This is a genomic window from Paenibacillus sp. 01T424, from assembly GCF_056398745.1.
Map to the genome: position 1 here is coordinate 173,014 of NZ_JBFTPZ010000005.1, position 57,671 is coordinate 230,684.

Here is a 57,671-nt window from a genome sequence, read left to right on the forward strand (position 1 = left end):
GCTCTTCTTCCCGTTTCTCAATAAGATGAAGAAGCTTATGGTAATCTTCTTTGCGGCCAACATCCAAAACACTATAGCGGAATGTACGCAAAAATTTTTGAATCAATTCTGGATCATTTGCTTCACGCCTGGAAAACATACGAAGAGATTGTTCGACATTGTCCTGAAAGGTTTTATCGGATAGCTCTCTTCTTCCGAGGCCGACCACGGAGAAGAACTCCGGCAGCTTTTGATCAATAAATAAATTATACAAAGCAGGGTAAATTTTTCTCTTTGCTAAATCCCCTGTCGCTCCAAACAAAACAAATGTGGTAGCCTCCATGTTCTTACTCCTTCCAGCAGTGCTTTGTAGTTAGTACTGGTTTCTATTTCCTAATTCCACTATAATACGAATATGACCTATACAAGTAATTCATATTTTTCACAGGAGCTATAGATACTGTCTATGATCAATTATGAGCTATACAAAGTTTTTTACTGGACGGCGAAGAAGGGAAGCTTATCCCAAGCCGCAAAATCGTTGTATATCACGCAGCCGAGCGTTAGCCATGCCATCAAGCAGTTGGAAGACAGCTTAGGCATCATTTTGTTTTATCGGAATTCTAAGGGTGTTGCTCTGACGCAAGAGGGTGAAATCCTTTATTCCTATATTGAGAAATCTCAAATTCTCATCTCGCTAGCCGAAGAAAAGATGGCGGCTCTTAAAAATTTGGACAGCGGTGAGCTGCGGATCGGTGGAAGTGATTCGTTGTTCAAGCATTATTTGCTGCCTTATTTGGAAACCTATCACGAAAAATATCCCGGTATCAAGCTGCATCTGAATCATGGAACGACACCAGAAACCATCGCTTTTCTGAAGGAAGGCAAAATCGATTTGGGCGTCGTTCGTATGCCCATCGTCGATTCGCAGCTAGAGGTTATGAAGGGCATTCAGCTGCAGGATTGTTTTGTAGCAGGAGCAAGATATGCTGAGCTTAAGGACAAGGTGCTCTCACTAGAAGTGCTGCTCCAGTATCCAATTATCCTGTTCTCTCGAAACAGTCGTGTACGAATGGCGATTACCGAACTATTCCAAAATTATGGGCATCAAATCAAGCCAGAAATTGAGGTAGGAAGCGTTGATCTGCTCATCGAATTCGCGCGGAAAGGCCTTGGTATTTCTTATGTGACTAAAGAATTTATTGCCAAAGAACTGGAAGAAGGTTCTCTCTTTGAGATTCAATTGGATATTCAGATGCCTCCATCACAAGTAGGCTTTATGATCATGCACAATATGCCGCTATCCAATGCGGCAAGCAAGTTTTTGGAGCTGGTGAAATAACGGCTTATGGAAAAAAAAGGTCAAGTACGGTGAGTACACACCATGCTTGACCTTGTTTCTATCTGTGTTCATGCATCCAATTTCATATCAGCGGTATTAAATACTTTGTGTAAAAATATTGAATGATTGCCAAATATACACGTATTTCCTATAACAAAATTACTTAAGCTTCGATAGACCAACAATCCAGTCAGCCAACTCCTTCGTTTGTGCGAGGAGAGCGATAGGATCACGATACCATGAACGTTCTTCATTCCAAAGGAAAATTCGTTCTTCCCGTACCGCTTCCAGAGAACCCCATATTGGATCTTTTTTGAGCTCTTCCAGCGATGACTCGGTTGTTAGGACGATATAGTCCCCTGCATACTCCGGCAGTTTCTCTATTGATATTTTCGAGTAAGTATTAGCTAATATATTTTCAGGGATTGCAGTTGGAGCAGCAAGGCCCAGCATCTGATAAATATTTCTGCCTCCACGACCTGATTTGGGGCCGAATGCGAAAACTTGTCCATCATACTCCTGGAATACTGAAAATGTAGAACCTTCTGGTAAAAGCCCTGCAATTTTCTCCTTCGCTTCAGCTGTATGGAGATCATATTGTTTCAACCATTCAGCCGCCTCATCTTCTTTGCCTAATACTTCTCCAAAATAGGTTAATTCTTCATGAACACTATTGAAGGTATTAGAGGCGATAGACACCGTCGGTGCAATCTCACTATATTTCTCATAAACCTCTGGCTTGGTCGTATGTGTAATAATAATATCCGGCTCTATAGAAAGGAGCTTCTCTATCGAGTCACCGACATCTTCCACACCTTCCAAATGCCCCTTTAAATACGGGCTATTCAGCAGCACATTATTGGAACCGATCGGTTCAACGCCAAGAGCAATTACAGTGCCCAAATAGTCAATAGATGCTACTCGCTTCGGATTTATTGGAATTTCCACATCACCAAAATGGGTAGCTACTATTTTTGTTTCATTTAACTGCGCAGCAGTTGTAGAAGTATTGGCAGACTGATTGTCTGATGTTTTCTCTGTTCCTGTCATATTGCCCGAGCTCGCGTTTCTCGGGGTGTTAGTCGCTGCTGAGCACGCACTAACCATAATAGCAAAACAGAGCCATACTGTGGACAGCATTACCGTTTTGGAGCCTTTGTTCATTGTGTAATCCTCTTCTCTTATGAATTGAGAATGTTTTTCATTCTCATTATAAATATAGTTTTGAGAGGTTTGATTAACAATGGAGTTTTTTAACGTTTTTTTTGTATGATTAGAACCCTGTCCTTGATCGGACAGATGTTTATTTCGAAATTTACCTGGTGCAATACCTGCATATTTTTTGAAAATACGATTGAAATAGAACAAATCTGAATATCCCACATTCAGTGCGATCTCTTGTAAAGTAGCATCTGTCGTAAGCAATAAAAATTGTGCTTTCTCTATTCTCAATTTAATGACATATTCAATCGGACTGAATCCTGTCTGCTCTTTAAATTTGCGCGTAAGATACTGTGGACTGTAATTGAGCTCCAAAGATAATGATTCCATTGATTTCGGCTCTTGATATCTATCGGATAAAAAACGCAATACTTGCTCTGCTAGATTATTTTGACTGATCGCCTCAGGGCTTTGCAGCATTTGACGAAACAGCCTATGTACAAATTGATAAAATACCCCTCTAACATGCAGCATGTCCAGCTTGTTTGCTTGAATCCAATCTCTATGCATCATTTGTATAAATTCCAAGAGTGCCAACCCGTCAAATGGAGTATAGCTGTATGGCTTCTCGAATGGATTATCATTTTGCATCAGTAATTTAAAATCATAAAGACAGTTTTGCGGCAATACAGCCTTATATAGAACTAGATAGTATTCAATTGCCGTTTCTGTTTCAATCTCCAAGCAAGCTCCTTTCCCTCCGTGCAGCACATAAAACCTGTCGGCAAAATGGACATCTCCGTCCAGCCAAAGTCGACCTCTGCCACGAACAATATAAACAAAGGTGCTGGTGGGCAATGTATACTTTCGCAAGCATTTTCCTTGCTCTAACGTGTTTTGTCTAACATCTAAAACCCTTACAATTGCCTGATCCCATAATTGGATATGGTCATTAATGTTCATTTGCTTCGATTCAAATCCTCTCTCTACTCTCGCAGCGATCAAAGTGTATAACTCTTTGCTTATTAGCAATAAACCCTTATATAAGTGTATTCACTGAGAATTGTTCTCATTGTTATTGTATAGGAAAATACTAGAACTTTCAATTTGCAATCATGAACACAGTGGAAGATCAAACTTATAATAAGCTTATTGCATGCAACCGTAGAACAGTATTTGATATTCTGGCGAAATTACGGCAGGTATTTAGTAGCTAAGAAAAGCAAAAAACCACCTTTAAGGGTGGTTTCTGATACATATTATTAATGTCGATATTTTAAGATTAGTTTGATTTGAGAGGAAGTGATTCTGCATGAAGAAACGGTTTCTTTTGTAACAAGCGTTTCGCAAAAAGAGTAAAAAGAATCAAGGAAATCGCGACGGACAAAGCACTGACGATGAACAACACCTTATAGCTTGCATACTGAGAGACAGAGCCTAACATGATTGCACCTAACCCAATACCAAGGTCATTAGCAGTCGAGATAGAGGCGTTTGCAACTCCTATACGATTCGGGTGGGCCAAACGGATCGTAGCCGCTTGAAGAGCTGGCTGCGCGGAACCGAAGCCAATACCATATAAAATCGCCGATAGTAGTACGCCCATCAAACCGCTCGAGAGGCTTAATACTATCAATGCAATAATCGTAATTATAAGTGCCGGAACAATGACAAAAATTTCTCCATACCGATCAGATAGTTTTCCCGAAATGGGACGGCTAAGGGCAAGCGTTGCAGCAAATGCTAGAAAAAACGCGCCGGAATTAACCTGAATCGACTCAGCGAATAGCGGAACAAAGGTTGTAATGCCGCCATAAGCAATAAAGAGAAAAAAGACTGAGGCCGCAACGGGCAAAACCGATTTTTCGAATAGTTCAATTTTTCTTGTGCCAGCTTTAGGCTGGAAGGGCATTTTTGCACCTAACATCAGGAGCAGTGCTCCTGCAGAGAGGACCACAGCGATTAAAAACAAATCGCTGTATGATCGATTCTGAGCAACCCATATGCCGAACATTGGGCCGATTGCCATAGCCAGTGTCATGGATGTGCTAAACCACCCCATTCCCTCACCACGGCGGGTGGACGGGATCATATCTGTAATCGCCGTCATCGTAGCGGTTGTAGATACCGCCCAGCTCATGCCATGCAATATTCTGAGCCCCAGCAAAACAGCAATTCCCCCGACCCAGTTATACAAATACATTGCTAGAATGAAGAGAATCAGTCCCCAAATGATAAACGGACGCCTGCCGAACCGGTCTAGCAGCCCGCCAACAAGCGGCCGTAAAATAACAGCAGACAACATAAAAGCACCCATCGCTAGACCCACCTGCGATTCATTGCCTCCCAGTTGTTTGATGAACAGCGGTAGCGTCGGATACAGCATATAAAATGCGTTAAATAAGAACAGGTTACCTATAGTCATGAGAATAAACGACTTCGTCCATAGGCGTTCGATATTTCATTCCTCCTCAGGTGCAAAATGTTTTGATTTCTACTAATGAACAATAATCAGGAAATACAGATGGTATAAAGAAGCTTAATCCATGGAGTGAACTCCAAGTCAATACATAAATTCCAATTGCTTCGGAGCAAAATGTATGGCCAATTTCAATGACGTAATAATAATCATTGATTCATTAATGAACACTTGTCTATAATTATAAACAGATGCAAAACATCTGCAATTGTTAACTGAACGTGATTTGTTAATTAATGAACAACTTCTGTATATTTGTTAATTATTTACGAGAGCTTGGTGACCTGAAATTGGCTAAAGTGGATCGAAGAATACAAAAAACGCAGGATGCGTTAAAAAAAGCGGTTATAGATCTGATGTCAGAAAAAAATTTTGATGATATTACAATTCAGGATCTTTCCGACAGGGCGAATGTGAGCCGCGGGACCATCTATCTTCATTATTTAGATAAATATGATCTGCTGGATAAACTCATTGAAGAACATATTGACGTGCTAAGGGTAACGTGCAGAGCGGCTGCGGAATTGGATTTTACCGAATCGACTCTAATCTGGACCGAATATTTTGAACGTCATTATTCATTTTTTTCCATGATGTTAGCGAGTAAAGGTGCTCCTTACTTTCACGGTCGTTTTCTTGCATTTCTTATCGAAGAATTTAAGAATGAAATCGATGTAACGAAAGGGAAAAATGAGGGGTTAAATGAAGATCTTCTTGTGAGGTTTGTCGCTTCTTCTTTTGTAGGAGTAGTGGAATGGTGGTTCATGAATGAAATGCCTGTCCCCCATCATGTCTTAGCAGAACAACTGGGGACATTGCTAGAGAGGAATGTATAATCGTTATAAACGTACGGCATACATCATCTTGCCAAGTTCGTCAGAACAATAACTTTAGTGCTCTCTAATATCTACTAAATAAGGCTTGCGTATTAAATTAAATTTATAAACGAAAAAATATTCAATATCTGCCTTTATTAGATTCCAAGTTGTTAATGGAACTTTAATTTTATCCGTACGAGTTTGGTCAGCATATATAATATTTATAAAATGATTTCCGCCTTTACTCTCCTTGCTTTCAATCGTGCCAACTGTGATACGAGTAGTCTCAATCGGCTTATAGATCCAAAGTATGATAAAAACGATAGAAACAATCAAAACAACAATATACTTGTTTCTCATCAATTTAAGCATTGTTGCAGACCGCCCTTTCTAGTCTAATCGTTTTTTTGTTTGTAGAAGTTAATTATGGAAGTAATTTCACGTATTTCAATTTTGTTACAAATCATAAAACTAATTAATACTTTAGTCAATCATCATTTCTAAGTAGACGCTTCACTTCCTATCAATAAAATAGCCACCGCAATGGGTGGCTAGTACAATTATTTAAAATGACCCTTCGGCTTTTTGCCGCTCCATCTTTCGTCAACCTTCTCGAACGCTGATTGGTATCTCGCATCCACACTAATTCGGTATTGATTGGTTGTATTCTCCAGTGAGCAATGCATTAAAAACATGCCGAAAATGAGTACATCCCCTGCCTGAAATTGAGTTGTCGCCCACTGACCACCGAACTTCTCCGTAATAACAAGCGGATCATCCGTGTAATGTCCCAAACCATCACGATCCGAATCTTTGGATCCATACGATTGCTTCAGCTTTTCAAATCGATGCGAGCCGAGGCAAATCGCAAGTCCCCCCATTTCATACGAAACGTCTCCAAGAGGAGACCATACGGTATAGACATTTGGGGTACCTCTTCCCATGTAAACAATGTCATAGTGCGCTCCTGTGAAATCACCTTTACCTACCGCACGAAGCCACTTGTAGTGATAAGTCAGTGATTGCTCTCCGAGAAATTCATCGAAGAAACGCATGATGTGCTCCCCATTCAAAACATTAAGCAGTGCAGGAAGATCCTCGTTGGTTCCTCCAAAAAAAATCGTTTTGCTTCCGTCTGCCATGACGCCATCTTCTAATTGCGTATCCCGATCTAGCTTTCCCATCTGTTTCATCTTTTCCAAAATATTTGTTCGAGCCTGCAACACCTTATCGCGATCATGAAACCCGCGGATCAGTAAATAACCGTCTTCCTCCATCCGATCGCGCAGCGCCTGAACATCATGAAAAATATCATTAGAGCTTCTGAGCTTTGTAAGCTCTTTTCCATCCATCTCCAACTCACGGCTTCCAACTTTTAGCTTCATTTCAATTACACTCCTCTACTCGGTATTTGTTCTAAGTGTAGAGGAAAAGCATCTATGCATCCATGGATACATGTATTCACATCATGTATAATTGTACATATTATACATAGATTTTACGGAGATTACTGAAATTAAATGTATATTAGAACAATGGTATGGAGTTGATTAATATGACCTACATGAATATTCCTTATATACTTGGAAAAGAACCCATCAGCTTCCCTCAATTTAATTCGATTTGGAAAGTGCAGGCTGACGATGCCTACAACATTATAACCAGTGAAGGATTCGTCGTTCCCGGTCTTTTTATTACTTATGAAGGTAAGGGCATCCTATCCCAAGGGAATGACCGCTATGAGCTGCATGCAGGCACTTTCTTTTTCGTTCAGGAGGGAATTCCCTCCGAATACAAGTGTCAGGATAATAACTGGAAATTTTATTATCTTGATTTCAATTCCCTGGATGCCATTCGAAATCTGCAGCTCCCTGTAAGCAAGGTCGAAACAACCGGAAAAGTTGCAGAGGCAGTATTGCTGTGCGAGCGTATCATTGATACTTTGATTGCAGAATCCTTCGGCTACTCTTATTCTTCGAATATCTTCCTGCAACAATTATTGGTACTCTTTGCTAGAGAACTTGAGTCAGGGCAGACCTCGCGCCAAACAGAACTCAACAATATATTAATCTATATCCATCGGAATATGGATAAAGGTATTCGGGTCGAAGAACTCATCGAACGCAGCGGCTTGTCGCGAACGTCCTTTTTTTCGCGATTCCGCGCATTAACAGGCCAATCCCCCAGCGAGTATATGCAAAATTTAAAGCTAGAATCGGCCAAAGTATCGCTGGAGACAACAAGCCTGTCAGTGAAGGAAATTTCTTCCCAGCTGCAATTTTATGACGAGTTTCATTTCTCTAAACTGTTTAAACGAAAGTATGGTCAGTCTCCAAGCAATTGGCGCTCTTCCAGAAGAACATGAATCCTAGCTGAATGATGAATCGTTTTTTGTCCGTTCCGCTTTTACATGTTTCAGCTGTGCGACGATAATGACACTAATGATTGCCAGAAGGAACCATGAGCTAATCTTACTGAAACTGACCAGCTGCCAGGTTTGATTCTGATCAGGATATTTCCAAGCATTAAAAAACGTGGCTATATTTTCAGCTAACCAAATAAAAAAACCTACAATAATAAATGAAACGGTTAACGGCATTCGATAAGTTATAGCTCTTACTCGGAATATGATCCATGTTTTCCAAAATACAATAAATACAAGCGCCGTCAGCCACCAGCGAAAATCAGGAATAAAATGATGTGTGAAAAAGTTGAAATAGATGGCTCCTCCAAGCAGCGCCGATGACGTAAGTCTAGGCCAGCCCGTCATGTCCATGCGTAGTCTCCGCCAAACCTGACACATAAAGCTTGCAACACTTGCATACATAAATCCGCTATAGAGCGGAACACCTAGCAACTTTGTATACCCTAACTCCGGGTATGACCAAGAGCCCATCCATACCTTATAGATCTCAAGCAGTAAACCAATGATATGAAATATACAGATTACTTTGATTTCATCACGTGTCTCTAATCCGCTGCGATACATGAGGTATTGCACGCCAAGCAGTACAAGTAGAATGGCATCATAACGATGAATGAAAGGTATTTCTACGATGTTAGAAAGAGCTAATGTTCCAAAAATCGCAACAGGAAATATGCAGCTCATCGCCTGATGGTAGCCAAAATGCAGTAGCTGTAACATTGATTTCAATTTATTTCTCTCCTCACCATGACCAAAGGATATAACATTTCACGACAGTGTCAACGTTCTACAACTGTCCTACGAGCTAGATCTCCCGCCATGTTAAATAAAAAAACAATTTCCTTTTCTGATCAGGAAATTGTTTTTTATTTTATTGTTCTATAAATTATGTTTATTTTTTTGATCATAGAAATGACAACCATCAACAATAATATAATCATTCCACTTAAAAATAATAGATAACTAAATGGAATTAAAAAGAACAAAGGTTCTATTAGTGTACCATCTGGAGCCACTTCGGATTTCCCCATCATTCCGATAACTAGACAAATGATTCCCAAAAAAATTGGGATAGAAGCTAATCGATATTGGTTAATCAACATACATTCTCCTTTGCCTACAAAATTAAATATCATTCATATATTCTAAAATGTCTCCAGGTTGACACTCCAAAATTTCACATATTTTTTCTAAAGTTGAAAATTTTATAGCTTTAGCTTTTCCATTTTTTAAAATTGAAACATTAGCCATTGTGATTCCTAGTCAATACCCATTTTTAGCGGTAAAGGCTTGATCGGAGCCAATATCCGAACATATTTTCCACACTAAATCTAATGCTATAAAAAAAGGATCGCAGTCACCCATATAAACGCAATAGCGGTTTTGTATAATTCCTTTAACTTCGCTGAGTCCAATAAAAATCATCTGCCCATCTCTGGATAAAAATAAATACACAACAACAAAACAAAAATCGGAAAAAACAATTATCAATTTTACCACGCTGATCATTCTTTCTGTCTCATAAAAATCCTCCTCAAAGCTAACTACAAAAATAATATCTTCATTACCTGTTTAAGTCAATATAAAATTATCGTAAAACGATAAATTTTTGTTGTTTAAATTCCACACTATGCTTTGCACTTTCCTATTTGTAAGCTCTCGCTCAAATCGTTTAGCTCAACGCCACAAATTCGTAACAACTTGCTCATTGTGCATCATTGCCCATTGGGCAATAATATAAGTAGGGAATATTTTTGAAAAAGCTTCCATTCTATTTGAAAAGGGGTGAACGCTTAAGCGTTACATGATGAACAAACAAAGCCTACGCGATATCAAAAGAGAAGCAACCGCAAATGCGCTTGCCGATGCAGCTTTCGCACTTGCTCTGGAAAGGGGAATGGATGGTTTCGTCGTCGAAGATGTCGTGCAACGCGCCGGTTACTCCAGAAGAACGTTTGCCAACCACTACTCCTGTAAAGAGGAAGCGATAGCTTCAGCAGCTCTCATCTTTAAAGGCGCCGACGAAATTGGGAATTGGATCAAAAGCTTAAACGAGGACATGTCCCCACTCGACATTCTTCACCAGTTGATGAAGCTGCATCTGACAGGAGAACATATTGGAAAACTGCGACAGCTTGTATCATTTTCGAGGCAGCACCCTACGCTTGAGCCTTACATCTTAAGCGGACTGCGCCGTTTGCAAATTATGGCTCAGGAAACTTTAGATGAGTTTTCCCATGAACGATATCCCGATGGGTACACCCACCTCCTCGCCGGAGCTGTTTATGGAGCCATGCTCCCCATTCTGGATGGCAGCCTGAGTGTGCTGTTACCAGGTCAATCCGTCGCCGAGAACCCAGAGGCCGTAACGTTCGATCAATATTTAGACACCATGTTTGGTTACTTGCGAAACGGATTTTAGTACACAACCTCACGTTATTTCTACATGCAAAGGAGAATCATTAACAGATGTCAACTTTTCTGTACAGATTGGGTAAGTCAGCCTATACCAAGCCATGGTATTTCATTATTAGCTGGATCGCAATTCTCGGAGTTGTACTCGCTATACTCGGGGTCAATGGAATCCATGTAACCTCCGATATGAAAATTGAGGGAACGGAATCGCAGAAGGTATTGGATCAGCTGTCAGCGGAACTGCCAGAAGCTTCAGGCGGACAAGCCAGCATCGTATTTACAGCTCCCAAAGACGAACGACTAGATACACCAGAGCGTTTGAGCGCCATTACTAAAGCTGTTAATGATGTTTATAACCTTGAATATGTTATTAATGCTGCTGAATTGGCTGCTAAAGCCGGCGCTTCAGCTTCAGAAAACGCTCAAGGGAGTGCACCACAACAAGGGGACGGAACAGCGCAAGCAAACACAGGTGAATTGCCTCCCTTCGGCCCTCTAATGGTCAACGGTGTTCCGGTACCTGGCGTAATGCTTGCCTCTGACGGCAGCGTTGCCCTGTTCCAATTCCAATTCACCGTTCAGCAAATGTCGCTTCCTGAATCGGTACCCGATTCCGTCATCGATGCCGCTATGTCTGTTGAACAAACGGGTATTCAAGCATTGCCAAGCGACTCGCTGTCAACTAAACCTTCCATTGGTTCGACAGAAGCTATCGGTATTGCCGTAGCTGCCGTTGTGCTATTCATGACACTTGGTTCGGTTGTTGCTGCTGGTTTGCCGCTTCTAACTGCCTTAATGGGAGTAGGAATTAGCGTAGGAGGAGCATACGCCTTCTCAAAATTCATCCATATGACTGATCTCACTCCTGTTCTAGCGCTTATGGTTGGGCTTGCCGTCGGAATTGATTACTCGTTGTTTATCGTAAATCGTCAACGCCGCATGATTCTTGATCAGGGATTAAGTGCGCGGGAAGCAGCCAGCAGAGCAGTCGGCACAGCCGGAAGTGCAGTGTTTTTCGCTGGCTTAACCGTTATTATTGCTTTGTGCGGCATGCTTGTCATCGGAATTGGCTTCTTGTCTGCCATGGCGCTTGTTGCTGCTTTGGCTGTCCTCGTCAATGTTCTGGTTGCTTTAACTCTGCTACCGGCACTGCTAGGTCTATTGGGTGAACGCATCTGCTCAGCAAAAGCGCGTACGAAGAGCAGCACCCAATCGAATAAAACTGCTCAAGGGTTCGCACACCGCTGGGTAACAGCTATAGCAAAAGGCCGCTGGCTAGTTATTGTTGCTGTTATTGTTATTCTTGGCGCAGCAGCACTACCAGTCGCAAAAATGGAAATGGGCATCCCATCAGGAGCCACGGCTAACTTAGATACACCATCAAGGCAGAGCTACGACGCCATTTCAAACGGTTTTGGCGAAGGCTTCAATGGCCCGTTGCTCCTGGTAGCAAAGCCAAAAGGCGCATCGGACAAAGTGACGCCGGAATTGCTGAATGGTCTAGTTCAAGATCTAGGGAAGCATGAAAATGTTTCGCTTGTGACACCTATGGGCGTAAACAAAACCGGAGATATGGCGATTATTAGCCTCATCCCCAAAACAGGTCCAACGGATGCAGAAACTAAAAACCTAGTTCGTGAGATTCGAGCTTCTGATTCCAGCATGGCGCTAACGTATGATGTCACGGTTGGCGTAACTGGGTTCACAGCAATTAACATCGATATGTCATCGAAGCTGGCTGAGGTGTTCCCTCTCTACGTCGGCATTATCGTTATCCTATCGCTTATTATTCTGCTGCTCGTGTTTCGCTCAATCATCGTTCCGCTCAAAGCTACGGTTGGTTTCCTTCTCAGTGTGCTCGCCACATTCGGGATTACTACGGCCGTATACCAATGGGGATGGCTGCACTCCCTCTTCGGCTTTGATACCGGCGGTCCGCTGCTCAGCTTTATGCCAATTATGGTTACCGGCATTCTATACGGGCTGGCGATGGATTATCAGGTGTTCCTCGTCAGCTCCATGCGCGAGTCTTACGTCCACGGTCATCACGGAACAGAGAGTGTCGTTCACGGCTACAATCAAGCCAGCCGTGTAGTAGTAGCCGCTGCCGTGATAATGGTGTCCGTGTTCGCAGGCTTTATTTTCGCGCATGATATTATGATTAAGCAGATCGGTTTTGCACTCGCAATCGGCATTCTTATTGACGCCTTCTTCGTACGCATGGCGCTTGTCCCAGCTGTCATGGCAGTCTTCGGCGACAAAGCTTGGTGGCTGCCGAAATGGCTAGATCGCATGCTGCCTAACCTGGATGTTGAAGGTGATAAGCTCCTAGCTGAACTGAAGAGCCAGGAGAGCGCTGCTACCATTAAGGCGAAACCTCGTCGAGCATATTGATTCAATTTTCGCTATTTTGATTTACAATAAAGGCAAACCAGATCATCTGGTTTGCCTTTTTTCACATATGATCCCAAAGTCATGCATCGGGATTTGTAGAAGAATTATTGGTTCAATTAGATTGACAAAATTATGATTGAGGATTCGTTGGGGTATACTATCACGTATTGAGATTAAAATTCACTGTTTTGTATATTTTACAACATATTCTGAAATATTTTTTCTCATTTGCATTCACTTCCATTGCTTTGTATAAAGTTATTAGTGTATTATTTGTCCTTAGAATACAAAAAAATAGAACCGTAGAGGACGTGTTTACATGCAAGCAAAAATTACACTTCAAGAAGGTCAAAGACTAATTACGAACAAAGATTTTGAAGTTGCGATTGCTCAAAAAGCAATAATCAAACCTATGCAAAACGGCATGCAGATTCGCCCAGCATCAACCATAACAGGATATAACGACGATTCTGTTCGCATGTCAGATGGAAGCATTATTCACAGAACAGCAAATTCATTTTTCGTCTAAAAACAATGTCTACAAGGCCGATGTAAAAATCGGTTTTTTTATTTTTTATATGACCCTTAACATTAAGGTAAACAACAAAATGTGAGCATGGAACAAAAAAAGCAAGGAAACTTTCCCTGCTTTTTTTACTTTATTTAATTGATTTATAATACTCCGCAAACACGTCAGCGAAAGCCTCTGCTGTTTGAAGATTTTCTTCCAGCGTATTGTTTACTCCCCCAAATTCCAGAAGCAGGCTTCCATTAGAGACGGACTGGTTGTACTCGGCATTCCCCTGGTGGGCGCTTTTCATAAGAACTCCCCTCGATATGCCAGGATACTTCTTGTTCAATAGAGCGTTTAACGCTTCGGCGAACTTTTTGTTTTCCTTATGCGCGGGATTAGCATCACCAATGACGAACATAATGCGTGCATACGTTTTACCATTAATGACAACCGTTGTTTTGCTCCGCGGAACATCAGCGTCACGGTGAATATCGAAGAAATAGGATAGTGAAGTATTAGCCTTCATCGCCTTGTCGACTGCTTTACGCGATTCAACGTAGGCTTTTGTGTAGCTTAATTTCTGTTCATTCAGTCTTTCAGTAAAGTCGGTCTGTTCAACAATGGAGGATATCCCTTTTTTCTGAAGACTCTCAGCAAGCTTCTTGCCTACAAGCGTAATGTTCACTTTGGCATCGTCGACGGAGGTCCCTTTTGAATTGCCTAATACATTTCTCCAGGACTCCCTATTATGCGTATGATAGATATACACTTTACTACCGCTTTGTTTGTTACTCCCCGTGTTCACAACCCAATTAGCAACGTAAGCGGTTCCTCCACTAGGCAGCGATACTTTATACCAATCTCCGTCTAATCCGACGACAGGAAAGGTTTCTCCAGCTCTCGCCTTGGCAACAATCTCATAATCTAAACCAGGACCTTTGCGCAAATTAGTAGTATCTACTATATTTGCTATAGCTTCCTTATCTTGACCACCACTCGGCTTGTTGGCATTTTCCTGGTTTTGTCCATTATTTGAAGTAGGTTGGCTGCCGCTGCTCTCAACCGTCTCCACTACCCAATTTGCAACATAAGCCGTGTTACCGCTGGAAAGAGTTACTTTGTACCATTCCCCTTTCGATCCAACGATTGGATAAGATGTGCCAGCCTTCGCTTTGGCAACAATCTCATATTCAAGCCCCGGTCCTTTGCGCAAATTGGTAGTATCCACAATTTTAGCGATTGTTTCTTTCTTTTGAACGGTTTGTGCGTACTGCTGTACTCCCTGGCTTAGCTTTTTTCCTGCCGACAAGTTCTGAATTGACGCATAGGCAGAATCGGATCCCCCTGCTAATAATGAAAGAATGATCGTTCCACCCAATAGTTGATTTCTTAATCTCAAAGCTAACTTTCCTCCATTTCAAATACTTATTCTACGAATTTCGACAGCAATGGAGGAAAATCCTTCTAAACTATATTCTAGAACGCGAAAATGAGCGTAAATTCCTAGTAGAGTCATTCAAAAGACATGACAAAAAACACCCCGAAGGGTGTTTTTTACTCTTGATGAGCATTATGGAGAGCCTTACTCAGAACCAGTAGCTTTCTTGGGTATTCATGAATGTTTTTTCTACTTATTTTAACTTGTTATATTCCTCATCGGTTACGGGTTCAAACCATTGAGCAGGGCCCAAAGTAGTATCAGGATCAATGGCAAGATGTCTGAAAAAAACTTTAATGAAATTACGATTCAAGATATTTCCGACAAAGCAAATGTAGGTCGAAGAACAATATACCATCATTATTTAGATAAGTTTGATCTACTGGACAAACTGATTGAAGAACATATAAACGAACTAAGGAAAATATGCAAGGCATCATCAGAATTAGATTTCGTGGCAGCAAATTTGATTATGTTCGACTATTTCGAACGTAATTTTTCTTTCTTTTCGACCATGTTAGCAAGCAGCGGTGCCTCAACATTCCGAACTCGACTCCTTGAATTTCTCATTGAAGAATTAGAAAATGACGTAGATATAACTCAAGGAATAAATAAAGGATTGAATAAAGATATTATTCTTAAATTTTTTGGTACTGCTATCGTTGGAATAATGGAAACGTATATTACGAATGGAATACCTGAATCGCCGAAAGTGATGGCAGAACAAGTGGGGATATTATTAGAGAGGAATTTATAAAAGAAAAGAATGCACTGCCGTTAATATTACTAAATAATGAAATAAGCAAGCTATCGTAGAGCCTGCTCATTAATGTACATCATTTAACTAGACTTCACCGTTAGCGTAATCGACCTATCTCAAAAGTTTTTTCTATTGTGGATTTGTAATTATCCCATTCAAAGTGGAAAGGCCCGATATTTAGCAATAAATTATTATGTTCTAAATAAAAATTACTCCATTCAACAATATCTGCTTCTTTATCTATAGCTACAGAAATATAACCACAGTCCAAATCACCACATTGAGGACAAATCATTATGGGATACCTATGATACCTATAATCAAAGGGATATTTAAATAAATAGTAATCAGTTATAAGCTTTTGTTGGTCAGCATTCCCATAGCCAAAAGCTGGTACTAAGTCGTATTCTTTTAGCCTTTGATATAAGGACACTGAATCAATGACCAAGTCAGCAAACACTGTGTTGTTCTCTTGTTTTAAACCTACTTCACCGTATCTGCTCGATAATCTTGTCTCTAGAAAATTTGTTCTAGTCATGACTCCTCCATTAAAAAACGTTAAAGTTCTTATAAAATTGTTGAGCAAACGGCAGCCATCATATCAGCCGCCGTTTTTAAGCAATCGTTATTCATTAAATAAATACCTATTTTTCAACTGTGACACTATTGTATTTAACTCAATTAAGTCATCAATAACGATATCTGCCTGAGAGAGTTCATATTCTTGTGCAAAATCAAAGTTGCATCCTATGGCAACTAAACCATTATCTTTGGCTGCATTTATATCCGATAGACGATCTCCTACTACAGCTGCGTTGGTAATACCGTATTTTTCAATAATACTTTTAACTAAGTCTGATTTATTCAGTGATTCAATTTGTTGAATACTACAGGTCTCTGTAACCCAATTATCCAAATGATAATAACTAACAATTGCTTTTAAATAATCCGTTAAACCATTGCTAGCTATGTATATTGAAAAACCATTGTCTTTTAGATAACTAAAAACTTCTTTTACATTAGGATATAAAGCACCTTTCCCGCTTCTAATGTTTTCAATTAATCGTTCTAGAAAGTATGAGTCCGTTTGTTCTCTTATTTCTTTGGAATGATTAGGCAACAGAGTTTCCCAAACCTTTGGTAAAGGGATGCCCATAATTTCGCGGTATTTATCAATAGGCGTTGCTGTATCCCATTCATTTATTGACCTTAACTGATTAAACGCATCTTCAAGTGATATTTCTAAAATTTTATTTGTTTGAAATAGTGTTCCGTCCATATCAAAGATAAGTGATAGTGACATTTCTTCCTCTCCTTTTATAAAATACATGATCATTCCCACTTTAACACAAATCATTGAGGTTAACTGCTCAATAACAGTACGAGGCTGCCGTTTCATACCGGCAGCCTCGTTCTTTTTAAGCTATAGTAACCCATTCTTTCTTTCCATTAATGAATATTCAATAATCTGATCCAACAGTTGACTGAATGAAATTCCCGCAGCTTTGGCGCTTTTGGGCAGAAGGCTATTTTTCGTCAAGCCAGGCAATGTGTTCACTTCCATTACATAAGGAATTCCATCTTTAATAATCATGTCGATTCGGGCGTAAACGCTGCATTTTAATGTCTTGTAACAGCCGAGTGCAGAAGCACGAACCCGATCAAAAATCTCAGGAGGCAGCTGGATCACTTGTTCATCGGCTCCACCGTCATCATACTTAGAAGAATAATCAAAAAATTCAGATTGAGACCGAATAGCGATGATAGGAAGAAGTTTACCGTTTAAAATGGAGCAGGTTATTTCCTCACCTTCGATGTATTGCTCGATCAATACTTCATTATCCCATCGAAAGGTTTCTAGTACCTCATCAACTAACGTTTCTTTGTTTTTTATTATTTTGACTCCTAAACTCGAACCGCCTGAATTTGGCTTCACGATAACCGGATAACCCAGTCGTTCGACATCTTCAACACATAATTCATCTGCACTATTCAAATGAATCCAGTCAGGAGTATCGATGCCGTCATGACGAAAAAGCTTTTTAGATATATTTTTATCCATGCTCAAGCTGCTCGATAAAACACCGCACCCCGTATAAGGAACGCCAAGTGTTTCAAGCGCCCCTTGAATCGTTCCATCCTCACCATACTTCCCATGAAGTGCAAGCAGAGCTACATCAATATTTTTCACTTTTTCAATGAGTTCATCTTTTCGATTGATTTCAATCGGATACAACTCATACTTTTCTCTATCCAAATTAGCAATCATTTCGCGTCCAGTCATAAGGGATACTTCTTTTTCTGATGAAATACCCCCCATTATCACTCCAACTCTCATAGCTGTCTCTCCTTCATCATTTGTTTAGCCGTATCACCTATAATTTGAATCCCTTTTATGATGTCCTCATCTGCTACTCGTGAGAAACCAAGCCGCATCGTATGATGACCTTTGTTATCTGTAAAAAAAATGTTGCCCGGAGTAAATATGACCCCTTTGTGGCGACAGTATTCTAATAAGACATTGGTATCATAGTTATCTTCGAATTCAATAAATACATGAAGCCCTCCGTCGCCTGAAAGGCGTCTTAACGGAATAAACGCTTTACAGCACCGAATGACTAATTCACATTTTCGTTTATATTCAGATTTGGCTTTCTTCAAATACTTCTCGAAGTTGCCATTATGAAGATATTGATAAAGTAAGGATTGATCTAACGTGGAGGTGTGGATGCTTCGCGCACGCTTTACACTTTCCAGATAATAAATGAGCTCTTTCTCAGCCAAGACCCATCCAACCCGGAGGCCAGGGAAAAGGATTTTCGAAAAACTGCCCAGATAGATGACACTATTTCCATTTCCATTACATGCAATTAAAGGGGCAATGTGGTCTCCTGAAAACCTTAGCTCCTCGTTGAACCCATCTTCAATAAGCGGGACTTGATATTTATGGAGCAGCTTGATGACTTCCATTCGTTTATGGGGAGACATCACAATACCCGTTGGATTATGATAAGAAGGTACAAGATAGGTTAAATCAAAGGATCCTTCTGACAATGCTCTCTCCAGCTCCACAAGATTAATTCCGTCTTGCTCCATTTCGATACCCTCAAAATCAAATCCATGCATCTTAAACAGTTTAATTGCCGCATGATGGGTAGGATTCTCGCAAAGGACACGACCATTTTTCTTAATTAAAGCCGATAAAATGAGATCTAATCCTTCTGTAAAACCGTTCGTAATCAGAATATCCTTACCCTCTAGATTTACCCCTTTATTCTCCATATATCGAAGTAAATATTCCATTAAAGGCTTGTAGCCTTGTGCATATCCATAGTTTAAGATGATTTCACCCTCTATGGACATCCGATCTAAAAATGCTCGTTTGACATTATCGAGATCAAACAGTTTCCCATCCGGTGCGATACTTGTAAAATTGATTTCTCCTGTGCTAGAACGTATCCCGTGCTTGCTAAGATCCATTTCTTCAGCAATCTTCGTTTGTTTACTAATATTTTGCTTCCAATCAAGCTGCCATGAAGGGTCAGTTGCTGCCTCACCGAATTTTTGAGCAACAAAGCTCCCTTTTCCTTTATCTACATACACAAAACCTTCGTCTTTCAAATCTGCGTATGCACTAACTACCGTATTTCTACTGACATTCAGCATAGAACTGAGTTCGCGCGTGGACGGGAGCTTCTGATTCGCTTGCAATACACCTAAAGTAATTAATCTTTTCATGTATTCTTTTACTTGGGTATAGGCAGGGCTGTCATCCGTCAAATTGAATTCAGTAAACATCCAATCCCCCCTAGAAATATAATGACATACATTAATCAATATAATAAGATCCACGATGTCTGATTTTCAGCCTACCTGTGGATAGGAATAACCCATTAGAAATATCAACAATCGCGCTCAAATGACAGGGATGATACTTCCCCATAACGCAAACGTTCGTTTTAACCTTCTTTAATAAGCTTCCATACCTTTTTTGAATAAACTAACCAAACCTTGTAATCCCTAATTTCTTTTCTAAAATCGTATACGCTGTCCATATCAATGTCATGACCAATAAAGGTTACCGGTATTCTTAATTCAGTTTTACTTTTTTGAATTTTTGACAAGTCAATCAATAATCCATCTCTTGTCCATTCTAAAAGTACCGATGATATGTCCTTTGGAATTTCTTGAACCTGCCTACCGATTAGTTTATGAAGCTTAAAAGTAATCACTTTAGCTAAAAGAACTTCATAATCATATAAATCTGTAACATAAAGCTTGTTAAACCAGCCATCATCATGTGCAAAATAAGCAAACCTCAGCTTTGGTATATGATGCAATGGCTCACCCATTTGGCCAAAAAACAATAATTCAGCGATTTGATTGTTGCTTAAAGCATTTAATTCCTCTTCTTTGGAGAAATCTACCCAACAAAAATCTCCATAGTGATACACGTTTTCTTCAATTAATTCATCCAATCCTTGCTTCAAAACATAATGAAGTCTAGAATGCCGATTCGTCTGTACGTTATGAAAATCATGTTTAAGAAGTATAAGGTTCTCCGGCCTATGATGTACACAGTTCATAAATTCATGAAATTCGATTCCATAGGAGCAAAAATAATTCGTTTCATGCTCCCCGCTTACATATATTAAATCCCTAATTTGCTTACTTTTCTTCATTAAATTTACCCCTCAAAAGGAAAGAATGGTTCCTATTTCTATAGTACTACATCCTGCATAGGCGTTACTCAAAACAATGCAAAAACCCCGACCTCTTTTAAGGTCGGGGTTTCACATCACTTACTTTTACTCCTATGCCAATGCTATGAATTTAAAATATAATATCAGTTTATTTACTAGCCAAAAACTCATCCAACTGGCGCTGAATCTCAGCTACGTATTCATCAATCCCTGCTGCTTTTAGCTTCTTAATCGCTTTCGGATATTCCGTTTCAAAATCAACAAAGCCTGAGCGTATAGCCGCTAAGTCCTTGCCTGCTACTTCTTTTAGGGCAGTCTCAATCAATTTTACTTTCTCATTATTAAATCGGAAGCCGAGTGAAGCGGAAGTTACTGCCTCGTCATCCCACGTTTTATAATGATCAATAGATTCTTGTGCTACGTCTGGTCCAAATAATTGATAATTCTGGTTTCTAAACATCCATTCATAGAAAAACTCATTAGCAGTCAGCTTTTTGATTCTTCCATCTACAATCTCGTAATCTTTGCCTTCAACGCCATAGAGCGCTAATTGATAATTTTCTTTGGATTTATAAATCCAATTCACAAATTTTATCGCACCCTCTGGATTAGGAGCCGTTACCGGAACGCCAAGAACTTCTCCTCCTGTTGCAGTAATATAACGAGGTTTCTCAGGTGCCAAAAGATAAGTCTTCACTCTAGCATCAGGTGCATTTGCTTTTATTGCATCTATAATTTCCATTTCTTTGCCTAACGAGCCTTCAACCCATAAGTATAGACCTGTCTGCATGCGAGAATCCCGTTCATTGTATTTGATAGTCAGATCCTCTGAATAAAGCCCTGCATCATACATACTGCGGTTAAATTTCGCTACTTTTTGGAAAGCTTCTGATTCATAATAGCTATGTGCTTTTTTACTGTCTTCGCCAAATACGATTAAGTCTTCTACTGCAATAAAGTTATACTGCTCTTCTGTAAAATATCTGGTGAGAGGTTTAAAGACAATATCAGCTGGCCCTTTCATTTCCGGAAACTGTTTTTTCGCTTTGGTAGCAAACTCTTTTAAATCTTCAGCTGTTTTTATTTCGTTCATCCCAACAGCCTCTAGTATATCCTGACGTACAGCTACCAGTTGATACATGGCTGATGACGGAGCATACGCCGATGGAATCCCATGAATTTTGCCGTCAATTACCGCACCCTGAAACTGTTCCATCGGCAGCACTTTGAGCATATCCTGGCCATACTGCTTAATTAGATCATCCAACGGCATGCTTTGCTTCTTATTCACAATGGTAGAAAGGTCGGGAAGACCATCCCAATAAAGATCAATCGGTTCATTTGCAGCGAGCATAATATCTTTTTGCTCCCAGTACTGAGCCCATGGCACAAAAATAACTTTCAACTTTAATCCGAGATCGGCTGCCATTTTCTCTGAAAATTCATTTCCAAGAAATTCAGTCATACGATCACTTTCGTCCCCCGGGTACAAGATGGTGAGTGTTTCGAGCTTCCCCTTTCCTCCAACCTCTTCCTTGTTGCTACACGCTGCAAGAATTGAAGTAGAAACTAGCATTAAAACCAAAAAGATAAGCATTTTACTGGATTTCATTGATAACCCTCCCTATTTAATGGTTAATGTATGTTAGGCCTAGATAGGCTACAAACCATGTATCGCTTATTCCTTTACTGCGCCCGCCATAATGCCATGAACGAAATACTTTTGAATAAAAGGAAATAGGAAAATAATAGGACCAATTGTAATTACGGTAATTGCCATCTTTACGGTTTCTGCTGGCAGCGTTATGTTACCGGAAGCCCCAGAGGGAATACGGCCGGAGCTGATCGCATTTACATTCGATAGAATGTTGTAGAGATAGTATTGCAGCGGAAATAGATCCTTATCGTTGATGAAGATGAGTGCATTCCACCAATCATTCCAATAATTCAGCGCATACATTAATCCCACTGTGAGCAGAGCAGTCTTGCTTAAAGGAAGAGCTACTTTTAAATAAATGGTAAAATAATTAGCTCCATCCATCTCCGCTGCTTCGTATAAAGACGGTGAAATGCTAGAAAAATACGTTCGCAGCAAAAACATATTCCATACGCTAAAAATAGAAGGAAGGATTAATGCTAAAATACTATTTTTCAAACCGTAATAATTCACGCTAACCATATACCACGGAATCAAGCCGGCCGAGAAAATAATCGTAAAGTTGCTAATGAATGCGATAATATTGCGATATCTTAGCTTTTTTACGGATATCGAGAATGCAATCATACTTGTAATCAGCAATGCGCTTACCGTACCAATTACAGTTACAAAGATGGTTACGCCATAAGACTTCAATATCTTCATACCACTATTCACATAGATATATTTATACGTATCCAAACTTGGACTCAGCGGGATAATCGAATAACCATTTTTGACAATGGCCTGCTCAGATGAGAAGGAAACACTTAAGGTCAATACAAGCGGGTATAAACAAACGAGTGCAAATAAGCCAATAAAACAGTACGCCAAGCTCTTTACGAGTTTATCTCCAAGCAATCGATTAGTTTCCATTATTAAAATAGACCCTCTCCATCGTTTATTTTCTTAGCCGATTTGTTAGCTGCAGAGATTAAAATTAATCCCATTAGAGACTGAAATAATCCGATTGCAGTCGAATAAGAAAAGCCCAACGTACGCATAGACTGGTAAACATAAGTATCGATGACGGTAACCTCGTCAATAAGTACCGGGTTATTGCCGACAATGCCGTATATCATACCAAAGTCACCATAAAAGATCCGTCCAACGCTTAGTAAAGTTAAGACAATAATCGTTGGTTTTAACATAGGAATCGTTAAGAAAACAATGCGCTGCAGCTTATTCGCGCCATCTACTTTCGCTGCTTCATACAAGCTCCCATCAAAGTTAGCCATTGCAGCCATGTAAAGAATCGAGCTATACCCGCTCCACTTCCAAACACTCGATAGAATAATGATCCATTTCCAATACTTCGGTTCTGAATACCATCTAATCGGATCTGCCCCAAAAAATTCCAAAATATTGTTGGCAACACCTACATCCGTTGAGAAGATCCCATAAAGAATAGCGCCTACTACAACCCACGATATAAAATAGGGAAAAAACATCATGCTTTGAGCAATCCGCTTAAACGATTTATTGCGTATCTCGTTTAAGAAAACAGCGATACTGACTGGAACAATAATGCCTAATATGAGGCTGAAAAAGTTAATGTATAAGGTGTTATAGGTAACCTTCCAGCCCATGCTATTTTTAGAGAAAAAGTAAGTGAAGTTATCAAGACCAACAAATTTACTGCCAAATATGCCGTCAACTACATTAAAGTCGGTAAATGCCATCCATATTCCTGCAAAAGGGATGTAGCTGAACATGATTAATACAACAAGCGCAGGCACGCACATGAGATACAATATTCTGTTTTTCTTTATCTCATATAAGAAACCTTTCACAACTGAACTCATTACATCACTACCTTTGCATCGTTATCGAGCGGCTATCGCGTAATGTTTCTTGCAGCTCTTCCTTTAAATGATCGATATCAATTACTGTACCTGTAACCCTTGCTCTCTCAGCTGCATAGGCCATAATGTGACTTTCTACTGATCTATCAATGGAAGATCTGCTGTTGCTGTCCTCATTTTCTAAATTGTCCAAGAAATCGATCATCAGTCCTGTATCCCCGCCATTATGTCCGCCATTCATGGCAGCTGGCCGGATCACGGTGTGCTCATATTGTTCAGACATATTGGATGTGAACCGCGTTACTTCAATGATATTTAAGCTGTCATCACCTCTAATTTCTCCATGCTCGCACATAATTTTAAGCGTACGATACATCTTATTGGTAAAACCGCTTAAATTAAAGGTGACCGTTACGCCATTTTTGAACTCAATAATGGATGCTTGATGGTCACAAACATTATTATCAGACCGATAAACACAGCGTCCATAAGGGCTTGTTTCCAAAGCCTTCAATAATCCCTCTTCAGTCTGATCCACCGAAATCGTTGTAGCCGGCCATTGTCCTCTGATAGGAAGATAAGCCTTTCTGGCATCGAAGCGGCAATCTGCGGCAACTTTACAATCTAGGCATCGATCAGCGCTATTAGCTGGTGCATTCTCTTCTTTAAAATAAGTCAGGTCCCCATAGGAAGAAATCCGCTTCGCATCACTGTCCACAAGCCATGCCAATATATCCATATCATGACAGGATTTCTGCATAATAATTGGGCTCGCTAGGTCGCTGTTTCTCCAATTCCCCCTTACAAAAGAATGAGCCATATGATAATTTCCGACGTTTTCATTATGCTGAATGGTTATGATCTTTCCCAGCTCATTGCTATCAATAATTTTTTTTATTTCTGCGAAGAAATTTGTATATCGGAGCACATGACAAACGATAACTTTGCGACCTTTTTCATTTGCTTTTTGTTGTATTCTTAAACATTCCTCCGGACTTGGCGAAATTGGTTTTTCCAACAGAATGTCATAACCAAGATCAAGCGCTTCCATCGTTTGCGTATAATGGTCTCTGTCCATCGAAGAAATAATAAGAGCGTCGCAAATTTTTCCCAATCGATAAAATTCATCTACAGATTGAAATTGATTCTCCAGAGGGATGCCGAACTGATCGGCTGCTACCTTTCTTCTATTGTCATTTGGTTCAACTACCGCAACAATTTCTACTGTTTTGCTTGCGTATTCTGAATAAATCATGCCTCTTTGCCCTGCTCCGATTAATGCAAGTTTCAAATCAACTACCTCCAGCGTATGAGTTTTTATCCAAGATGCACTCTATTACTATTCCGGCAATTTAGGATCTTCCAATGGATAATATCCTTCGGGATAATAGGTATCCCATATATTCAAAAGAGGATCTTCACTTGTGATTTCAACGTTCACAGTACCTGCCTCGTAATAACCGTCCTGCACGTTGCTTTGAATATTCAGATTGATGAATGTTCGGTCTTCGAAAAACAAGCCAAAGCTTAATGTATAATTTCCCGGCGGCATATCCGGCAATTGTATAATCTCGTTATGGACAAGATCCCCCGTTAACCATGACTCCGTTGCAGCGTGGATGGGAATTTCATACGATACATCCCCTTGCACTAATTTCACCCACAAACGAAATTCACGGTAATTTCTTGAAGTCCCTGTGTTAACAAACCAGAACCGAAGCGGTAAGCTGCCCCCACTAGAAACGTTCTCTGGATATGTCAATCTTCGTAGAGTAAGGTCATACCCAAGCTCTATTTCCAAATTAGAAAGGCTTGCATGCCATCGATGCGACTCACGCCTACTATTAGGACCGCATACATTATCGGTAAAATGCAGGACGACCGGATAACTCTTCCATACCTGCTGCAGCTTCTGTTTGGCAAATGCTTCACAGCATGTTATCCAGTTATCTTCACTGCAATTAACGATCAATCCAAACCCACGGCCATGTTCCCTTAAGTATTGAATTAGTCTTGCATTGTGCAGATCAGCAAGAAGCGTCGTGAATTCAAAAGAATCCATATAGGCATTCCATTCTTCCTTGCCGTCAGCGAGAGTCGATATTACAACTCCTTCAAGTCGACTATCTGAATCTATATAACTCCCAACTTTTCTTATAAAAGCAGCAAAACATTCATCAGCATGACCTTTCACCCATAAAGGTAAGTCCGGTTTGATCCAAAGTATTGGATTTCTTGCTGATTTAAGTGCTGTCTTCAGCTGTTCGAGTTTGTATTCCCCTCTAGTTGGCTCTAGTTCATTCCATGAATAAGAAACATATTGGAAAGCACCATTTCTTGATTGAGCGTCATTACTCGGTAATGGATAAGGCCGGAATTTTACGGTTTTATACTTCTCGTAGTTTTCAAGCGAATATTTACCCATCCCATTACCTCCTCTGTAAATGGCAGTCAACGGTATTAAAGAATTGATCAATATCCACATCTGAAATATAGGGCATATTTCCAATCTGTTCGATTTCTTCCTTCAAAACAATCATGCTTAAAGTGTTAAATCGCGCTCCCGTCTTCATATAAGCTGCAGCAGCTCTTTGCAACGAGGTTTTGTACTTCACATCGTTCTGGACAGGATCTGCCTCCCGATCTCCAAAGGCTTCATAACGCAGCATGCTGTCCCCTTCAAATGTGGGATAATTATAAAATTGCCTTTGAACCAATACGATATTGCTTTTTTCATTGTCCAGTATCAGCGATAATCTCGTATCATAAAGCCAGCTTGCGCTCCAGAAGCCTTTTATATTTAACTCCGGAAAATAATTAGCATATAATTCAATTGCGAGTGACATCGAATGTTTCAGCCTTTCGGGTGTATAGCCAGGTCCAGATGGAATATGCAGCGCTAATAGGATATCTCCTCGCTGAAGAACCGGTTCCCATTCCTTCTTTGCTATAGAAGTTGGTTCTCTTTCAACGTAGCCCATTGGATTAATCCGATTAGCGATAATGTGATCATCATTTTCCTCCCATTTCGAAGTGAAATGTCCCCCAGGATCAAATACACCATTGATTCCATTCCTTTGCCCATCGCTGCGAAACTCTTCTCCCGCATGTCGAAGTGCAATAACCTCTTCCGTGTGAACATGACGATACATCGTAAAAGGATCTTCAAATTGAAAAGGTATAAAGAGAAATCGATCTAATCGAAATATTGAACAAGTATAAAAATTCATATCCCACGGAAAGTCACGGACTTTAGAATCACCATATGCAACTAATTTTTCCAACTGAGCTTTAAGTGGCTGATGAGGGATATTCTCGTAATACGGTTTAGGAATTCCGCGCTTTTCCACCATTTCCATAGAAGGGACTACACAAGCAAGCAGCAAAAGAAAGGAATACAAATCACCATATTGCTTCATACATCCCGGCGTCATATTCGTATAAAAATCTTCATCACAACGATTGCGCAACGAGCACATGTCATCTACTAAAAAGGTCGTGAATAGAAATAATATTTCATCCTTTTCTATCGCTTCAATTCCGCCAACCAGCCACTGTTTGGTATGCTCAGGGAGTTGATATTGCTCAAAAATTCCATTTAAAAACTTACGTGGAATGAGTATAGTCTTGTTACTCGGTTCGTAGCTTTTATATTTGACTTCTAAACCTTCGGGTAGATAATCAAAATTGCAGTACGCAGCAGCCGTTTTAAAATCCAACCGTATCGACATTCGTTACTGATCCCCTTTTATTAAAAGTTTTCCCATCTCATAATAACCGTCCTTATTTCCGTCAATCGCCAGCTTAACATTTCCAATCTCATGTACACCTGTTTCTATGCCAATTTCTAAACGATACTCTCCTGCTGGCACATCGCTCGGAATCGAAAAACTCTCTTCCCAAGCAATATCTACATCCGGCAGCCATTCTCTTATATCTTCTCTGCTATAAAGTGTATAAGTCTGTTTATTGCTTGTTAGCTTCAAAACAAGCGGATAGCGATTATAAATTGGTGCAACTCCGACATTAGCCCACAAAGCAGCAATATCTAGATTCCCGCCTGCCTCAACTTCAGCATCATAAGTGAACTTTCTTAATTCAAAGCGGTAGCCCATCTTGTTTAACCACTGCTTCACATGGTCTTTCCAAGGCTCCGGTACGATTGTCCCTTTGTTGTTGAAGGAAGAAATATGCCATTTGAGCGTTTCTTGAATAATGTAATCAATATCCCAGCCCTGAATATACCAGTCATTCATATGCCAGCATGCTTCAAATAAAATTGGAGCTTTCTCCCAAGCATTTTCCATTTTAAAGTTCTGTATATTCTGAGGGTAGAAATCGGTCATATGAGACCATCGTTTGCCATGAAAACCGCCCATGTCACCGAGACAATCGACACGAAAGCCTACTTTGGCTTTGCGATCCGTTATAATCTTCATTGAAAGCGGATCATGTAAAAGCGCTTGCAAAGGTGTTATTTTAAAACCATCCAAATAAGCATCTGTAATACATTGAATGGCCTCTGGCTCTAAAAACTCTGTGCCCCCGCCTTCCCCCCATGCTCCTACAATTGTCAAATCAATAGAGCTTATTACGGGATGCCCGTCATACTTCTTTGCAAAAGCTTTTATAAAATCAGACCAATACTCCACATACCTCGTTGTCTCAGGATCTACTCTCCAAAAAGGAAAATCGGGCTCCTCCGGACTTTCCGCTCGAAACCATTCCGGTATATCATCTTCTTCACTTAGTGCATATGGCGAACAACGTACCACCGCAGTACATCCCATGGATTTGGCATACTCCAGCTTTTCCTCAATCACTTCCCACCTGAAAACGCCTTTTGCAATTTCTATATCCCTCCAGCGAGCACTGCAGAAATAGACTTTGCTATCCGGATGATTGTATGTCCTGCTGTCTTGCGTAAATTTATATTTCTCTTTCTTTTCCCCTCTATTGTCAAACACATCACCGATGTCATCCATTAGACCAGGTGCTGAAGTAAAACCAATGCCAGGATTGCTTAGTAAGCTATCCACGATTACCGGGTACACGGTCATCGCTTTATTCATGTCTCATCATCTCCTAACGAGGTATTCTCATTAAATAAACAACATTTGCTATTTTGTTACGTTGTGTGTTACGTTATATATGCGTGATTGTTTAGTAATCTTATGGTGCAATTATAACATTTCTAACCAATCCTGCAAGAGGAAATTACATCGTTCTCAAATAAAATTTAATGTGAGACTACGCATCATTCGTATGTTACTATATAGATTAGTAGGCATACATACAGATAAATCGGTATGGACGTAATTTTCACGTAACAAAACATAAAAGCGCTAATGACGAATCACAACGTAACATAATAATCATTAGCATTTTCAAAAGGAGACTATGCATAGCTATGAGTACGATTAGGGATGTTGCTAAATTAGCGAATGTGTCCACGGCTACCGTATCTAGAGTTTTAAATAATGATACGAAGTATAAAATCACAGATGAAACACGAGAAAGAGTCTGGCAGGCCGTTACACAGCTTAACTATAAAATTACTGATAGCCCCAAGCATCAAGCAGCAACGAAGGATCATTCGGCAAACAAAGCTCAAATCAAAATAGGGTGCGTATTAAGTGTGACAAAAAACAAGTATAACGATCCGTATTTCATGTCTATATTATCCGGTGTAGAAAAGAGATTGCTTCAATCAGGTTATAATATTGCCTTTATTCGGACGGGTCCTGAATTAGATGATAAGAAGATTTTGTTTAACACGTTTAGTGAATCGATTACAGGGCTTATCCTAATGGAATCCTTAAATAGCGAAACATATGAATATGTTCGCAAGCAGGTACCTCATATTGTTGGCATCGATACAGAACGCTGGGATATTGATAATGTAGGTTATGACCATTACAATGTTGCTTCTCTAGCCGTGAGCCATCTTATTGAAAAAGGACATACGAATATTGGCTATATAGGTGGAAGCGGCTTAAAAAGCAACTTAAAGGAAAGCCGGCGCTATCAAGGGTACTATTCCACCATGCATGCTGCTGGAATGAATGTAAATCCCGAATGGCTTATTGATTGCATGTGGGATGAGGTTGTCTGTATCGATAAAGTCAATCATTTATGCCAAACAAAAAACTTGCCTACTGCCTTCTTTGCTGCCAGTGATTTGATGGCTATGGCAACCCTTAACAGCTTATATAACAACGGGATCTCTGTGCCTGATGAAGTGGCTGTTATCGGCCTATCCAACATTGAAGTATCCAAATACTCCAATCCGCCTCTATCTACCATTGATGTGCCAACCGAGGAAATTGGGATGGTCGCAGTTGACTTATTATTAGAACGAATGAATGGGAATAGCTTGCTGCCGAAGAAGGTTATTTTACCTACACATTTGGTCGTTCGCAGTTCGACATAAGCAATTCACATTAGAAAGACAAAAAGCAGCCCCTCCTCTAACGAGGAAGAGCTGCTTTTTGGCGTTTTCACAATTGCTGCATCAATACTAAAAAAGTCTAATACGATGTTTACCAATAAGGCTGTATTAATTGCTTATTAATTGGACGGAATGATCCGAATATCCTTATCCAAATTGGCTAGCATCATGTAATTGTGATTGAAAGTAAAGATACGTTTTACCTGATAATAGGACATAGTCACAGCGGTTAATGCTTCGCTGAGAGAGAATCGGAGCTCAGGCCTGTTGATAAGCAATCTACGCGATTCCCCCTCAAACTCAGGGCCGCTGGAGATGACCGCCAGCTTACCTTTACTGACTGCCTTATCAATCGCATTTAGAAAATATTCTGCCTGCTGATAGCTGTATTCATTGCGAAGCCATTCGTGAAGATCAAATAAAATAGAGTTGGTCGTTACATAATTACGTTCAAGATCATGCAAATCCAAAAACAGGGAACGAGCTTTCACATAATGAGGATCCTCTGGGTTCATCAATGCAGCAAAAGCTGTTTCATCCAAAAATATTGTATCTTGAACATTCAAGTGGTTATCCATCTGTCAGCACTCCTTAATCCTCTAATTTGCAAATACCATCCAAATACAAAAGCGGGTTATCTTCCTTCTGGCCTAACGTGATCGGGGCTATTTCGTATGGAGCGCTTGCCAAGTATTGGACTATGATGCCATCGATAATCGCTTGCACGGTCGTATGCTGCTTATCGGCGATTGCTTTCAGCTCAACATAATGTTGTGGATTGAGTTCTATAATAGCTTTTTCTTCTTCTTCATTCCTTGAAGAAATAAGCTCGGAAGCGGTAGACTTCGCTTTTTCGAATTGATTTTGAATGAAGCGTTTGTAATTATTCACCATCGTTATTCACTCCTTATGTATTGCTTTTATAAGGTTTCGTCGCGTTTTATTGATTTCAGGGGGGCATGTAAATGAGAAAATCTTAACAAGATTATCCTATTCATGCTGTGCTAGAATAAACGCTCAATGCCATCCAATCATTACCTATCATTCGCATCAGGAGGGATTTATTCATCATGAACAGATTTTTGACTCTATTTGTCCTACTCGTACTAGTTACCGCAACCGTATCAAATCACAAAGTTGAGGCTTCACCCGTGTTGAAACTTGGCAGCAAGGGACAGGACATTATAGATCTGCAGTTTCGGCTTCAAACAATGGGTTTTTACAATTTGCCCATCGATAACAGTTTTGGAAAGGCTACCCGCACTGCGGTTCAATCCTTTCAAAAAAAGAGCGGTCTCCAGGGTGACGGCGTTGTAGGTCCAAAAACATGGGCGAAGCTCAAAAAATTGTCGGTCAACAAAAAGGAACTTTCCATGCTCGCACGTGTCATCTATGCCGAGGCTAGAGGAGAAGAGTATAAAGGCCAAGTGGCGGTTGGGGCAGTTGTCATGAATCGGCTTCAGTCTTCAAAATTCCCGAACACAGTAAAAGAAGTCATTATGGAGCCCAATGCGTTCTCTGCCGTAAAGGACGGTCAGTACTGGCTTATTCCGAACCAAACGGCATTCAAAGCCGCTAAAGCTGCTGTAAAAGGGAATGATCCCACTGGCAATGCGCTGTTCTTCTTTAATCCGATAATTACCAATTCGGCTTGGTTCAAGACGCGTACAGCCACTAAGAAAATAGGCAGTCATCAGTTTACACTTTAGGTTTTGCCGATATTGAAGAACGCCTATCGAGAACAGGAGAATATAGGAATGCGCATGGATACGAAGGAAAGGCATCAGGCTAGGGTTGAATTGGTCATTGATATTATTAAAGGAATATTTGAAAAAGAGACGATTTCGGAAGCTCTCAAAGAGAAATTAAATCAAATGAGTTATGATGATTTAGGGGATTTTGTTTTGGATATCGCCAAAAACCGATCTCTTGATAAAATTGAGTAATGTAAGGCTACATCAATAAAAAGAGCAAACGTTGCAGCAGCGTTTGCTCTTTTTATCTTTACAACGCACAAAAAATGATGACTGTGGTTCCCCCATTATTTAGACTGCGAATTGTCACCATACCATTTCCTAAGCAAATTAATATGAGCTTGATGATAGCGGCTATGGTCAGCCATATGCCACAAACCCCAACGTATCGTTGCACGCTTTTCATTTTCATGTCCAAAAGTAACAATTTTATCTAGATCAGCCTCTGTTAATTGTGCACATGAATCATTTAACATTTTTAATACATCATCATATTTGGTCATTAGTGTATTCAAAGATATCCCTTTGACCATAGGAAGTCTATTATTTTCATCTATCATGGGGCCATATAATTCCTTTAATGACAGTGGAAGTGGTTGCCCCTTTAATCTATAAACCCAATTCAGATCAACATACATGATGTGTTTGATTAACTGAGCAGTACTATTAAAACTGTGATCAGGCCCCTTAAAATCCACTTCTTCTTGTGACATGCCGCCAGTAATTAATTGCAGCCGTTGATTATTCTCTTTTACAGCGGAAAATAACATTCCCACAATAGGTGTCATATTCGCTTCACCCTTTAAATCGTAAAGCATTCTAATTCATCCTCCCTAGCTTAATAAGAACTGCGAACGGTTTGATGTGAAAATTAACATTGCCGATAAGCATAGAGTATAATAAAACTACTAAACAACTATGAAAACTAATAAGGCTCATCATCATGAACATCCGGCATTACACCCTGACATTCGGATAACGTACACGTTAGTCATAGCGAGAGGAGATTGTATGCCACAAATTAAGAGAGTTCTCAGAAGCAAATGGCTATTATGGACGACCGGCATTGTTTTAATTATGATTATTGCTTTCTCTACGGTGTCCTTTCTGTTGGTGAACTCCGTTTCTGCTGCTTTTGAGACGGGCAGCGTGGAAGAGAAATATGCATCATCTGGAGAATACGATGTAGAGACGAGCGAGATCTTAGACGAACATGGTGAAAAGCTGTATAAAGTCTACTCCCCAAAATCACAAGATTCGATGCATCCTCTCATTGCTTGGGGCAACGGAACAGGAGCGCTGCCTGAGCAATACGATGAACTTTTTAACCATTTAGCTAGTTGGGGATTTGTAGTTATTGATACTTTTAGTACAACAACTGGGACAGGAAAAGAAATTGTTGCCTCTATTGATTATATGTTAGCACAAAACGATATGCCCGGCAGCCCATTCTATCAACGAATTCAAAAAGATCAAATAGGTGCTGCAGGTCATTCTCAAGGCTCCACAGGTGTAATTAACGCGCACACCAACTTTGAACATGGCGATCTCATCAAGACGGTTGTTTCAATTGCGCTCCCGAAGCTGAAATATTGTGATCCAGAGGATGTTTACGACACATCCGCGATAAAGGTACCTTTTTTTGTAATGAGTGGAACGCGTGATTTTATTATCTCTCCTTCATCCTCCAACAAGGTGGAGATTAGTAAAGCAAACCCACATATTCCGGCAATGATGGCGATGGCTAAAGGAGCGGCACATACGGCGATTGAACAAGATGGCGGTCAACATAGAGGATATCTGACCGCATGGATGAGATATCGGTTAATGGACGATTCACAGGCTATGGCCGCCTTTATGGGCAAAGACGCTGAGATTTTAAAGAACCAACGCTGGAAAGATGTTTATTCAGCAAACATGCAGCAATAATAGCTTTCATAGCGTATGTGCTTTGGTTTATCAATTAAATATTGGCTGCCTCAAATCGTAGTTAAAACTATTTGACTTGAGAGCAGCCCTTTTCTATTTAAATGGGGGTGTTTACATAAGAAATATTTATGAACGGATCGCTTGAATATATACAGATTCGCCATTGAAGGAGGAAAGTCTGCCCGATTCATCAGTTTGGATAATGAAAAAATCCTTCATCTCCTTTGGGGTTTGCAGCATTTTTGTCTCAAGTAAAGCCTGCTCCGCTTCTGGAAGATCGGACCGTTCACACCAATCTTGGAATTTAAACGGTTTGGGGAAACGAACCATGATGTCAAGGCGAAACCCGCTATTCTCCAGCAGGTTAACCCATTCAGACTTTTTCCAGGCACGAACATGGCTAGGGTCCCTTTGCTTTTCAACCTTATTGTAAAATTCATCAAACGCATCATTCTCAGGAGCAACATTGTCAATTAGAAGCAGCTTGCCACCCGGCTTAATGACGCGGAATGCTTCGGAAGCGAAAGCAGGCACATTCGGAAAATGATGTGCTGCAATTCGGCAAGCTACCAAGTCAAAGGAAGCATCGGCAAATGGGAGCAGCTCAGCATCCCCCTGTACGAAGTCGACGTTAGAATGTCCATTTCCATGAATAAATTCCGCAGCCTTCTCTAACATCTGTTCTGTCAGATCGTAAGCAATCACATGGCGGACGAGCGGTGCAAGCGCATTGGCCACATGCCCGCCTCCTGTTGCAACGTCAAGTACTTCCATCTCCTTGTTGTCTTGGGATGACGAAACAAGAAAAGCCAAATCTTCGCCTTTGGCATGGCGGCTGCTTGTTACATATTTTGCAGCATTTTTTCCAAATTGCTTCTGTACTTGATCTTTTATTGATTCTCCCATTGCTGCTCCTCCTTTTGTAAAATGAGTATTTTGTTTCATTGTATGAAACACCATTTCATATTGTGAAACTACTTTCAATTTATCATAAGTTCCTGAGGTTGTAAATGCTGCTTTTGCCGTCCGTAATGTCAGAAGAAAATAAAGTGTTAGACTGGGCTTGGCCATTACGAACGGGAAGCATAGTTAAATAACTATGGATAATTATTATATTAAGGAACGTCAAATAGCCCTCACATATCATCAAGTTGAGGGCTGCTCTATGTACCTAAAGGAAGGATTCCTGACCTTTTTTTGTACTTGTTCCTGGCGGGAGCAAGTTTCCTTTCCATTTCTGACATTTATCTAATAAATAGCTTCATCGTCTTAACATAAAACGGATTCACCATGTAGCCGGTCGGGTTTACTGAATGCCTTTTGCCCGTGTTTAATTGATTGATTTTTTCCATTTCTTCCACGGTTAATTCAAAGTCGAATATCTCGCTGTTTTCTTTTATCCTTATGGGGTTTGAAGATTTAGGAATCACAATAATCCCCCGCTGCAGATGCCAGCGCAAAATGACTTGCGCCGTCGACTTTTTGTGATGATGGGCGATTTCGACTAACTCCGGGCGCTCCAGTAGTGCTTTATTGCCTTGCCCCAACGGTCCCCAGGCCTCATGCGAAATTCGATGCTGGACAAGATAATCGTGCAAATCGTTTTGTGAAAATTCCGGATGGGTTTCGATTTGGTTAATCATTGGCGAAATGCTGGAATGCTTCATGAGATATTCAAGATGATTGATCTCAAAATTCGCAACGCCAATAACTTTGATTTTGCCTTCAGAGTATAATTCCTCCATCGCCTTCCATGCTTCCACATAATGAGGACCGGCAAAATGAATCAGGTACATATCAAGATACGCCACTTTTAGTTTTTTGCAGGTTTGTTCAAATGCTATTTTCGTCGCTTTATAACCGAGATCCGTCGTCCACACTTTTGAGGTGATAAAGAATTGTTCCCGGGGGATCCCGCTTTTTTGAATCTCTAGGCCGAGTGCTTCTTCGTTCCCATAAATTTTAGCCGTATCAAAATGACGATAGCCGGCACGGATCGCCTCACGAATAGCCCTTTCAAAATGTTTCCCTTTTTTTATTTTATACACTCCAAAACCCAATTGGGGAATTTTAATACCGTTCACTGCTTTGATTACCATGTTCATTCTGGGGTTCTCCCTCCTCGCTTTATAAAAAGTAATGCTCATGTGTCATTCGCATTGCGAAAGCAGCATCTCGATTTCATCCACAAGATTTTTCAGCAACTTGAGCTTGCTTGTGACGTTCAGACGATAATAATTCATGGTTCCTTCTTTACGAACACTAATAATTTGCGCTTCCTTCAATAATCTTAAATGATGGGAAACAGCCGGACGGGATAGATGGGTTTTCTCCTTAATCTCTCCCACACGCATACCAGGATCTTGTTGTCCTTGAATCAGGGTCATAAGAATGGCTTGTCTGGTTTCATCACCGATTGCGGTCAGTACCTTTTGATTATTTTTAAATTCGTTTGCGAGATTAGCTGTGATTTCTTGGTTCACATCCACCCCTCCTTTCGAGATTCAAATGTTTAATTCTTTGAACAGATAAAGAGTATCACACCTTCCTTTTCCGACGCTATATCGGGAAAGAAAATCGAGACGCTTGATTCAACAAATTCAGTCTAGTACTTTATTTTCTTCGAACACATAAAGCGGTTCTGTTTTCTGCCCTGTCCTCGTAAAAAAAACAAATGCCAACCAAGAACATCTGGTTGGCATTTGCATTTGTTTCCTTAATAATCCCGTATTTGACTTCTATAATCTACATACTAGAGCGCACATACGAGTTAAGTCCGCTTCTTATATCTGTTTCTAACGAGAAAGATCACCAAAATGGCTAATAGAGAAATAATGATCACATTTCTCACTAAACCTGAGTAATCAGTATTCTCTCCTTTGAATTGTCCATCTCTGTTTGCTTTTATAAACTTCCCATCTTTATGTTGAACTGCGATCGCTTCATCTGTACTAATACCTTTAATTGAATAATATTTAGTGCCCTTCTTATATGAGTTAGAGTAATTGCCAGTATAGGTTTCCATATCTGAATATACAGTGACATGCCCAATCTTTTTATGTATATCTGTTACAAACTCATCACTTATTACATAAACATAACCATGCCAAACAACAAACTCATTTGCCCATGAAGTTGCTGATAAATTGCTTGGAAATAATAATGAAGTGATCAAAATAAAGAAAATTAAATGATTTCTCCTCATACAATACCTCCCTTTTAAAAAATCAATCGTTTCGAATTGATTACTTTAATTTCACGGCTGTCCTCCAAAAAGGGCAGCAATTAAGTATCCAATAAACATAAAAATAAAAACACTGATGGTCATTAGTGCATTGGAGATCATTCCCCATTTACTTCTTCCAAGAAGCCCAAATAAAAATCCTATAGGATTTATTAGAAAGGTGAGCAACCACAATTTGTACATATGCTCAAATAAAATATCAGTCAACCAAGCTGATAGACCTAAGAGTACACAGATAAATGATAAGACAATCCAATTTTTCTTCTTGATAATTGCTCCCCTCCAATACTCTCACTACGAACGAATTGTCAACAAAGTTATTTTGTACCATATTATACCTTATGTTAGACAATTACTTCCTCCTATTTCTATATTCCCGTTGAAAAATGAAAAAAAAGCGTAAGCACATTTGTGCCTACGCTCTTGCTCGTGTCATTTATTTTAGTTTATTAAACATTGGTTTTCCAATTAGTAAATATATCTCTCTTCAGTTTTGATAGCCCTGAATAACCCGATTGCGAATAAGCTATTTTCATGTTAGGTTTTATACTAGCGCCAAAAAGTCGAACAGGCTGCCTTATCCAAAATATTAAACTCGATTATTTTCTCAAGTAATAAGAAATCGACCGGACTAGCCCACGGGATACGTATCAACTCCTTGGTGTTGTCATAACCTGATTGCACAATTTCCTCAGAAAAATGATTAATGCCTGCTTTTTCAGGAGCAACAGCCATATGTTGTTTGGCTACGCTAAAGCCAATAATAAATGTGTCGTGATCGGTAAACATAGGCTGCTTCCAGGCGATTTTTGGCTTTAAATTTGGAAATTTCTTAGTTACCCAAGTTAACACTTCTTCCGTTCGGCTCCGATGTTGCGGGTTAACGATAGTTGCTAAATACTCTTCAAAAACTTCCATGTTGTGCCCTCCTAAAAATGATTTCCGATTGCGTTAAGTATATTTTCCATACTTGAAATATTCGCGAAGAAGTTAAACTATCCTGCATTTTTGTTTTATGCAGTCGTCAGAACTCCATTACCGGACTTTGTCCATCTGTAGGTTTTCAAGCAGTCGGACAGTATCATTATCCTGTCATGTACTCTCTATAAATGCTTAAAGAGGATGCAATTTTGCATCCTCCCTATTGACCATCAATATTTTAAACCTTATTTTTCAAGAAAACCTGTAGAAGGGTTCGTTATGAAGAAACCTTCTTCCGGCACATAAAAATATTGAATCCAAACCCCGTCTAATAGCGGTTCACGTTTATCTAATACAATTTCAATGTCTTTGTCTGTTTTTACAATTTCATCATGTTCAGTAGGTGTATCCAGCTTTATATCATAATGACCATGATCTCCATGATTCTGAGTTATAAAAACACGAATCATCTTCCCTTCCGATTCATTACTGCTCAACATCTTTTTTAAAACGGTTGCTGCATTTCGATTAATTTTGCATTTCATGCTTTATGTCCTCTATTCTTTTTTGACTTACTGTAATAATATTAGTTACAGAATGGGATGTCAAGTTTTGAGTAATCGAAATTAAAAAGAGAGCAATGCCATCATTACAATTGGCATTGCTCTCTTTCAATTGTAGCATTTTAATCCTCGTTATATAGATCTTATCGTGGCTTCGGCATCAGCCAAGCGTGATCCGGATCGTTATAAAACTTCCAAATACGAACTGGCCCCGCCATTACGTTCAAATAATATACATCATAACCTGGAGGAGCTGATACAGGATGGTAGCCTTTAGGTACAAGTACAACTTCACCGTTGCCTACAGTCAACGTCTCGTCCAACGAACGATCGTCTGTATAGACACGCTGTACTGCAAATCCTTGCTCTGGCTGAACTTGATAATAATAGGTTTCTTCTAGAAGTGATTCCTCAGGCAAAAAATCACGGTCATGCTTGTGCGGAGGAAAACTGGACCAATGACCGGCAGGCGTGAACACTTCTACGACGAGAAGACTGTCTGCATCTGCGGTTTCTGGCAAAATATTATGAACGAGCCGCTGCGTACTGCCCTCGCCACGATTTTCAACCCCAACATGACCAGGTGCGATCAATCTTGCTGCGTGCGTACCGCTGCCTGGAGCCCAGCATACAGCAATTTGCAGGTCTGTTAATGCGGTAATCGTGAACTTATCCTCAGATGGAACATACACGGAATAAGGAGGAATTTTCTCAAAAACATTCATCCGGCGGCCGATGCTCTTCCATTCTGACTTCTCTGTGGAAACGTCAGCCTTTCCTCTTAGCAGGACAACGCAAGCTTCCCGCTCCTCTGTCAGACGGCTAAGTGATTGTCCGGCATCTAGAGTAAACACTTCAAAACCAACATATTCCCACCCTGCAGATTCTGGAGTAATCCGAAGGGTATTACCTTCCTGATCCGGAGTTTGGTTCGGTTTTACAATTAGTTCACTCATTTTCAAATGCCTCCCTTCGGGTATTTTGATCCATTGTCCATACATTTTAACAGGAGGATCAGAATCAACCGATCCTCCTGCTAACGAGCCGCTTACCAGCGGGAAGTGACCATTTTCTTCCTCGTAAAAAACTCGACACCGTCTGAACCGTTAGCATGCAAGTCACCGTAGAACGATTTCTTCCAGCCAGAGAAAGGGAAAAATGCCATTGGGGCAGGTACGCCCAAATTCACACCCAGCATACCAGCGTCGATCGTTTCACGGAATTGACGAACATGACTGCCATTTTGAGTGAAAATGCACGCTCCATTTGCTAGTTCTGAACGATTGGCTAGTTCAATCGCCTCTTCCAGCGTATCCACGCGGACAATCGACAGCACGGGAGCAAATATTTCGTCCTTCCAAATTTTCATCTCACTCGTCACATGATCAAAAATTGTCGGGCCGACGAAATACCCTTCGCCATTTGATGCCGCATCCGTACGGCCATCACGGAGCAGTACCGCTCCCTCTTCTGTACCTGTCGCAATATAGCCCAGCGTACGTTCCTTGTGCGGACCGCGGATGACCGGCCCTAGAAAAACATCTTTATCCATGCCATTACCAATGATTAGCTTATCAGCTGCCGCGACCAATTTATCAATCAACGTTTCAGACGCTCTCCCAACGGAAACGACGACAGCGCATGCCATACAGCGCTCGCCCGCAGAGCCAAATGCCGCGTTGATGATTTGAGTCACCGCTCCGTCCATATCGGCATCCGGCATGACGATGGTATGGTTCTTAGCGCCGGCAAGCGCCTGAACCCGTTTCCCTTGCGCCGTTGCGGTTTTATACACATATTCCGCGACGGGCTGGGAGCCAACAAACGAAATCGCAATGACGTCCGGGTGCTCAATCAGACCATTTACGACATCGTTTGAGCCATGTACAAGATTCAGCACGCCATCCGGCAAACCCGCTTCCTTAAACAGCTCCACCAGACGATTCGCAAGAAGCGGCGTCCGCTCGGAGGGCTTGAGGACAAACGTATTGCCGCAAGCAATTGCAAGCGGGAACATCCAGCAGGGTACCATCATTGGGAAGTTAAACGGTGTAATTCCGCCCACAACCCCAATCGGATATCGGAACATACCCGACTCCACATTTGTAGCGATGTCTGGAAGTTGTTTTCCCATCATGAGCGTTGGCGCCCCTGCAGCGAATTCAACACATTCAATGCCGCGCATGACTTCCCCGTGAGCATCTTGATAGTTTTTTCCGTTCTCCAAGGTAATGATCTGAGCAAGCTCTTCCCAATGTTCAACTAACAGCTGTTGGTATTTGAAAAGAATTCGAGCACGGCGTGGTACCGGCGTTTTACTCCATGTTTTAAACGCTTCTTTCGCATTTCGGACAGCTTGATCAACTTCATCCTTAGACGACAGCGGAACGTAAGCCAAAATTTCTTCGGTTGCTGGATTGAATACGGGTTCCGTCTTGCCTGAAGTCGAGGCGATCCATTCGCCTCCAATAAAATTCGATAAAGGTATAAGTGCTTGCATTTGGGTCATCATTGTCGTTCTCCTCTCCAGTTACGCTTGTTTGGAAGAAAGCATATATTGTTCAATCTGCCCCACTGTCGGCATGGCGTCCGAGCAGCTATGACTGGAAATAACAATGGAAGCTGACGCGCTGCCGAATGTCATACTGCGGCTGACATCCCATCCTTGTATAAGTCCATAGATAAATCCTGCTGCATACGAGTCGCCGGCTCCGAATGTCTTGATAACCTTAGCCGGGAAAATAGAACCCCGCTGTGAGCTGCCGTTTTTGCCATAAGCAATCGATCCTTCTTTGCCGTGCTTGATGACGACGATCTCGGCGTGGTAACCGAACCATTGCGCCGCAGTTACTTCGTCGCTGCGTTCGGTGTTGCCGTCGAACCGCTCCAGCATATCGAATTCCTCGCGTGTCCCAATAATAATATCGCTCTTTTCCGCTGCCAAATGATAATAAATGGCCGTTTCCTCGGGAGATGCCCACGAATATGGCCGATAATCGATATCGAATATTACCTTCGTTCCGTGTTTACGTGCGTAACGAAGTGCAAGAAGCACCGCCTCGCGGGATGGACTCTGTGCCAGCGCCGTACCGGATACGAGAAGTACCTTGCTTCGTTTGATTAACGATTCGTCAACTTCTTCAGGCGCGAGCAACAAATCTGCCACATTGCTGCGGTACATCAGTATGCTGCAATCCTCTGGGCTTTTGATCTCTGTAAAAGCAAGTCCGGTAACCGCTCCAGTTCGATCCGTTGTGACACCTGAAGTGTCTATGCCGTTATTACGCAGGTATTGATCAATAAATCGGCCCATCTGATCATCAGCAACCTTGCCGATAAACGCTGTTTTCATGCCTAATCGCGACATACCGATGCAGATGTTGGCCGGTGAACCGCCCACATATTTGGTGAAAGTCATCGTTTCTTCCATAGGACGATTGATTTCATTGGCATTCAAATCAATGCATAGGCGGCCGATTGCTACAAAATCCAAATCCTTATCACCCGAAAAAGTAATCGTATCCATCATATCCCTTCTTCCCAATTAATAAGGGCGCGCCGCACTGATGTTTTGCTGCATCTGCTCATGCGCCTTCCTCACTTTGTCGCTCACAGACACCTCAGGTACGCCTACATTCCACCATGAGTCATAACCATCCGTATTCGTTCCCGGAAGCACCTTAATTTCCACCAGCACAGGTCCTTGTTCCGCTTTCGCGTCGTGCAGCGCTTGCTCCAGTTCTTTCGCTGAGGTAGCTTTATATGAGGCAGCGCCTAAGCCGCGGGCAAGCAAAGAGAAATCAATCGGCATAAACGGTCCATCTAACCTTCCTGTCTCTTTGGATCGGAAGCGGAATTCATTGCCGAAGCCGTCGCTGCCGTGACCGCGCTGCAAGTTATGAATGCATTGAAACCCGTTGTTGTCGAATAGTAAAATGGTCAGCTTCACGCCTTCTTGGATTGCCGTAATCAGCTCAGAATGCAGCATCAGGTAGCTCCCATCACCAACTAACGCATACACTTCACGATCCGGTTCCGCAAGCGCCACGCCAAAAGCACCGCTTATTTCATACCCCATGCAGGAAAAACCATATTCCAAGTGATAAGTGTTCGATTCAGTTACACGCCAAACACGGTGCAGATCGCCCGGAAGGCTTCCAGCGGCGCCAACGACAACATCCTTCGATTCGATGAATCCATTAATGATACCGAGAGCTCTAGTCTGGGTTAACCCATTGGCGCTCTCCAAGGCGTAGAGACGATCAACTTCATTGTCCCACTCCGCTTTCAACTCTTGAATATAACCGTCAGCATAGCTGGATCTGAATCTGCGATTCATTAATTCCAACTGTAGTGCGACAATCGCCAACTTTGCGTCTGCTGTGATCGAATCCGCTTCCATCTTAACCGCATCAAATGAACTAACATTCAAGTTCAGAAATGCAGCATCGGAGTTGCGAAATGCGGATTTGGATGCCGTCGTGAAATCAGAAAATCGTGTACCGATTCCGATGATCAAGTCTGCTTCGGCAGCTACCCGATTCGCTGCCAGTGTGCCGGTTGTACCAACTCCGCCGAGGCCAAGCGGATGATTCCACGGCACCGCGCTTTTGCCCGACTGGGTCTCAGCTATCGGAATGCCGAATGCTTCTGCAAATGCGAGAAGCTCTTTCGTCGCATTCGCATAGTGAACGCCTCCCCCTGCGATGATCAAAGGTTTCTTCTTGCGCATGATCAAATCTGCGGCACGTAAAATGGCATCCTGTTCCGCTGGACGGCGCTGCAGGAAATGGATTCGCTTCTCAAAGAAGCGTACTGGATAATCATAAGCCTCTGTTTGAACGTCCTGCGGCAGCGCTAACGTAACCGCTCCGGTGTCAACTGGATCAGTCAGCACGCGCATCGCCTGTAGAAGCGACGACATCAGCTGTTCAGGGCGGACGATGCGATCCCAAAACTTGCTGACTGCCTTGAACGGATCGTTTGCAGATATGGAGTAGTCACTCGGAACCTCCAATTGCTGCAGTACGGGGTCAGGCTGTCGGGAAGCAAAGTTATCGCCTGGCAGAAGCAGCACAGGTATGCGGTTAACCGTTGCGGTTGCGGCGCCAGTCATCATATTAAGTGCTCCTGGGCCGATTGAAGTCGTGCAGGCAAAGATCTGACGGCGGTTCTTCTGTTTAGCGTAAGCTGTAGCCGCGTGAACCATACCTTGTTCGTTCTTGCCCTGCACGAACAATAACTCAGTAGTTTCTCGCTCTAGAGCTTCGCCGATACCTGTGACGTTACCATGTCCGAAGATCCCCATAACACCACGAACGAACTTTATCTCTTCTCCGTCTACAGACAAATACTGTTGATCCAAAAATCGCAGCAAAGCCTGCGCCATAGTCAAGCGAATCGTTTTCATCAGCAAAACCTCGATTCATTATAGATTGGATAAGGAAAAGCCCGCTGTTCCGGTTATTCAGATGCGGGCTTCAAGGTTAAACGAGCGTTTTTTCCAATTTCAATAAGTATTCCAAGCTAGCAGCCAGACTGTCCAACGGACTTCCTGTGCAGTAATCCTGCTCTACCGCAAACCACTCAACGCCGCTTCGCAATCCCCATTGCAGGATTGGAGAAAAATCAATAACTCCTGATCCGATCTCAGCAAAAGTCTCTCTGCTGTCCGCAGTCATGTCCTTCAAATGAAGAATCGGCATACGATTGGCATAGTTCTGGATGAAGGACAAAGGATCTTGGCCAGCTTTGCGAACCCAGTACGTATCAATCTCAGCGTAAATGGCTGGATCATCAAGCAAGTACTCCAGTGCAAATTTACCATCTATGGATGTATGAAATTCAAAATCATGATTATGATAGCCAACGCGATATTTCGTGCCCTTAACTTTAGCAGCCACTTCAAGCAAGTCTTTCTTCACGCTTGCATACCCTTCTGGATTTTGCAGCCCATCCGGCAGGGAGTGACAGATAAAGTCTTTCGTATCGAATAAGCGAGCCTCTTCCAGCACAGCAACTAAATCAAACTTCATTCGCTCCAGCCCTACATGCATGCCAGCGGTACGTAATCCGAGTTCCTTCATCACCGCAGCAATTTCTCGTGCTTCATATCCGTGCAACCCGTCGATTTGAACGGCCGCCCATCCCATTTCACTCAATTGCTTCAGCACCGCTGGAAAATCCTTCTTTACTTCGTTTCTCAAAGTGTAGAGCTGAGCCGCCAATTGATGTTTGATCATTCCGCAATCTCCTCCTTTTTCAAATCCAGCCATTCGACTTCCCCGGCAGTTAATGGTAGATTCATAGCCATAACCGAATCATGAAGCTCATCAAGATTTCGAGGTCCGATGATTGCGCATGTTGGGAAAGGTTGATGAAGAACATAAGATAATGAGATTTGAATCGGCGTTACCTGTTTCAGCTCCGCTAGCTTCACCGCTCGTCGGTATCGCTCCCAGTTGTTGTCGTTGTAATACACTCTCACCATTTCCGAATCAGAGAGATTGTCTGGCGTAAAATGGCCTGAGAAAAATCCGCCTGCCTGCGAAGACCATGACAATAGCGGCAGCTGGTTACGCTCATGCCAATTGCAGGTTTCCTCATCAGCAGACACACAGCCCTCCCACCTCGGCTCTTTCGCTTTAGCAAGACTCAGGTTCGTACTGCTAAACGTAAAACCTACTAGCTGATGCGCCGCCGCGTATTCGTTCGCTTCCTGTATGCGCTGATGCGACCAATTCGATGCGCCAATCGCGCGAATCTTCTTCGTTTCAAGCTGCTCATTTAGCACTTCCATGATTGGCCCAACCTCGACGGTCGGATCATCTCTATGAAGCGCATATAGATCGATATAATCTGTTCCCAGCCTCTCCAAGCTTTCGTCCAGATCCTTTCGGATGGCTTGTGGATTCACCCGTGGGCCTGGACTCCCGTCATCGTGGTGAGCGCCTTTGTTCATAATGACTACTTTTTCCCTGATCTTCTTCTCCGCCAGCCATTGTCCCAAAATCTTCTCTTTTCCTCTGTACTGATGGGCAGTATCAAACATATTGCCGCCTGCTTCAATGTAAGCATCAAGCATCAACCGTTTTGCATCGTCCAATACTCTCAGGTCTCCCGTTCCCATAATCAACCGGGACATCGGCTTGTTCACACCTTGCATCTCCATCATTTCCATATGAACACTCCTTTCATGCTGCACTTATTCTGTTCTTCCTCTTTCAATAGAGGCATCAATCGAAGTTCGAAAATGTCTCCAACAAAACGTTTTAAACAGCTCATCATTTTTGTTCAACAATCTGTATGGTAGCGATACCATAAAAGGACAATCACGTTTTCTGGAATCGCTACCATACGGTAATTGAAGTCAGTATAATAGATTCTACCCCGTTTTACAATAGCCTCTAAAAATTACTTTCCTCAACTAAACCGAAAATGTTGAAAACCCTTTCATTAAACATGAAGTACTGTGCATATTCAGTCCTTGCAAAAAAGGAAAAGCCGCCCTGTTGAGCTCGAGCGGCACTCCCCCATTCATTATTTATTGATCATGTTATACAAGATTACAGCCGATTCTGCTCTAGAAAGTGGAGCCAGCGGAAGAATGGAATTCCCATTTCCTTTGACAATTCCATTTTCAATCAACGAAGTCAAGCTTTCCATCGCATAGCTCGCAACTTTTGCTTTGTCGTTAAAACGATCCAGCCCAGCTGACGTGCCTTCGTTCAGCTTCATACCGGCAGCCTTCATCGATTTGTGGAGTAGAGCGAACGCGTCCTGCCTCGTAATCGGTTGTAGCGGATTAAATTTATTGTCTCCGCTGCCATTAGTGATGCCAAGCTTTTTGGCGATCATCACTTCATTATAATAATAAGAAGATAAACTGACGTCATCGAAATTCGTATCGATTGGAGCAGTTAATTCAAGCGCCTTAACAAGCAGAACGATAAAGTCCGCCCTTGTTATAGTGGCTGAAGGATTGTATTTTGTTACAGACGTGCCATTAATAATCCCTTTGGATGCCAGTACTTCAATTTTCTTTTTAGCCCATTTCACATTCTCGAGATCATCGAATGTTTTATGAACAAACTTGATCGCATATTTGCTGAAATGACTCGTCGTAAAAGCAACCGTTTTTGTAGATGGCTCATATTTGCTGTTCGGTACTGTGATCGCTTTACCAATGTTATTAATGTACCCTGCTACAATTTGCTCCGAATCGGCTAACTCGGCATCTGATGGTGTATACGGAACTGAAATTTTCACTCGAGCCTGTGGATTGCTCCAAGCAACCTTAGCTCCATCGACATACACATCAACCTCAATAATTGGTCTATCGCCAATCTGTTCCTGTAAAGCTGGATCAAGCGATGTTTTATCTACGCTCGCAATAACTAGCGCAACCGTCTTCGCTCCGGACAAATCCTGTCCGCTTAGCATATTGGCAGGTATCGTTATTGTTCCAATTGCAGTCGTTATCTCGATCAAATGCGTCGCTAGATCAGAATGGAGTGCTGCTTTCGGAAGCTCAACGACATACGCTTTTGCTTTATCCGCTTTCTGCACCTCGACTTTAACCGTTTTGACACCATCATCATCAGCTGAAGATGTGCTAAGCGCTTTGTTCCAGTCTCGCTCTTCAACCACGGCCTTTGCTTCTCCCGTTCTAGCATCAACTTTAGGCACTAAGTTAATTAAACCTTTGTCGTTTGTCACGTCGGGAGTGACGACATCAACGACATCATTTTTTGCAAAACGAAATCTGCTGCTGAAATCAAATGGAATGTTGTACATATCTCCGGGACCAATCAAGAATTTCGTGTCCAGGTATGAACGCTCCCCTACCGGAATGCTATCAACATATGGCGAGAACGACTTCACACGAATCTCCTTTGACTTTTCATCAAATTCAAAAAAAGATGTCCAACCGTTGCCGCCAGCGATATCCGATTGATAGTCAGTTAACACTTGCAAGACTTCATTTCCATTAGCCTTCTTCTTCACATTCAGACCAGCACCGCTATTATGTCCGCCTACCATCATGAATACTTGATCATAATTCTCGACAAGGTCTCTCCAAAATAAGCTGCCCTGACCGCCTTCGCTCACTTGACCATTGTCATCGATTTTCATAATATTATGCGAGAAAATGACGGTTGGCATTTTCGGGTTCTCATTAAGCACCGTTTTTGCCCAGTCTCTTTCTTTTGTATTACTCGAATTGTTCCCCACTGAGTCTACCGCAAGGAACATATACTTGTAGCTGCCGGCTGTTATGATCGAGTAGGTGCTTAATCCCGAAAGCGAAGCGCCCTTGAAATGTTCCGTACCAGCAAATCTATTGGGACCCATGGTGTCCAGATAGCCAGAGCCATTCAAATCGTGATTGCCGCGAGTAACAATGTATGGCACGTTAGCTTGATCTAAAATCTTATAGGCCTTATCGGCGGAAGCCCATTCCTTGGCTGCACTGCTTTGCGTCGTGTCGCCAACATTTACCGTCATCGCGATATTCTTGCTAACATAATTGTCTGCAATAAACTGCAGCTGCTTCTCAAGAATTTCCGGTTTGGATTGCACCACATACTGTGGATCTGGAATGATCGCAAACGTATACGTATCTTGTGCAAACATCGGAAGATCATTATTAGTCCCATAATTTACCTTATATTTGAACTCCGTTTTAATGAATTGGTCCTTCTCCAATGCTTTACTAGAGACCCTAATATGTTTGATTTTTCCTAAAAAGAGGCTGTCTGGCGCTCTATCCCATTCATAAGCTCCGACATTCCACCCCATGCCCGCTTCGGCTGCGATTCCATTAATGATTTCGTCCGTTTGAGGATTGCGAATGGATTCTACACCATTTACGAATAAAATTGTCTTCGAGCCATCATTCACAATCGCAACGTGTGTGTAGTCATCTGACTGAGCCCATGCTTTAACAGCTGAAAGTGAGTTCGACCAGTTCGATTGGAGTTCGTTCGAGCTCGAGTTCCCATGCGTACTCGCCCATTGAACTTCGCGAATGCTTGAAATGGATAGCGTTGATAGCGGCTCCTGTTCCCCTGGATCAAATGTGTTATTCCCTTGGCGAGTCAATATCCCCATCCAGTCATTAATATTGGTGCCAAGCTTAAATTCTGCTTCAATCGTAAAACCTTTATCGAAAGTTTTCGTATTGATTGGGGCGCCTTCTACTGTAGTCAAATATTGGCCATTTATTTTCTCATTTGCAAAATCAAGAGCACCGTCTTCAGTAAATGACAGCCTATTGTCTCCCGGAGTTCCAGCAACGGCCATTTTAAGATCATTGCCCATGCCGCTCCTATCTTTTATAACCAAATTGCCTGCTTCGATAGATGTTCCGGGCTGCACATTTGCTTCGGAAAACACCCAATCAGCAATTACGGAATCATTAGGATTCTCAGGATCAGTGCCAGGTATTTCACCTAAAGTCAGTTCAATAGGCTCAGCTGCATCTTGTTCGTTGTACAGCTCAAATTCGCTGATCGCATATTTATGATCGGCATTTAAATTCGCTGCCCATAGCAGCAAATAAATGCCTTTCAACCCCTTATAACCTTCACCGTAATATTCCTTATAATTGGGAAGATCAATGGTTACACTCTCGTAAATGTCTGGACTGTCTGTCTGCCATGTCGGCTTATAGGCTTTAGCATTAAGCTCCTGCCATGTGGTGCCATTTACAGAAGTTTCAGTATCGATGACGGTTATACCTTGCTGCTGTGCATTATTGACGACAAGAACTAGTTTATTAAAATCTTGAAGATTATCGTCGTCCCATTGCAGCATAATCCGATGCGCAGGATTAAACTCACCTTTTGGGTTCAGGTTTGTAATAGCAGCACTTTGGAAATACGTCTCCTCATCCCCGTCAGCAAACTTGAGCGGAGAATGCTCACTTGAGTTATCGTAATCGTTTCTAATTAAGTTAGCTGGCTCTCCATCTTTATTCAAATATGTGGCACTTACAACCGTAGCTTCAAGCGCTACATTTTTGTTTCGTTTTACCGTTAGCGTATAGGTTTTTGTTGTCATGCCATCCGCTGCTTTGGTAACGAATACGATCTTACTATTGCCCATCGGCAGCTTCGCTGTAATCTTCTGTCCGCTGATGACTGGAATATCGTTAACTGTCATTGTGCCTTTTTTGTTTTTCAGCCGTGGCTGAATCGTAATGGCATCTACTTTTGTATTAACCCTTGTTGTATAATCGTATATTTCGCTATTAAAAACAATGTTCTCTTTTCCTCCACTAACGACTAACTCCGACAATGACGCTTCGCTGTTTGCGTCCAACACCGTTATTGTACTTTTAGCCACAAATCGTCCGTCTAATGTTCTGGCCGAAATCTCAGCCGAGCCCGGTAATTTCGCAAATACCTTACCGCTCTGATCCACGGCAGCTGCATCAGCGTTGCTGCTGAACCATTCATATGCTTTGTTCGTTGCATTGCTTGGTAAGATCTCAGCAGTCAACTTCATCGTTTCATTCGTATAGAGCGTTCCGGTTGAGGGGGAAACCTTAATGCCAGTTACAGGAACAACGTCACTAGTAACCGTGATGCTAGTGGACGCCTTTTTGTTGCCATCAACACTAATTGCCGTAATAACTGCTTTCCCTCCAGCTATCGCATTTACTTTTCCATTGCTGTCTACGGTCGCGATCTGCTCATTCGATGTGTACCAATCTACACTCTTTTCGGTCGCTCCTGCTGGTAAAACAACCGCTTCTATTGCTTCCGTTTCTCCTGCATCCATTGTAAGTGTCTCTGGAAGGCTTAAAGCATTCGCAGCAATGTAGTCAAGATTTACTTTTGTTTTATCCAATTGGAATAAATCCGCTACTCCCCCGTTAAGGACGACTTCTAGTTGATAGAGGTTTCCGCCAATTGGCGTCAATTCAACAGGTTCCAGATCTCCTGTAAGTCTACTTACTCTCTTAATCGCATCCTTATTGTATTTTGCTAGATTTAATTGCACCGTTATCGTCTGTTCCGTCTCTGCACCCTCTCCGTGCTGCTCCACCGTTTTACCGTTACCTGATGTCAGTCCATTCATGACCATAAAATATTCCATGTCTGTGGAGTTGAAAAACGACTCTGTATCTGGCAGAGGTTCAAAAAAACCAAGCATTACATCGCCATTAAGTCCACCATGAACGCTGGAGTTTTTCGAAACTACACTTCTTAAATAAGGATGCTTTAGCTGAGTATTCTTATCGAATATTGGTGTTTCTCTAGGCGTTAGGTTTTTAACGATTCTTCCGTTCGAATCCTTATGTTGCCCCGGCAAAATAGAGACATCTGTGCTATTGAGCCGTACAAGATGCGGTCCAAGGTTGCTTATTTGCCTTGCCATTTCGGCATATTGCTCATATTGCTTTGTAGGTTTACCATCCTTGTCAAAAAACAAGAAAGTGTTGCTGTCATACTCCCAGCGGAACATGCTGAGCCATTTGCCGCCCATCGTCAATGTGGCGAACGGAACGCCGTATATTTGAGATTCAGTTATAATATATGGACCTACATCTGCAGGAATCTCACCTGTCTTGAAGCCAAGCAAATATTGCCCGAAAGCGATCGGACTTTGCCCGGTTCCGTCATAGCCCTTAAGTGCAATCGTTCTTTGGTCATTAATGTTATTGACGATTGTTGTAAATAGATTGTTGTCCGAGCCTCTCGTTGAGAATAAATAATCGTCGAATGTGAGCAGGTCAGGTTCGGCCGTACGAATGTACGTTTCATAATCGTCCCTTTGCCATTGACGCGATTGTTGGTTGCTGTGAGCGAGGACATCCGGATAAAGTTTGTGGCTTAGCTTGAACCACTCCGTAAAGGTTTTCAAGATCCCTTCGTTGTAGTTTTCTTCATCTCCAAATGATATCGTAATCAGCTTATCTACATTAGTTTTTTGCGCATCACTCAAAAATCCCGTCATATCTTTTTCTTTCGGACCGCCTCCCAAGCCATCTCCGAATGCCCCTTTTACAAACGACCATTGTGCTTCTGGCATCTGGTTATGGAACATTTGGTTATAGCCCGGATATTCGTAATAGGTAGCCGTAGTAAAATGACTGTTTTTCCATTCCTCTGCACTAGCGTATTTCCGACCTGATTGATCCGTTGTCATCCACGTCTGCATTTGCAGCCCTTTATCAATCAAAACTCTGCTCGCGCGAGATAACGTTTTTGGTGGAATAACAGTTACAGTCCTCACTTTGGTAACCGAATCTCCTGCTTGGTTAGATACCGTATAGTTCACTTTGTAGATGCCGCCTTTACTCGTATCGACAAGACCAGTCGTTTGAATATCGGCCGTAATATCTCCGTCCTTTGAATCGGATGCTTGTGCTCCGTTCTCCACATAGGTATCGTTCAAAGATAAACTCAATTCCGAATGACCGTTTAACGAAATAATAGGCCAATTAAAACCCGGAACCTGTTTCATTTCCTCATCTGTCAGAGCCTTGTCATAAATTTCGAATTCGTCGATGAGCCCCGGCCACGCATTTGTCACTTCCGGCTCTCGGTCAGCTCCAATCCGAAAATCACCACTATTCGATACTAATAACGTATCGTCCGTAGCAGCTTCGAACGCACCATTGACATAAAGCTTAACCTGGTCACCCTCTCTGCTAAGGGCAACATGGTACCACTTTTTAGGCTCAATTAATGTTGCTCCGATCGTCGTTTTTCCGCCAAGAGAGGATTGTAATCTACCATCAGCTCTGCGTGATAGCAGCGTTTCTCCGCCCTCACCTTGCTGCTGAACAATGACAACGTCTCTGTTTGTATAGGTTGAATTGAAATTGACAAGCAGGCTCATAGAGAAATCGCTGCCTGTATTTATTAAATTCTGATTCGGTACAGTGGCGTAACTAAGATAACCATTTAACAATAAGGCTTTTCCTACCTTTCCGCTTCCTATTGCAGCATCGGTAAGGATAGCATTATTCCGCTTCAACGTGTCCGGAGATATTCCCTCCTTCGACACTTCATCAAATTTCCATTCACCAACTAAACCGGAAATCGTCGTAGGTTGACTGCTATCATCAGCATAAGCAATAGCATGAGGAAAACCGATACTGATACAGCTAATCCATAAACTCATAACCAAAACCATGCTAACCAATCTCTTATTTCTCATAAGCAACATAAATAACCTCCTACATTCATTTGATAGAATAATAAATTCAACGCTCACCCACTTGTTGTTTAATGTTATATATGTATTTGTTTGCGTTTACAAAAAAATAAATAAAGAGGAGGATTACCCTCCTTTTTATCTCGACATCACAAACGAAGCCAACATTCTCGCGCCGAAGCCGGTCGCACCGATAGCCTGCTGGCCACTTGCGGAGGATGAATCTTTGGGACCATTCATGTCGATATGTGCCCATTTCAATGAAGGATGGACAAACTTGCGTAAGAACAGTGCCGCTGAAATCGCACCTCCCCCATCACCGCTGCTAATGTTGCAGACATCGGCATATGTGCTATCCAAATACGATTCGTATTCATCTACCAATGGCAGCTGCCATACTTTCTCGCCAAACGGCTCACCTGCATTTTTACACAACCCCACCAACTCGTCGTCGCCGAGGATACCTGCAATCTTCGTTCCTAGTGCGCCTACGACAGCGTAAGTTAACGTTGCCATATCGATCGCTTCCACTGCCCCTATTCGATGAGCATGGATCAACGCATCAGCCAGTATGAGTCGGCCTTCCGAATCGGTATTGCCTACTTGAACGGTTAGGCCATTCGCATATCGGATTACATCACTCGGTAGTAAGCTGTTCCCTGATATAACATTCTCTGCAGTCGGCACCAACACCGCTATGTTGGCGGACGCACCGCACTTAACGACGATATCCAGCGCCCCAAGCACACCTGCCGCACCGGCCATATCCATCCTCATACTGCTAATATCGTAATCTTTTTTAAGGCTGATTCCTCCGGTGTCGAACGTAATTCCTTTGCCAATTAGAGCTGTAAGCGGCTTTGACTCATCCGTACAATAGCGAAGTTCGATAAAAGCAGGCGCATATACGCTTCCTTTACCAACCGCTATTACGCCGGCAAAACCTTGCCTCTCCAACTCCTCGCCAGTGTAGACATTAATCTCCACACCCGTTCCGGCAAAACGCTCCATCACTTTGTCCATAAGTTCTAACGGGCGCAAATAGTTGGCTGGCTCATTCGCAAGATCGCGCGCCCAGATCGTACCTTCAGCATGAATTTCCCCTTGGCGAATAGCCTCCTGGATCTGCAAACCGGTCTGTCCATCGAAAGAAAGGATCGGGATTTCCAGCTTATCTGACTTCGTCTTATATTTATCGAAGGAATACGTACCCAGTTTCCAACCTTCCACCCATGCCGAGATAGCTTCTGCTTCTTGATCGGATGCTATATTGGCATCCCACAGCGCTTGAAAAGAAACATGCACACGACCACATTTCTCTTTGGCTGCTGCTCTTCCCGTGTTGCCGGCTGCTTCCCTAATCCGAACAGGGTGAATTAGCGAGGCGTCACCCATACCTACGATAACAACATCCGGTTGTCCTAGACGACCATAGAACCACGTTATTGCATCTTTGGCGCCCATATGCGGTCTCAATACTGACACATCGAACAGATGCCGGACTCGCGGCAGATCCAGAATCCGTTCTACATTTTGTTCATAAACCGGATAAATTAAGGTTTGTGTAGTCTTTTCTGCTTGCTGATCGATACTCACCGGACAACCCTCCTATTGTTCAAATTCAATACATAGGCTCGCGACGCCAAAAGCCATAACCTCAAAACCTATTTGTGATTCATTAATGAATACTTCCCCCTCAACTAGAGGACATTCTAACGTATCGACAAAATAAGCTTTGCTCACTTTGCGGCATAACTCCAGCTTTACCGAGGATGTGTTTCCTTCGGTTTCATACACGCGAATAATCCATCGATTAACAGCTTGATCGCTCTCAGGCATCTTGATCGCAGAGATTGCAATCGTTCCTTCAATTAATTGCAAGAAGCTTTGTGTTGTTGGCCAATCTCCATTACTTGCAGCCGCTGAGATGTATTGGAGCGGAAGATGATAATGGGAGGATTGTTCAATCAATTGCTGGTTTTTAGAAGCATCAACTACACAAATACTTAAACGAATGCGATGAACCCCTGTATTCGGATAAGCATCCGGGCCATATGAGCCCCGCAGCAGTGTGACGGAAAGGGCTCGATCCATACCTCGGAATCCATATTTACAATCCGATAGAAGCATAATTGCTCTACCCTTCTCATGGTTCGAAGGAACCCCGAGAGCCCAACTGTTGGCAGGTACGTCTAAGTCGAGTGAAGGACGTTCAATTGTACCGAAAGCCATATTGTATCGATAGGATTCGCTTTCATAACCAAAAGGCGCATAAAACTGTAACTGCGGCGTAAATTCCTTTTCATTGCCGTATTCATGCCAATCACATTCCACATTGTAATCGAGCCTGCTGCTGCCCTGATCCAGAGATACCGTAACTTGCAATTTCGATCTTCGAAACGGGACGCTGAACGTAATGGATTGCCTCAGCAGCTTGCTGCCTAATTCACTGCTTTCGATTTTGATGCCTTCAGTGAGCTCTTCAATTTTGCGGTATCGGCCTACCAGCCATGCATTGCCACCTCCTTGAAAAGTATCCTCTTCGATGAATCGGAATACGCCTGCGGGTCGACTGCTATCGATGAACTGCTGACCATTCTCTTTATTGATTAATGAGATAATCGTAAGCTTTCGCACATCTAGGACTGCCTTTAAAAGCTCGTTCTCCAACACAAACGTATACAGTTCCACAGGAGGAAGGTTTTGACCCGTGAGATAGAAATCATTTGCCGTAAGCGCTGCCATATCCCCCGCTTTTTCCGTCATGATATAGGTGCTGTATCCTAATGCTGGGACATTTACTGGCAGTAATATACGCAAGAAAAAGTGCCCCCAATGCTCGGCAAATCCACGATCCACAAATTGAAAATCAAGTGAATTTCCCTCGTCGTCTTCGAAACCGATGCTTTGGATATTTCCATCCCAATCCCAAATCGTAATCTCGGCTAATTCTTTACGTGCGGTAGTAGCACTATTGAACACATTAAATATCCGTGTTTTCCCGCGTCCGCGGTCACTTTCACCCGTTCGAAACTGATGCTTAATGCTGACACCGACTCCAGCGCCTGCTCCTTCGGAAAAGCTTTCTTTCAGGTCCTCGCCCTCAACAAGAAAACGTGACGTATCGATGCGCGCAGCAAGACTGCGCATAGCAGCGCTTCGTTTGCTATTAGCCATGGCGGATATTTCTTGGAACGCTCCAAGTGCATGATCACGCGTTTCTGGAATGCCTGTTCCCGGCAAAATATCGTGAAATTGATTAAACAAAGTTTTTCTCCAAGCTTCTTCTAATTGCTTGCCATAATACTTGGATGAAGTCCACAACGCGGACACACTAGACAATGCTTCCGCTTCATACAACAGGTTTTCCGAAACTCGGTTCGCTTGTTTCAAACGTGCTTCCGAGCTGTAGCACCCTGTAAAAATAAAGTTCAGCTCGTTTTGCACAATCGGGAGTTGATCGGCTATTTGCTCTGTTAACGCGAAGTATTCTGCATACTTTCCGAAGCGAATGGTCGGAAAAATCGGCCATTCCTTCATATCAAGTATGCGCTCTATGTCACGCCGCGTCGGACCGCCGCCATGATCACCTACCCCATATACTTTCATCATCGTATTCAAGCCTGTTTTCTGGCAAAACTCCGGCACCGTAAGCACCATTTCACCCTCAATGCGGGAATCGTACCAATGCGGCTCTTTATATGCGATAACCGATCTCCCTGAGGGCGCCATCCAGCGATAGAGGTGATGTCCCTCATGGTTATGACCGCGGCAATAGTAATAATATTTGATGCCCGCGTGATGCAAAGATTCCGGCACATTAAGCGCATGACCGAAAGTGTCCGGCTCAAAATCGATTTGCAAATCATCCAACTGCAATCCGAACAAATGTGTAAGATAGTTTTTGGCATATAAGAACTGCCGAGTCATACTTTCACCGCTTGGCATGTTCTTATCCGCTTCAACCCATGTTGATGCCGTTACTTCCCATCGTCCTTCTTGCACACGAACTTTGATTTCTTCTAGCATTTCAGGATCATAGGTTTCAACAATATGATAGGCAGCTGCTTGTGAATGGGAAAAGCGAAAATCAGGATACTCCTGCAGCAGATCCAGCATTGTACGGAACGTATTAAGAGTCGCGGATACCGTCTCATCCCAGCCCCAAAGAAAGTTCATATCCAAGTGGGCATGAGCAGCACAAATCAAATGGTACGACTTCGCTGCTGCTGCCATTTCAGACAACCGCTGCTCTGCACTGCGAACCGTTTGCTCCCCGATGATGCCTTCTTGATCTAATGTATTCAGCAGATCGATAACAACGGGATCGATCAGATCATCATACTGACCTCCCATCACCTTTGAAACTCGATTAGCATATTCCAATTCCGCAACGATGCGTTTGCCCCATTGCCCTTCCGACACACGAGTTTTCAGCTTTACGAGATTTGCGTTCAGTTTCTCGACTTGTATGATGTCCACTCTCCTAAAACCCGCTTATAGTCTCATACATAAACCATCACTATGAATCATTAGATTCATAGTGTGGTTTCCAGCGTTTCTTTTGTTTCACCAATTCGATCTGCGATAAATTTCTCTAGCAGCTGTATGTTTGTCGTCCCTGTATTTCCACCATATTCGCTTACAGACATTGCGCCGCAAGCATTTCCATATATCAAACATTCCTCTGGATTTTTCCCTGCCAAAT

51 protein-coding genes and 1 pseudogene (2 of these 52 only partly in view) are annotated in these 57,671 nt (G+C 42.0%); 11 read left to right on the forward strand and 41 right to left on the reverse strand.

Annotated elements, in window-relative coordinates; all coding sequences use genetic code 11:
- A protein-coding gene (gene zwf / locus AC1DPK_RS06395) for a glucose-6-phosphate dehydrogenase (protein WP_477509697.1) crosses the window boundary here: on the reverse strand, positions 1–322 show its start. Its footprint begins 1,187 nt before the window's first position; the window shows 322 of its 1,509 coding nt (coding positions 1–322); its start codon is at positions 320–322; the stop codon falls past the left edge of the window.
- A 123-nt stretch (positions 323–445) separates the two neighbouring features.
- Here zwf and AC1DPK_RS06400 point away from each other — a divergent pair, with 123 nt between their 5' ends.
- Positions 446–1,321 carry a LysR family transcriptional regulator gene (locus AC1DPK_RS06400; protein ID WP_076265614.1) on the forward strand — a complete coding sequence of 292 codons (876 nt, stop codon included), beginning with the start codon at positions 446–448 and terminating at the stop codon, positions 1,319–1,321.
- 159 nt (positions 1,322–1,480) lie between these two features.
- Here AC1DPK_RS06400 and AC1DPK_RS06405 read toward each other — a convergent pair whose 3' ends face one another.
- Both AC1DPK_RS06405 and AC1DPK_RS06410 read right to left on the reverse strand, forming a co-directional pair.
- Positions 1,481–3,487, reverse strand: coding sequence for an AraC family transcriptional regulator (locus tag AC1DPK_RS06405; protein WP_477509698.1), 2,007 nt, complete (start codon positions 3,485–3,487; stop codon positions 1,481–1,483).
- Between the two features lie 277 nt (positions 3,488–3,764).
- The gene (locus tag AC1DPK_RS06410; RefSeq protein ID WP_477509826.1) at positions 3,765–4,940 is read right to left on the reverse strand and encodes an MFS transporter; all 1,176 of its coding nucleotides are present in this window, start codon (positions 4,938–4,940) and stop codon (positions 3,765–3,767) included.
- A gap of 311 nt (positions 4,941–5,251) precedes the next feature.
- On the opposite strand from AC1DPK_RS06410, the gene AC1DPK_RS06415 reads away from it, so the two are divergent.
- Positions 5,252–5,797, forward strand: coding sequence for a TetR/AcrR family transcriptional regulator (locus AC1DPK_RS06415; protein WP_076265608.1), 546 nt, complete (start codon positions 5,252–5,254; stop codon positions 5,795–5,797).
- 54 nt (positions 5,798–5,851) lie between these two features.
- Here the strand turns inward: AC1DPK_RS06415 and AC1DPK_RS06420 are convergent, their stop codons facing one another.
- Both AC1DPK_RS06420 and AC1DPK_RS06425 read right to left on the reverse strand, forming a co-directional pair.
- Entirely contained in the window at positions 5,852–6,151 is a 300-nt protein-coding gene (locus AC1DPK_RS06420) for a hypothetical protein (RefSeq protein ID WP_477509699.1), read from the reverse strand.
- A gap of 188 nt (positions 6,152–6,339) precedes the next feature.
- Complete coding sequence (locus AC1DPK_RS06425; RefSeq protein WP_477509700.1) at positions 6,340–7,164, reverse strand: phytanoyl-CoA dioxygenase family protein; 825 nt, start codon at positions 7,162–7,164, stop codon at positions 6,340–6,342.
- Between the two features lie 170 nt (positions 7,165–7,334).
- On the opposite strand from AC1DPK_RS06425, the gene AC1DPK_RS06430 reads away from it, so the two are divergent.
- Positions 7,335–8,144, forward strand: a complete 810-nt coding sequence (locus tag AC1DPK_RS06430; protein ID WP_477509701.1) for an AraC family transcriptional regulator — start codon at positions 7,335–7,337, stop codon at positions 8,142–8,144.
- Positions 8,145–8,147: 3 nt separating this feature from the next.
- On the opposite strand, the gene AC1DPK_RS06435 is transcribed toward AC1DPK_RS06430, so the two are convergent.
- The 4 genes and pseudogenes from AC1DPK_RS06435 to AC1DPK_RS06450 form a co-directional block, all read right to left on the reverse strand.
- Positions 8,148–8,924: a DUF817 domain-containing protein gene (locus AC1DPK_RS06435; protein WP_477509827.1), complete on the reverse strand. Its 777-nt coding sequence runs from the start codon at positions 8,922–8,924 to the stop codon at positions 8,148–8,150.
- 146 nt (positions 8,925–9,070) lie between these two features.
- The gene (locus AC1DPK_RS06440) at positions 9,071–9,340 is read right to left on the reverse strand and encodes a DUF3955 domain-containing protein (RefSeq protein ID WP_477509702.1); all 270 of its coding nucleotides are present in this window, start codon (positions 9,338–9,340) and stop codon (positions 9,071–9,073) included.
- Positions 9,330–9,467 (reverse strand): annotated as a pseudogene (locus AC1DPK_RS06445) (helix-turn-helix domain-containing protein); the annotation flags it as partial. The pseudogene AC1DPK_RS06445 and the gene AC1DPK_RS06440, both read right to left, overlap by 11 nt.
- Positions 9,468–9,713, reverse strand: a complete 246-nt coding sequence (locus tag AC1DPK_RS06450; protein ID WP_477509703.1) for a hypothetical protein — start codon at positions 9,711–9,713, stop codon at positions 9,468–9,470. It lies immediately after the preceding pseudogene.
- 295 nt (positions 9,714–10,008) lie between these two features.
- On the opposite strand from AC1DPK_RS06450, the gene AC1DPK_RS06455 reads away from it, so the two are divergent.
- The 3 genes from AC1DPK_RS06455 to AC1DPK_RS06465 all read left to right on the forward strand — a co-directional run bounded on the left by AC1DPK_RS06455 (position 10,009) and on the right by AC1DPK_RS06465 (position 13,542).
- Positions 10,009–10,626: a TetR/AcrR family transcriptional regulator gene (locus tag AC1DPK_RS06455; RefSeq protein ID WP_441875031.1), complete on the forward strand. Its 618-nt coding sequence runs from the start codon at positions 10,009–10,011 to the stop codon at positions 10,624–10,626.
- Positions 10,627–10,673: 47 nt separating this feature from the next.
- Entirely contained in the window at positions 10,674–13,013 is a 2,340-nt protein-coding gene (locus tag AC1DPK_RS06460) for an MMPL family transporter (protein WP_477509704.1), read from the forward strand.
- A gap of 319 nt (positions 13,014–13,332) precedes the next feature.
- The gene (locus tag AC1DPK_RS06465; RefSeq protein WP_076265602.1) at positions 13,333–13,542 is read left to right on the forward strand and encodes a hypothetical protein; all 210 of its coding nucleotides are present in this window, start codon (positions 13,333–13,335) and stop codon (positions 13,540–13,542) included.
- Between the two features lie 130 nt (positions 13,543–13,672).
- Here AC1DPK_RS06465 and spoIIP read toward each other — a convergent pair whose 3' ends face one another.
- Positions 13,673–14,926, reverse strand: a complete 1,254-nt coding sequence (spoIIP, locus tag AC1DPK_RS06470) for a stage II sporulation protein P (RefSeq protein ID WP_477509705.1) — start codon at positions 14,924–14,926, stop codon at positions 13,673–13,675.
- Between the two features lie 316 nt (positions 14,927–15,242).
- Between spoIIP and AC1DPK_RS06475 the strand changes: the two genes are divergently transcribed.
- On the forward strand, positions 15,243–15,722 hold the full coding sequence (locus AC1DPK_RS06475; protein ID WP_477509706.1) for a TetR/AcrR family transcriptional regulator: 480 nt from the start codon (positions 15,243–15,245) through the stop codon (positions 15,720–15,722).
- 100 nt (positions 15,723–15,822) lie between these two features.
- Here AC1DPK_RS06475 and AC1DPK_RS06480 read toward each other — a convergent pair whose 3' ends face one another.
- From AC1DPK_RS06480 to AC1DPK_RS06535, 12 genes are all read right to left on the reverse strand, one after another.
- Complete coding sequence (locus tag AC1DPK_RS06480) at positions 15,823–16,263, reverse strand: oxidoreductase (protein ID WP_477509707.1); 441 nt, start codon at positions 16,261–16,263, stop codon at positions 15,823–15,825.
- A gap of 87 nt (positions 16,264–16,350) precedes the next feature.
- Positions 16,351–17,124 carry an HAD family hydrolase gene (locus AC1DPK_RS06485; RefSeq protein ID WP_477509708.1) on the reverse strand — a complete coding sequence of 258 codons (774 nt, stop codon included), beginning with the start codon at positions 17,122–17,124 and terminating at the stop codon, positions 16,351–16,353.
- 24 nt (positions 17,125–17,148) lie between these two features.
- A complete protein-coding gene (locus AC1DPK_RS06490; RefSeq protein WP_477509709.1) occupies positions 17,149–18,063 on the reverse strand; it encodes a D-alanine--D-alanine ligase in 915 nt (304 codons plus the stop codon).
- Positions 18,060–19,523, reverse strand: a complete 1,464-nt coding sequence (gene pdxR / locus AC1DPK_RS06495) for a MocR-like pyridoxine biosynthesis transcription factor PdxR (RefSeq protein ID WP_477509710.1) — start codon at positions 19,521–19,523, stop codon at positions 18,060–18,062. Before pdxR ends, AC1DPK_RS06490 begins: the two co-directional genes overlap by 4 nt.
- Before the next feature lie 161 nt (positions 19,524–19,684).
- On the reverse strand, positions 19,685–20,407 hold the full coding sequence (locus tag AC1DPK_RS06500) for a hypothetical protein (RefSeq protein ID WP_477509711.1): 723 nt from the start codon (positions 20,405–20,407) through the stop codon (positions 19,685–19,687).
- Positions 20,408–20,576: 169 nt separating this feature from the next.
- The gene (locus AC1DPK_RS06505; RefSeq protein WP_076265597.1) at positions 20,577–22,040 is read right to left on the reverse strand and encodes an ABC transporter substrate-binding protein; all 1,464 of its coding nucleotides are present in this window, start codon (positions 22,038–22,040) and stop codon (positions 20,577–20,579) included.
- Positions 22,041–22,106: 66 nt separating this feature from the next.
- Positions 22,107–23,000: a carbohydrate ABC transporter permease gene (locus tag AC1DPK_RS06510; protein ID WP_076265596.1), complete on the reverse strand. Its 894-nt coding sequence runs from the start codon at positions 22,998–23,000 to the stop codon at positions 22,107–22,109.
- Between the two features lie 2 nt (positions 23,001–23,002).
- Complete coding sequence (locus tag AC1DPK_RS06515; protein WP_076265595.1) at positions 23,003–23,929, reverse strand: ABC transporter permease; 927 nt, start codon at positions 23,927–23,929, stop codon at positions 23,003–23,005.
- Positions 23,930–23,936: 7 nt separating this feature from the next.
- The gene (locus AC1DPK_RS06520; protein ID WP_475442638.1) at positions 23,937–25,220 is read right to left on the reverse strand and encodes a Gfo/Idh/MocA family protein; all 1,284 of its coding nucleotides are present in this window, start codon (positions 25,218–25,220) and stop codon (positions 23,937–23,939) included.
- A gap of 48 nt (positions 25,221–25,268) precedes the next feature.
- Positions 25,269–26,354: a DUF4832 domain-containing protein gene (locus AC1DPK_RS06525; RefSeq protein ID WP_477509712.1), complete on the reverse strand. Its 1,086-nt coding sequence runs from the start codon at positions 26,352–26,354 to the stop codon at positions 25,269–25,271.
- Positions 26,355–26,358: 4 nt separating this feature from the next.
- Positions 26,359–27,660 carry an acyltransferase domain-containing protein gene (locus tag AC1DPK_RS06530; protein WP_477509713.1) on the reverse strand — a complete coding sequence of 434 codons (1,302 nt, stop codon included), beginning with the start codon at positions 27,658–27,660 and terminating at the stop codon, positions 26,359–26,361.
- 3 nt (positions 27,661–27,663) lie between these two features.
- Positions 27,664–29,001: a DUF4832 domain-containing protein gene (locus AC1DPK_RS06535; RefSeq protein ID WP_477509714.1), complete on the reverse strand. Its 1,338-nt coding sequence runs from the start codon at positions 28,999–29,001 to the stop codon at positions 27,664–27,666.
- A gap of 338 nt (positions 29,002–29,339) precedes the next feature.
- Between AC1DPK_RS06535 and AC1DPK_RS06540 the strand changes: the two genes are divergently transcribed.
- Positions 29,340–30,362, forward strand: a complete 1,023-nt coding sequence (locus AC1DPK_RS06540) for a LacI family DNA-binding transcriptional regulator (RefSeq protein ID WP_477509715.1) — start codon at positions 29,340–29,342, stop codon at positions 30,360–30,362.
- A gap of 137 nt (positions 30,363–30,499) precedes the next feature.
- On the opposite strand, the gene AC1DPK_RS06545 is transcribed toward AC1DPK_RS06540, so the two are convergent.
- The gene (locus AC1DPK_RS06545; RefSeq protein WP_076265589.1) at positions 30,500–30,958 is read right to left on the reverse strand and encodes a hypothetical protein; all 459 of its coding nucleotides are present in this window, start codon (positions 30,956–30,958) and stop codon (positions 30,500–30,502) included.
- A 13-nt stretch (positions 30,959–30,971) separates the two neighbouring features.
- Positions 30,972–31,274: a hypothetical protein gene (locus tag AC1DPK_RS06550; protein ID WP_083681459.1), complete on the reverse strand. Its 303-nt coding sequence runs from the start codon at positions 31,272–31,274 to the stop codon at positions 30,972–30,974.
- Between the two features lie 176 nt (positions 31,275–31,450).
- Between AC1DPK_RS06550 and AC1DPK_RS06555 the strand changes: the two genes are divergently transcribed.
- Both AC1DPK_RS06555 and AC1DPK_RS06560 read left to right on the forward strand, forming a co-directional pair.
- The gene (locus AC1DPK_RS06555) at positions 31,451–32,089 is read left to right on the forward strand and encodes a cell wall hydrolase (protein WP_477509716.1); all 639 of its coding nucleotides are present in this window, start codon (positions 31,451–31,453) and stop codon (positions 32,087–32,089) included.
- A gap of 48 nt (positions 32,090–32,137) precedes the next feature.
- The gene (locus AC1DPK_RS06560) at positions 32,138–32,326 is read left to right on the forward strand and encodes a hypothetical protein (protein ID WP_076265587.1); all 189 of its coding nucleotides are present in this window, start codon (positions 32,138–32,140) and stop codon (positions 32,324–32,326) included.
- Positions 32,327–32,421: 95 nt separating this feature from the next.
- On the opposite strand, the gene AC1DPK_RS06565 is transcribed toward AC1DPK_RS06560, so the two are convergent.
- Positions 32,422–32,952, reverse strand: coding sequence for a DinB family protein (locus AC1DPK_RS06565; protein WP_441874992.1), 531 nt, complete (start codon positions 32,950–32,952; stop codon positions 32,422–32,424).
- 193 nt (positions 32,953–33,145) lie between these two features.
- Here AC1DPK_RS06565 and AC1DPK_RS06570 point away from each other — a divergent pair, with 193 nt between their 5' ends.
- Positions 33,146–34,063 carry a poly(ethylene terephthalate) hydrolase family protein gene (locus tag AC1DPK_RS06570; protein WP_477509717.1) on the forward strand — a complete coding sequence of 306 codons (918 nt, stop codon included), beginning with the start codon at positions 33,146–33,148 and terminating at the stop codon, positions 34,061–34,063.
- Between the two features lie 126 nt (positions 34,064–34,189).
- Here AC1DPK_RS06570 and AC1DPK_RS06575 read toward each other — a convergent pair whose 3' ends face one another.
- From AC1DPK_RS06575 to AC1DPK_RS06650, 16 genes are all read right to left on the reverse strand, one after another.
- Entirely contained in the window at positions 34,190–34,969 is a 780-nt protein-coding gene (locus AC1DPK_RS06575) for a class I SAM-dependent methyltransferase (RefSeq protein ID WP_477509718.1), read from the reverse strand.
- A 338-nt stretch (positions 34,970–35,307) separates the two neighbouring features.
- A complete protein-coding gene (locus AC1DPK_RS06580; protein WP_477509719.1) occupies positions 35,308–36,168 on the reverse strand; it encodes an aldo/keto reductase in 861 nt (286 codons plus the stop codon).
- 45 nt (positions 36,169–36,213) lie between these two features.
- Complete coding sequence (locus AC1DPK_RS06585; protein ID WP_477509720.1) at positions 36,214–36,552, reverse strand: ArsR/SmtB family transcription factor; 339 nt, start codon at positions 36,550–36,552, stop codon at positions 36,214–36,216.
- A gap of 281 nt (positions 36,553–36,833) precedes the next feature.
- On the reverse strand, positions 36,834–37,268 hold the full coding sequence (locus AC1DPK_RS06590) for a hypothetical protein (protein ID WP_477509721.1): 435 nt from the start codon (positions 37,266–37,268) through the stop codon (positions 36,834–36,836).
- A 588-nt stretch (positions 37,269–37,856) separates the two neighbouring features.
- A complete protein-coding gene (locus AC1DPK_RS06595) occupies positions 37,857–38,225 on the reverse strand; it encodes an iron chaperone (protein ID WP_477509722.1) in 369 nt (122 codons plus the stop codon).
- A gap of 248 nt (positions 38,226–38,473) precedes the next feature.
- Positions 38,474–38,773, reverse strand: a complete 300-nt coding sequence (locus tag AC1DPK_RS06600) for a heme biosynthesis protein HemY (protein WP_076265580.1) — start codon at positions 38,771–38,773, stop codon at positions 38,474–38,476.
- 161 nt (positions 38,774–38,934) lie between these two features.
- Positions 38,935–39,747: a 5-deoxy-glucuronate isomerase gene (gene iolB, locus AC1DPK_RS06605; protein ID WP_477509723.1), complete on the reverse strand. Its 813-nt coding sequence runs from the start codon at positions 39,745–39,747 to the stop codon at positions 38,935–38,937.
- Between the two features lie 92 nt (positions 39,748–39,839).
- On the reverse strand, positions 39,840–41,303 hold the full coding sequence (locus AC1DPK_RS06610; RefSeq protein WP_477509724.1) for a CoA-acylating methylmalonate-semialdehyde dehydrogenase: 1,464 nt from the start codon (positions 41,301–41,303) through the stop codon (positions 39,840–39,842).
- 18 nt (positions 41,304–41,321) lie between these two features.
- Positions 41,322–42,317, reverse strand: a complete 996-nt coding sequence (iolC, locus tag AC1DPK_RS06615; protein WP_477509828.1) for a 5-dehydro-2-deoxygluconokinase — start codon at positions 42,315–42,317, stop codon at positions 41,322–41,324.
- Between the two features lie 18 nt (positions 42,318–42,335).
- A complete protein-coding gene (iolD, locus tag AC1DPK_RS06620) occupies positions 42,336–44,201 on the reverse strand; it encodes a 3D-(3,5/4)-trihydroxycyclohexane-1,2-dione acylhydrolase (decyclizing) (protein ID WP_477509725.1) in 1,866 nt (621 codons plus the stop codon).
- 76 nt (positions 44,202–44,277) lie between these two features.
- Positions 44,278–45,033 carry a sugar phosphate isomerase/epimerase family protein gene (locus AC1DPK_RS06625; RefSeq protein WP_477509726.1) on the reverse strand — a complete coding sequence of 252 codons (756 nt, stop codon included), beginning with the start codon at positions 45,031–45,033 and terminating at the stop codon, positions 44,278–44,280.
- Positions 45,030–45,971 carry an aldo/keto reductase gene (locus tag AC1DPK_RS06630; protein ID WP_477509727.1) on the reverse strand — a complete coding sequence of 314 codons (942 nt, stop codon included), beginning with the start codon at positions 45,969–45,971 and terminating at the stop codon, positions 45,030–45,032. The genes AC1DPK_RS06625 and AC1DPK_RS06630 overlap by 4 nt, the downstream gene beginning before the upstream one ends.
- Positions 45,972–46,330: 359 nt before the next feature.
- Positions 46,331–52,975, reverse strand: coding sequence for a LamG-like jellyroll fold domain-containing protein (locus tag AC1DPK_RS06635; RefSeq protein WP_477509728.1), 6,645 nt, complete (start codon positions 52,973–52,975; stop codon positions 46,331–46,333).
- 126 nt (positions 52,976–53,101) lie between these two features.
- A complete protein-coding gene (locus AC1DPK_RS06640) occupies positions 53,102–54,559 on the reverse strand; it encodes a leucyl aminopeptidase family protein (protein WP_477509729.1) in 1,458 nt (485 codons plus the stop codon).
- Positions 54,560–54,571: 12 nt separating this feature from the next.
- Positions 54,572–57,445, reverse strand: coding sequence for an alpha-mannosidase (locus tag AC1DPK_RS06645; protein WP_477509730.1), 2,874 nt, complete (start codon positions 57,443–57,445; stop codon positions 54,572–54,574).
- A gap of 56 nt (positions 57,446–57,501) precedes the next feature.
- Positions 57,502–57,671 carry the end of a carbohydrate kinase family protein gene (locus AC1DPK_RS06650; RefSeq protein WP_477509731.1) on the reverse strand. It continues 787 nt past the right edge of the window, so the window shows 170 of its 957 coding nt (coding positions 788–957); its start codon lies beyond the right edge, outside the window; the stop codon is at positions 57,502–57,504.

What these genes read in the sequence shown, in the direction of transcription:
- AC1DPK_RS06400 (WP_076265614.1), top strand. Translation starts at nt 446, where the DNA reads ATGATCAATTATGAGCTATACAAAGTTTTTTACTGGACGGCGAAGAAG.
- AC1DPK_RS06420 (WP_477509699.1), bottom strand. Translation starts at nt 6,151, where the DNA reads ATGCTTAAATTGATGAGAAACAAGTATATTGTTGTTTTGATTGTTTCT.
- AC1DPK_RS06425 (WP_477509700.1), bottom strand. Translation starts at nt 7,164, where the DNA reads ATGAAGCTAAAAGTTGGAAGCCGTGAGTTGGAGATGGATGGAAAAGAG.
- AC1DPK_RS06430 (WP_477509701.1), top strand. Translation starts at nt 7,335, where the DNA reads ATGACCTACATGAATATTCCTTATATACTTGGAAAAGAACCCATCAGC.
- AC1DPK_RS06435 (WP_477509827.1), bottom strand. Translation starts at nt 8,924, where the DNA reads ATGTTACAGCTACTGCATTTTGGCTACCATCAGGCGATGAGCTGCATA.
- AC1DPK_RS06440 (WP_477509702.1), bottom strand. Translation starts at nt 9,340, where the DNA reads ATGATATTTAATTTTGTAGGCAAAGGAGAATGTATGTTGATTAACCAA.
- AC1DPK_RS06450 (WP_477509703.1), bottom strand. Translation starts at nt 9,713, where the DNA reads ATGATCAGCGTGGTAAAATTGATAATTGTTTTTTCCGATTTTTGTTTT.
- AC1DPK_RS06455 (WP_441875031.1), top strand. Translation starts at nt 10,009, where the DNA reads ATGATGAACAAACAAAGCCTACGCGATATCAAAAGAGAAGCAACCGCA.
- AC1DPK_RS06460 (WP_477509704.1), top strand. Translation starts at nt 10,674, where the DNA reads ATGTCAACTTTTCTGTACAGATTGGGTAAGTCAGCCTATACCAAGCCA.
- AC1DPK_RS06465 (WP_076265602.1), top strand. Translation starts at nt 13,333, where the DNA reads ATGCAAGCAAAAATTACACTTCAAGAAGGTCAAAGACTAATTACGAAC.
- AC1DPK_RS06475 (WP_477509706.1), top strand. Translation starts at nt 15,243, where the DNA reads ATGTCTGAAAAAAACTTTAATGAAATTACGATTCAAGATATTTCCGAC.
- AC1DPK_RS06480 (WP_477509707.1), bottom strand. Translation starts at nt 16,263, where the DNA reads ATGACTAGAACAAATTTTCTAGAGACAAGATTATCGAGCAGATACGGT.
- AC1DPK_RS06485 (WP_477509708.1), bottom strand. Translation starts at nt 17,124, where the DNA reads ATGAAACGGCAGCCTCGTACTGTTATTGAGCAGTTAACCTCAATGATT.
- AC1DPK_RS06490 (WP_477509709.1), bottom strand. Translation starts at nt 18,063, where the DNA reads ATGAGAGTTGGAGTGATAATGGGGGGTATTTCATCAGAAAAAGAAGTA.
- pdxR (WP_477509710.1), bottom strand. Translation starts at nt 19,523, where the DNA reads ATGTTTACTGAATTCAATTTGACGGATGACAGCCCTGCCTATACCCAA.
- AC1DPK_RS06500 (WP_477509711.1), bottom strand. Translation starts at nt 20,407, where the DNA reads ATGAAGAAAAGTAAGCAAATTAGGGATTTAATATATGTAAGCGGGGAG.
- AC1DPK_RS06505 (WP_076265597.1), bottom strand. Translation starts at nt 22,040, where the DNA reads ATGAAATCCAGTAAAATGCTTATCTTTTTGGTTTTAATGCTAGTTTCT.
- AC1DPK_RS06510 (WP_076265596.1), bottom strand. Translation starts at nt 23,000, where the DNA reads ATGGAAACTAATCGATTGCTTGGAGATAAACTCGTAAAGAGCTTGGCG.
- AC1DPK_RS06515 (WP_076265595.1), bottom strand. Translation starts at nt 23,929, where the DNA reads ATGAGTTCAGTTGTGAAAGGTTTCTTATATGAGATAAAGAAAAACAGA.
- AC1DPK_RS06525 (WP_477509712.1), bottom strand. Translation starts at nt 26,354, where the DNA reads ATGGGTAAATATTCGCTTGAAAACTACGAGAAGTATAAAACCGTAAAA.
- AC1DPK_RS06530 (WP_477509713.1), bottom strand. Translation starts at nt 27,660, where the DNA reads ATGTCGATACGGTTGGATTTTAAAACGGCTGCTGCGTACTGCAATTTT.
- AC1DPK_RS06535 (WP_477509714.1), bottom strand. Translation starts at nt 29,001, where the DNA reads ATGAATAAAGCGATGACCGTGTACCCGGTAATCGTGGATAGCTTACTA.
- AC1DPK_RS06540 (WP_477509715.1), top strand. Translation starts at nt 29,340, where the DNA reads ATGAGTACGATTAGGGATGTTGCTAAATTAGCGAATGTGTCCACGGCT.
- AC1DPK_RS06545 (WP_076265589.1), bottom strand. Translation starts at nt 30,958, where the DNA reads ATGGATAACCACTTGAATGTTCAAGATACAATATTTTTGGATGAAACA.
- AC1DPK_RS06550 (WP_083681459.1), bottom strand. Translation starts at nt 31,274, where the DNA reads ATGGTGAATAATTACAAACGCTTCATTCAAAATCAATTCGAAAAAGCG.
- AC1DPK_RS06555 (WP_477509716.1), top strand. Translation starts at nt 31,451, where the DNA reads ATGAACAGATTTTTGACTCTATTTGTCCTACTCGTACTAGTTACCGCA.
- AC1DPK_RS06560 (WP_076265587.1), top strand. Translation starts at nt 32,138, where the DNA reads ATGCGCATGGATACGAAGGAAAGGCATCAGGCTAGGGTTGAATTGGTC.
- AC1DPK_RS06565 (WP_441874992.1), bottom strand. Translation starts at nt 32,952, where the DNA reads ATGCTTTACGATTTAAAGGGTGAAGCGAATATGACACCTATTGTGGGA.
- AC1DPK_RS06570 (WP_477509717.1), top strand. Translation starts at nt 33,146, where the DNA reads ATGCCACAAATTAAGAGAGTTCTCAGAAGCAAATGGCTATTATGGACG.
- AC1DPK_RS06575 (WP_477509718.1), bottom strand. Translation starts at nt 34,969, where the DNA reads ATGGGAGAATCAATAAAAGATCAAGTACAGAAGCAATTTGGAAAAAAT.
- AC1DPK_RS06580 (WP_477509719.1), bottom strand. Translation starts at nt 36,168, where the DNA reads ATGAACATGGTAATCAAAGCAGTGAACGGTATTAAAATTCCCCAATTG.
- AC1DPK_RS06590 (WP_477509721.1), bottom strand. Translation starts at nt 37,268, where the DNA reads ATGAGGAGAAATCATTTAATTTTCTTTATTTTGATCACTTCATTATTA.
- AC1DPK_RS06595 (WP_477509722.1), bottom strand. Translation starts at nt 38,225, where the DNA reads ATGGAAGTTTTTGAAGAGTATTTAGCAACTATCGTTAACCCGCAACAT.
- AC1DPK_RS06600 (WP_076265580.1), bottom strand. Translation starts at nt 38,773, where the DNA reads ATGAAATGCAAAATTAATCGAAATGCAGCAACCGTTTTAAAAAAGATG.
- iolB (WP_477509723.1), bottom strand. Translation starts at nt 39,747, where the DNA reads ATGAGTGAACTAATTGTAAAACCGAACCAAACTCCGGATCAGGAAGGT.
- AC1DPK_RS06610 (WP_477509724.1), bottom strand. Translation starts at nt 41,303, where the DNA reads ATGATGACCCAAATGCAAGCACTTATACCTTTATCGAATTTTATTGGA.
- iolC (WP_477509828.1), bottom strand. Translation starts at nt 42,317, where the DNA reads ATGGATACGATTACTTTTTCGGGTGATAAGGATTTGGATTTTGTAGCA.
- iolD (WP_477509725.1), bottom strand. Translation starts at nt 44,201, where the DNA reads ATGAAAACGATTCGCTTGACTATGGCGCAGGCTTTGCTGCGATTTTTG.
- AC1DPK_RS06625 (WP_477509726.1), bottom strand. Translation starts at nt 45,033, where the DNA reads ATGATCAAACATCAATTGGCGGCTCAGCTCTACACTTTGAGAAACGAA.
- AC1DPK_RS06630 (WP_477509727.1), bottom strand. Translation starts at nt 45,971, where the DNA reads ATGGAAATGATGGAGATGCAAGGTGTGAACAAGCCGATGTCCCGGTTG.
- AC1DPK_RS06635 (WP_477509728.1), bottom strand. Translation starts at nt 52,975, where the DNA reads ATGTTGCTTATGAGAAATAAGAGATTGGTTAGCATGGTTTTGGTTATG.